Below are 56,055 nucleotides of genomic sequence, written 5' to 3'. Positions count from 1 at the left end.
GGCAGGGTGTGTAAGCGTTGTGAGGCGTTGAGCTAACCTGTACTAATTGCCCGTGAGGCTTAACCATACAACACCCAAAGGGTTTTGATGGACTCAAAGCAAGAACAAATTGAATGTGTATGAGAACACAATAACGGCTTTCCGAATTAAGAATTTGCTTGGCGACCATAGCGTTGTGGACCCACCTGACTCCATGCCGAACTCAGAAGTGAAACGCAATAGCGCCGATGGTAGTGTGGGGCTTCCCCATGTGAGAGTAGGACATCGCCAGGCTTTGAACAACATCGAACTAAAGCAATTAAAGTAAGACTTTAGGACGATTACATATTGTGGAGAGATGGCTGAGTGGTTGAAAGCACCGGTCTTGAAAACCGGCATACGTTAATAGCGTATCTAGGGTTCAAATCCCTATCTCTCCGCCACATTAAAAAGCCCGCTGAGTAATCAGCGGGCTTTTTTACATCTTGAGAAACGCTGATCTTTCGTTTCATCATTAACTCTGTCAAAGTAAGAGTCCGTTTTATGGCAGCCAACCTAGGAAGTCTACTTTGATATTATCTGACTTTACGGTCACTCCAACCCTTCGAGAAGTTATTGGTAATGAGGCTCAGGTTTTCTCCTGTGAGCTTATTCAGACTCTATGGAGTGGCTATGGGCATTTAGTTAGACTTGAGCTCGCACAATCCCATTTATCTAGTGTTATTGTCAAAGCGATTCAATTACCTGATGAAGTACCAGCTAGCCACCCTAAAGGGTGGAATACTCAACTTTCACATCAAAGAAAGCTCCAGTCCTATCAAGTAGAGTTTTCTTGGTATCAGGAGTTCGTATCGACAATGCCCTCAGGCTGGGCTCCACAGTGTTTCTCTGCTCATAAGTATCAATCTCACCTTGAGCTCATTCTTGAGGATCTGAAGTTATTAGAGCGCGCTAGAGTAGTGAAAACAGCAACAGAGATGGAGATAAAAAGCGTTCTAAAGTGGCTTGCTCAGTTTCATGCTTTTTGGCTTGGAGCGAATACGAATGGGCTTTGGAAACAAGGTACTTACTGGCACTTAGCGACTCGTCCTGACGAATGGCAAGCAATGCAAGATGAACGCTTTAAACAAGCTGCGCACATCATTGATGAAAAGTTAAACGAGTGTCCATACCAAACGCTGGTACATGGGGATGCAAAGTTGGCTAACTTCTGCTTCAATAAACAAGGTAGTGCTGTATCTGCGGTAGATTTTCAATACGTAGGGGGTGGTGTAGGAGTTAAAGATGTCGCTTTGTTCTTTACCACGACATTAGACTTTTCAACGGCTGACTTAAACGTAGCGGGTTACCTTGACTATTACTTCATACAGCTGCACTCAGCGATAGAACATTTTAAACCGGAAATTAATGCTAACCGTGTTTGCGAGGAGTGGCGCGCACTATTTGGATTGGCCTGGGCTGACTATCAACGTTTCTTGCTAGGCTGGAGTCCAGACCACAGTAGAATTAATGCATTTACCAGCAAGTTTACTCAACAAGCATTAGATGATTTTCAGTTATAAAAAAAGCTCCGTTAGGAGCTTTTTTAACAGTAATAGTGCCTACTTACTCTCAATAAGTGTCAACGCTTTTCTCGACACTTCACTTGCTGCTTTAGATAAATTCTGCTTTTCTAAAGTATCAGCTAGATAGGCATAGTCAGAAACATCAGGACGAAGCGATAGGGCACGCTCGAAATGACGTTGCGCCTCTGGCCACTTTTCTTCTCGGAAGTAGAATTGCGCTAGTGCACTTTGTGCTTCAGGTGTATCCGGTTGCTTTTTAACAACATCTTCAAGTAGCACAACAACAGGGTGTGTATCTGCAAGGTTTAGTTCTGGTAATACCTTATACAAGTCATCATGACCCTGTTTTTTCAACGTTTCTTTAATTACAGTAAACGCTTCTGCATCAGCCTTTCGAGCGATAAGCTGTTTACTAAAACAGCCCACTAAGTGGGTGCTTTGGCGTGTTTTACGTGGCAACTTATTCCAATGATTGATTAAACCTTCACTGCCTTGCTGACTAGCAATATCTTCTAGCAATCCACATTGAGCGCGTTCGTTCAGTTCATTTTGCTCTAGTTCATCGATGAGCTTTGCCTTATGGAGTTTAGGCAGTAAATCAATTAAGGCTTGCCACTCGCCAAGTTCTCGATAGGTTGTTTTTTGCAAGCTCAAAACAATGGAGTTGTTTGGGTGTTCTGCTTTGAGAGTTTCTAAAGTACTCGCGGCAACTTCCCATTCCTCTTCTCGAACCGCTTGTTTCGCTCTAGTTAGCTGAACGGCAAGATCGGAGTTTTCCTGTTTAGCGGCCAGCGCTAGATAATGGTCACGCTTCGCTTTGTCACCTTGCCCTAAGGCAGCTTCAGAAGCGACGAGATAACATAAAAGCGGCATATCGTGATAGTTAGCCCAACGTGTTACCTTTTTCTCTGCAAGTTTCCAATCACCTTCTAGCAGCTTAACGATACCCTCATTGGTATAGCGGCGTGAACGACGCATTTTACGAACGCTGAAGTAATTAAATGTCGTGACGCTGGTGTAAAGCATTTTCTTGATGATGTATTCGAGCAGAAACAGCCCCGCCAAAGCTGCAATAACAAACACGACTAGGGTTGTAACGCTCATCTCGATGGTTTTATTGGCAATTGAGATCAGTACATAACCTTGCTGGCCCGAAAACTGGGTACCAACAAATAGACCCGCACCAAGTACGACGAAGAGAAAGATTAATCGAATCATTATTTCTCCTCCGTGATGATGGTGGTGACTTCACGGCGCAGACGTTCGTTGATGACATCGGATAATTGAGCTTGAGTTTCCAATTTGACTGGATAGTTAACTTGAATATTCTGTTGGCTCAGTTTGCCTAGCGCAGCGTTAAACTCTTTAACGCTATTGTTGTCCATATCAAAAAACGATTCTGACCATTTCTCTGCGGTTTCTAACGACACCTTATAGATCTCGCCTTGTTCTTTGTATACCGCACGAATCGCAGTTTCTATCTTAGATTTGATGTTTTCTTTGAGATAGAAGTGCTGCTCAGGTGAAAGCAGTGGGATTACATTGCCATCGCGAGTACGGAAAGTAATAAAGTTTTCTGAGAAGTCTTTTAACGACGTCATCAGGTTATCTTGCCAATCGTAGATGTCTTGTGAAACTTGGCGTTTCTCGACAGCAGGTGCATCAGGAAGGATGGCGTTGGCAAGAGGTAGCTTATCAACCTCTTGCTGTAGCGAAGTTAGTCGCAGTACGAGTCCGTCGCGGTCAATAAGTGGAACAGTACGTAGCTTGGTGATGTCATTTGCCATTGACTGGCGCAGAGACACTAAGCTTGGATCGTTGAGTGCAGCGATACGCTGGTCAGCACTTTCCATCAAACGTGTCGCACTTACCACATCGTGCTCCAAGAACAGTTTGCGACCCGCGAGTTTAACCAAATAGTCGGCCTCAGCCAGAAGCCAATCATTAGGGCGACGACCTTTAACGTCGGCAACCGCAAGTTGCAGGCTTTCAATACTTTTTTGTTGCTGGCCTAACACGACTTCGGCTTTATGTGTCACTGTTTTTGCTTGTTTAAGTGTGTCCGACTGCACTTGCTGCATTTCGTTGCTTAAATTGCTTGTTGTCGCTTGTAGTTGTGACTCAAGCTTGGCGATGCGCGCTTCATAATCGCTGGCCTGCTTTTGCATTTGGTAGCTGAGACCACCACCAAAAATAACTGCTAAAACAATAGCTACCGCACCAAGCTTAACACCACGTTTGCCCTGTTTTTCTTCGAATTCCGGTGCAGTCGTTGGTGGTTTAGCTTGTTCGTGTTGAGAAGTTTCTTGTTCAGCTTTCGATGTATCAGCTTCTGGGGCTAAAGCCTTAACGTCTTGTTGTTCTTCAGACTGGATTTGCTCGTCTTTATTTTTGTTGGTCATTGTTAAGTCCTATTTCTAGACGCTGGAGAGCAGCAAATATTGTAGAGTTCGATGCACCTTGGGTATTGGTAACGTTATTAAATCCCTTTGTCATCGCTAAAGTAGCAATTCGTTCACTCGGAACCAATAGCTGTTGTTGTGTTAACCAGTTCAATTCTGGTTCTGATACTTGAGACAATAAAAACTCAAGTTGTTCACCACTGGTAACGACCAGAGTGTCGATACCCATTGAGCGCCATTGTTTTATTGCGTCTATTTTTAGTGGCAGATATCTGCGTTGGTAGGTTTCTAGGTATTGAACATCTGCACCAAGTGCACAAAGCTGATCATAAATGAGTTCTCGGCCGCCGTTGCCTCGAAGAATGATGACATGTTTTCCTGACACATTCGCCAACTCTGGTAATGCCAGTAGGTGTTCACTATCACTTACCGTCGGATAGTTTACGTTTTGTTGGCTGAGTTTGCTTAATTCATGTGCGGTTTTTTGACCAACCCCTAGATAAATACAGGAGTCAGGTAACGAGAGTTGCTGATGAGTAAGAATATGATGGAAGGCATAGACGGCGTATTGGCTGACGGCAATGATGATATCCGAACGTTGCAGTTGGTCGTCATCTAAACAAAGCTGCAGATTGTCCTGAATATCAATAAGTGGTTGATGGAGGGCAATGCCCCCCATTTTTTCTATGAGATTGCAAAGTTCTGCGCCTTGATTTTCAGGGCGTGTAACCAATACTCTCATCAGTCATTACTCGTGCTCTTGATAGAGCTTTTCTAGGATTTCTTTTGCGCCATCATCGAGCAGTTGATTCGCTAATTGTACGCCTAAGGCTTCCGCATCCGCTCGTTTACCACGAATTTCACCACGAACGATTTTTGAACCATCTGGTTCACCGACAAGAGCTCGTAACCAAATCTCGTCGCCATCGATCAGTGAGTAGCTACCAATCGGCACTTGGCAGCCGCCTTCTAACGTTAAGTTCATGGCTCGCTCACACAGAACACGATCGGCTGTGTTAGCGTGATTAAGAGGTTCGAGTAATTTAATCAATCGTTCATCATCAAGGCGACACTCGATGCCAACCGCACCTTGACCAACTGCAGGCAAGGATTCTTCAGGTTCGATAAAGCTGCGAATACGTGATTCTAGTTCTAGACGTTTCAAGCCTGCGGCAGCAAGGATAATGGCGTCATACTCACCGTTATCCAGTTTTCCTAAACGAGTCCCTACATTGCCTCGAAGCTCTTTAATGACTAAGTCAGGGCGCTGTTCTTTTAACTGACATTGTCTGCGAAGACTACAAGTACCTACCACAGCGCCTTGAGGCAGTTCGCTAATGTTAGTGTAAGTATTGGAAACGAAAGCGTCACGAGGGTCTTCACGTTCGCAAATGGTGACAAGGCCTAGGCCTTCTGGAAAGTCTACAGGAACGTCTTTCATTGAGTGCACCGCAAGATCGGCACGCCCTTCAAGCATGGCGACTTCCAGTTCCTTAACAAATAAGCCTTTACCGCCCACTTTCGCCAACGGGGTATCTAAAATGATATCGCCTTTGGTGACCATAGTGACTAACTCAACTTCCAGTCCTGGGTGCGCCGCAATAAGGGCATCTTTGACATAATGAGCCTGCCACAGGGCAAGAGGACTTTTTCGGGTAGCGATTCGGATTGGCTGAGTTTGCGTCATATCGTTCTCGTAAGCATTTCTTTGTTTTTGGTCGTGGCACAATCCTAACACTGTCTCTATGAAAAGCTTAGTGATTTCCCTAGGGCTCTCCCAAACGACAACTTTGCTTGTCACAAATATTGTTAATAGTGTGAGGTTAATCGCATTTGTTATTGCGACTACTGTTAGAATTGTCCGCTATGATTTGGAAGGCAAAACCAAATCCTCGATGTTGTGCTGTGAGGGGTTGTAGTGCCGAGTATTGCTTTACCGCCTATAATAAAAATGATACATTGATCACGTTTTGAACGCTTGTTTGTTTAAAACCTACGCAATATAGCAGTTAGATTAGACCTAGGAATCACCCTTGCAGGCATACACTCATACCCTTATCCAGAGACTTGATAATCTCAACCAGCAGCGAATTGAACGCGCGCTGGCGCTTATGGATATGCAAGGACAACGTGTTTTCCAACTAATTCCAGCGCTTTTCCACTTCAACCATCCTATTATTCCCGGCTTCTTTGAAACTGACAGCCCAAGTGGACTTTGCGGTTTTGAAGCAAATGACGTTCAACGTCAGTTCCTTGATGATATTGCATTAGCTTTGGGGCAACCGCTGCCAGAGCCGCGTCAACACGATATTCTAGGCCTTTACACTATGGGCAGTACTTCGTCGATCGGCCAAAGTACATCAAGTGATTTGGATATCTGGGTTTGTATCTCTCCAGATATGCCGACCGAAGCTCGTGAAAAGCTGAGCAATAAATGCTTGTTGATCACCGATTGGGCCAAAGGCTTGGGTGTTGAAGCCAATTTCTTCCTAATGGATGAAGAGCGCTTTCGCAGCAATATTTCCGAAGAAATGACCGGTGATAACTGTGGTTCATCGCAGCACTTATTGTTGCTGGATGAGTTCTACCGCTCAGCCGTACGCTTAGGTGGTCAAAGATTGTTGTGGCAAATCGTGCCACCGGAAATGGAAGAGTGCTACGAAGATTATGTCGAGCAGCTTTGCCAAAATGGATACATCAATTGTGAGGAGTGGATTGATTTCGGTCGACTCAATCGAATTCCTGCAGAAGAGTACTTTGGCTCAAGCTTATGGCAGCTATACAAGAGTATCGATTCGCCTTACAAATCGGTGTTAAAAGCGATTCTGTTGGAAGCGTACTCGTGGGAATATCCACATACTCAGTTACTCAGTATCGATACTAAGCGACGCTTCTTTGCCGATGCGCCCGATCTCTATGGTATGGATGCGTATTACCTGATGCTTGAAAAGGTCACGCGTTATCTAGAACGTATTGGTGATACGACACGTCTAGATTTAGTGCGTCGTTGCTTCTACCTTAAAACTCATGAGAAGCTATCTCGTGAGCCTGGTATAGGCTCTGTGCCATGGCGTCGTGAAGCGTTAAGTGAAATGACTGCTCAATGGCAGTGGTCACAAGAAGTACTGCAAGAACTAGACAGTCGTCGTAACTGGAAGGTAGAGCAAGTGATGGTAGTGCACAATGCATTGCTAGATGCCTTAATGCTCAGTTACCGTAATTTGATTCAGTTCGCTCGTCGTAACGACATTACCTCTGCCATCAGTCCTCAAGACATCAGTATTCTAGCGCGTAAGCTTTACGCCGCTTTTGAGGTTCTACCTGGTAAGGTGACGCTGCTCAATCCCCAGATTTCTCCTGATTTGCACGAACCAGATTTGACCTTTATCGAGGTTAAAGAGGGCAAGAGCTACAAGTCCGGCTGGTACCTTTACAAGCAACCACTCATTCCACATCGTATCTTAGGGCAACCTGCTCTTGAGCATAATGAATACCTGAGTAAGTTGGTGGCGTGGGCGTTTTTCAACGGCTTGATTACCGAATCGACTCACCTCAACTCTGTGGTGCGTGAAGCGCATATCGACATCGATAAGTTCTATCAGATGGTGAGTGATCTGCGTAATACTTTCTCATTACGTAAACGTCGTCCAAGTATGCAAGCGCTTGGTAGTCCTTGTGAAATCAGCCAGTTGGCGATGTTTATCAACTTTGAAAATGACCCAACCTCTGAACTGTCCGCCAAAACGTCCAAAGTCGACCTGAAAAATGTTGATATATTGAGTTTTGGACAGGAAGGAAAAAGTCTTATCGGTTCGGTAGATCTGGTTTACCGTAATTCGTGGCATGAAGTTCGTACTCTTCATTTTGAAGGGGAAACGGCGATGCTTGACGCATTGAAAACAGTGTTAGGTAAGATGCACCAAGATGCGTTACCACCTGAGTCTGTGGATGTGTTCTGCTACAGCAAAAACTTACGTGGTGTCCTACGTAATACCGTCTATCAACTACTTGCAGAGTGTATTGAGCTACGCTTAAAACCTGTTGACCAAGAGAAACGTCGTCGTTTTAAAGCGATTAAAGTGGCGAACCAAATGTATGGCTTGTTCTTTGAGCGTCGCGGCGTGTCAGTACAAAAACTGGAAAACTCAGTAGATTTCTATCGTAGTATCTCGACTAATAAATTGCAGGGCTCACCACTTCTTATGCTGGATCGTGAAGAAGAGTTCCAACTACCCGACGTAGTGGATGGCTTTGCGAGTGAAGGCTTGATTCAGTTCTTCTTTGAAGATACCGATAATGGTTTCAACATCTACGTGCTTGACGAATCTAACCAGGTAGAAGTGTATCATCAGATGCGTGGTAGCAAAGATGAGATGATTGCGAGTGTAAATAGCTTCTACACGTCGAACGTTGATAGTGAAATGTCATCGAAGTTAATTAACTTCAACTTACCGCAGTATTACCAACTGATTCATCCTGAAGAGGGAGAACCTTATATCATTCCTTATCGTAATGATGGCTCTCCAAACTCTAAAACGTCTAAAGCGGTGAACGCTTAAACCCAATCAATGTCTTCGCCGGCGTGTTTCACACACTCGGCTTTGACCATGTCCATAAGTTCAACATTGGTTTTTGAACAGGTCCAAGCGCCATCAATCAGTTTGAAATGAAATCCACCGGATTTAGACGCGAGCCAAATCTCGTGCATCGGCTCTTGGCGGTTAATGATGATCTGGCTACGGTCTTCAAATTCCAAAGTCATGACATTGCCAGACACTTCATAATCGATATCTGCACCTGAATCATCAATCGCTTCTTCGATGTTTTGCATCTGCTCATCGACTAATTGGTGAAATTCCGTGTCGTTCATTTTGTAATCCTATTGCTTTTCTAATTCGTGGTGCGATTATAGGGGGCATTGATTCAATAATCACGATATGCAAAATGAAAAAGACGATTACCGCATTTTTTATGCTCGTCGTAGTGACATTAGCGGGATGTGGCCAAACTGGACCACTTTATCTTCCTGCTGATGACGCACCAGCAAATGAGCAAGCTCAATAATCACCGCCATCGATACAGTGTAAAGGGATACAGGATTTGGATTATTTCAACTATCAGGACGATGGCCAGCTTTGGGCCGAGGAAACGTCACTTACGCAACTTGCCGAGCAATACGGCACTCCGCTATACGTCTATTCACGAGCGACGCTAGAACGTCACTGGAATGCGTTTGATAAATCGGTGGGCGACCACCCACATCTCGTGTGCTACGCGGTAAAAGCGAACTCCAATATAGGTGTGTTAAATACGCTAGCACGTCTTGGTTCTGGCTTTGATATTGTTTCTGGTGGTGAGCTAGAACGCGTCGTGGCAGCAGGTGGTGAGCCAAGCAAAGTAGTATTCTCTGGTGTGGGCAAAACGGCACAAGAGATGCGCCGCGCTCTAGAGCTAGGCATTAAGTGTTTTAACGTTGAATCTGAACCTGAATTAGAACGACTTAATCAAGTCGCCGGTGAAATGGGTGTAGTTGCGCCGATTTCATTGCGAATTAACCCGGATGTAGATGCTAACACGCACCCTTATATCTCGACGGGTCTGCGTGACAATAAGTTTGGTATCGCATTTGATCGCGCTCCAGCAGTGTACAAGTTTGCTCAAAGCCTGCCAAACCTTGCAGTCCATGGTATCGATTGTCATATCGGTTCACAGCTTACTGATATTGAACCGTTTATTGATGCGACAGATCGTCTGCTTGCTCTCATTGACCAGTTGCGTGCTGATGGTGTCAATATTAAGCACCTTGATGTTGGTGGTGGTCTAGGCGTGGTTTATCGTGATGAATTACCGCCACAGCCTTCAGATTATGCGAAAGCACTATTAGCTCGATTAGAGAATCACCCAGAGCTTGAGCTTATCTTCGAACCAGGTCGCGCTATTGCGGCGAATGCTGGTGTGCTGTTGACCAAAGTTGAGTTCCTAAAACATACCGAACATAAGAACTTTGCGATTGTTGATGCGGCGATGAATGACTTGATGCGACCTGCATTGTATCAAGCGTGGCAAGACATTATTCCGGTTTCACCACGAGAGGGTGAAGCGATAACGTACGACCTCGTTGGCCCTATTTGCGAAACGGGTGATTTTATCGGTAAAGACCGTTCTTTGGTCTTAGAGCAAAACGACTTACTCGCCGTTCGCTCAGCAGGTGCTTATGGATTCGTTATGTCTTCGAACTACAACACGCGTCCACGTGTTGCAGAAATCATTGTCGATGGAGACAAGGCGCATGTCGTGCGTCAGCGCGAATCTCTGCAAAGTCTTTGGGAATTAGAAAGCATCTTACCGGAGTAATAGAACCACTATGCATTTCCACTTTTCTAAAATGCACGGTTTGGGTAACGACTTTATGGTTGTTGATTGTATTACCCAGAACGTATTTTTCTCACCCGATCTCATTCGTCGCTTGGCGGATAGGCATACTGGTGTGGGTTTCGATCAGCTTTTGATTGTTGAAGCGCCGTATGATCCAGAAACTGACTTCCACTATCGCATTTTTAATGCCGATGGCAGTGAAGTTGAGCAGTGTGGAAATGGTGCGCGTTGCTTTGCGCGTTTCGTGCAGATGAAGGGTTTGACCAATAAGTACAGCGTGAGTGTTAGCACCAAGAAAGGCAAAATGGTCTTGAAGTTGGAAGAGAACGACTTAGTGACTGTGAACATGGGACAACCTGAGTTTGAGCCAAACAAGATTCCTTTCAAAGCGAAGCAAAAAGAGAAAACCTATATCTTACGTGCTGGGGAGCATACGCTGTTCTGTGGTGCGGTGAGTATGGGTAATCCACATGTCGTAACGGTGGTCGATAGCACTGAAGAAGCTGACGTTGATAGACTCGGTCCATTGCTTGAGTCGCATGAACGTTTCCCTGAACGCGTTAACGCAGGCTTCATGCAGGTGCTGAGTCGCCATGAAGTGAACCTTCGTGTGTACGAGCGTGGGGCGGGAGAAACTCAGGCTTGCGGCAGTGGCGCTTGTGGTGCTGTCGCAGTTGGTATTGTCCAAGGGTTATTGGATGAGAATGTCACAGTGCACTTGCCGGGTGGCGACTTAAAGATTAGCTGGAAAGGCGAAGGCCACCCGTTAACTATGACGGGGCCTGCAACTCACGTGTTTGATGGGCAGATTTCTTGCTAGTCAATGCACCTTGAGGTCACTTGGGTATATACTAATGGCGGGTCCTAGAAATAGGCCCGCCATTTTTTATCTACTGACAGGGAATAAAGGGAAACATTTTGTCTGAGTTTGAAGCGAACCACCTTACAGCAGAAGTGGTAGCACAATATCTTTCTGATCATCCAGATTTTTTTAAGGGTAGAGAGTCGCTAGTTGAATCCCTTTCCCTACCGCACCAACAGCAAGGTGCTGTTTCTCTCGTAGGTATCCAATTACAACGACAGCGCGAACGTATTGAAGCACTGGAAGAAGAAATTACTGCCTTGATGTCTCTGGCTGCTCGCAATGACAAAACCTTTTATGAGTTTATGTCACTGCAAGAGAATCTACTCAAGTGCCGAGATCTGCAAAGTGTTGTAAATGCGATTAAGCAAACGGCTCAAGGGCTTAACCTTAATGGTTACTTGAAGCTAATTGATGAACAAAGTGCCGACCCGCTTTCTATGGAAAGTTGGCAGCGTTTTACCACCAATCATCTCAATGGAAAAGACGCTTATCTAGGTCGTCTTCGTCAAGCTGACAGAACCATGCTATTTACTGAGCAGCAGATTGCCAACGGAAAAGTTCCTGAACTCGGTTCGTATGTAGTATTGCCATTAAAGCGTCAATTCGCCCAAGGTTTATTGATTTTTTCCAGCGAGGATGGCGGTCATTTTCAGCCGGAGATGGATACCTTATTTTTAAGACACTTAGCGCTGGTGGTCTCTTATCTTTGTGAAAGTTTAGAGTGGCAGGCGCAAGAGGAAGACGATGTCAGACCAAGTACTGCCTAGTGGGTTGCAAAAGCCGCTAGAGCGATTCTACGAGTACCTTCGTAGTGAGAAAGGGTTAAGTCTCCACACGCAACGTAACTACCGTCAACAGTTAGAAACCATGGGCATGCACTTGCATGAAATGGGTATTGGTGCGTGGACGCAAGTTGATGCCGGCTGGGTAAGGCAGCTTGCGGGTAAAGGTATGCGTGAGGGAATGAAAGCTAGCAGCATCGCCACGAGGCTTTCATCGCTGCGAAGCTTCTTTGATTTTCTGATTTTACGTGGCGAACTCACGGCAAACCCAGCGAAGGGTGTAAGTGCTCCGCGTAAGCAACGTCCATTGCCGAAAAACCTCGATGTCGATGAAGTGAACCAACTGCTTGAAGTTGATGAAGATGATCCACTGGCGGTACGTGATCGCGCCATGATGGAAATGATGTACGGTGCTGGACTGCGTTTGGCAGAAATGGTCAGCATTGATGTCAAACATCTGAACTTATCCAGCGGCGAGCTTCGCGTTATTGGTAAGGGTAACAAAGAACGTAAGGTGCCATTTTCAGGCTACGCCACTGAGTGGGCGAAGAAATGGCTCAAAGTTCGTGGAGAACTAGCCAAGCCAGGTGAGGTAGCGTTATTTGTGTCTAAGCTTGGTACTCGGATCTCTCATCGCAGTGTGCAAAAGCGTATGGCGGAATGGGGGCAGAAGCAGTCTCTTGCTAGCCATGTTAGTCCACATAAACTGCGTCACTCATTTGCTACGCACATGCTCGAGTCGAGTAATAACCTGAGAGCAGTGCAAGAGCTGCTTGGCCACGAAAATATCTCGACCACTCAGATTTATACTCACCTCGACTTTCAACATTTGGCTCAAGCTTATGATCAGGCACACCCTCGTGCCCATAAGAATGGTACGCCCAAAAAGAAAGAGGACGAGTAAATGCGCTTTTATCGTAGCTTTCCCCCTATTGAGGCCATGACCTTCGATCTTGATGATACGCTTTACGATAATTTCCCGGTGATAATCCGCGTAGAACAGCAAGCGGCACAATGGTTATATCAACAGCACCCAATTAGTCAGCGTTGGGATAAAAAGCAGTGGCATGAGTTTAAGATGGCATTGGTTAAAGCGGATCCTGCGTTAAAACACGACGTGACCCAATGGCGATATCAGCAGATTAAACAGGGTTTGGAGCATTTGGGTTACGATGATCTAAAAGCAACCAAGGCTGCACAAACGCTGATAGAAAAGGTATTGATTTGGCGTAGCGATTTCGATGTTCCACATGAAACACATGACGTGCTGTCGGCGTTGAGTAAACAGATCCCACTAGTAGCTATCACCAATGGTAATGTAGACGTGGAGAAGATAGGGCTCAGTCAGTACTTCGATCTGATCCTTAAAGCGGGTCCCGATGGACGAGCTAAGCCTTACCCCGATATGTTTGATAAAGCGGCACAACACCTAGCCATGCCACGTCGTCATATCCTGCATGTTGGAGATCATGTGATTACTGATGTTGCTGGAGCGATACGTAATGGCTTCAGTGCTTGCTGGTTTAACGACAAAGCAAAATCGCCAAGGCAGACGGTGCGTCTCAAGCAACTGCCAGATATTGAAATTAATCATATCCAACAGTTACTTGAGCTTAAGTTATAACGTGCTTTATTGAGAACAACTAGGCAGAGCGTGCCCACTACGCTCTGCTTGAAACCACTGCAAATACTGTTCAAAGAACGTCAGCATTGCGTTGGCGTCATCACTGCTTTCTAGCTCTCTGACCATTTGTGCACACACTTCAAACGTGCACAGATTACCCGCTTCCTGATTACGTCTTAGTTGATATTGAGAGCTTTGCGTCGCTTCAAGATGAACTTTAGGTAAGTTTTGTAGCCACTGGCTGCGATTCAACATTTTCTTCGCTTCTTGCCACGTACCGTCTAGTACGATGAAATTACTTGCTGAGGGATGCTGTGTTTGCCACTGTGTTAGTGGCATGCTGTCTTGATCAGGAAACACCAAGACTGGCGTTAATACACTGCTTTCAGGCAGGCAGTATGGGTCAGGCTGCTTACGTTGCCATTCGCGGATATTGACCTGTTTGATTACCCGCGCAACAAGTTTGCCGGTATTAGTTTCTCGCTGAAACTCATTAGGATGAGTTAGTAGGGTAAAACAAAGATCTGAAGCGATCGTCGGGATCGCTTCACAGTAGCAATTGTGGATAAAACCACAAGTTGTGCACACTTGCGTCATGGTTAATTACTCTTGAACAACACCAAGCCGCCATTAGCGATCGGATAGAGTACATCACCAACTTTTTCTTGAGTTGCTGTTAACTGGTTATCTGACAGGGTGAAAATTCGCTGTGACACAAGGTACTGCTGTTGGTGGCGAGTCATGATGACTTGAACCTGTTGGTTGTTAAGTTGCTGCCAAAATCCACGTTCTTCCGTTGCGGGTGAGTTGTCTGGATATTCATAGCGGGTAATGGCTGTATGATCAGGAAGCAGCGTCATAGAGACTGTAAAACCGGCGGTCTCTGTGGATTGCGCAAGATACTCGCCCGTCCATTTGAGGGTGTTGTCACTGTTCGATAAGGTGCCACAACCTTGTCTTGTCTGTTCACCCATGGTGAGCGCCGCACTCCATCCATAGATGGTGTCACTCATGGTATCGCTACACGGCTTACTGCTCATTTGCAGATTAGCATTATCAAATTCATAACGACGTGTGGTTTGAGTAATAGCGGTGTCTTTCAGCTTTAGGGTTTGCTTATTTTCACCTAATAAGGTGAAGCTGGCTTGCTGCGCATTATCAAACTTTAGTGACCAAAATGGTTCGTTCCCTAACACTTGCGTGGAACGAAGTGGCTGCTTGCAGCGTTTTGGGTTTTCTGCGGTGATCATATTGACTTGTTTAACGACAAAACGACCCGTGTAATCAGAATCAAAACCACGATGACTCGGCGGTTCTAAATAACCGATGACTTCAGCATAAACTGGTTGGTAGGGTCTTTGTGTGAGTCTTTCTGCTTGTTCTCGCACTTCTTTCGGTAATTGAAGCCAATATTGATGTTGGCTACCACACGGCTGAATAGTGCGAGTCTCGTGACCAATAACCGCTTGGCCACGCATCACATAGGTTTGCGGTGTGATAGTTTCTGGACGAGACAGTTCAGCTTGAGGAACCTGACTGTCCTTGTTTGAATCAGTAGTGTTGAAAGAAGAACACGCTTGAAGCAATATGAGTGGAGCAAATGCGAGCGGTAAACGCGACATTTTCATTAATCTCTTCCTTAGTCAGTCAAAGTTACAAGAAAAACACATACAAGGACCATTATGGCATATTGGTTATTTAAAACAGAGCCAGACGAATTTTCGATTGATACATTACGTGTCAAAGGTACAGCCTGTTGGGAGGGCGTTCGCAACTATCAAGCTCGAAACATGATTCGTGATGAGATGAAGGTGGGTGATTCGGTATTGATCTACCACTCTTCATGTAAGCAAATTGGTGTAGCTGGTTTAGCGACGATCACCAAAGAGGCTTATGTCGATCATTTTCAGTTTGATATTGAAAGCGATTACTACGATGCGAAGTCTGATCCCGAAAATCCTCGCTGGCTAATGGTAGACATTGAATTTGGCGAAAAGTTTAAGCGCGTGTTGCCGTTGAGCGTACTGAAAACTATGCCGGAGTTAATGGAGATGCCTTTGGTGAAAAGAGGTAACCGACTTTCTGTGATGCCCGTTACTGAATCTGAATGGCAAGCCATCTTAAGCCGAGTCGCCAGATAACAAAACTCCCATTCTCGATAGCTAGGATATGCGCTACATAGGGGCGAGAATGGGAGTATTTGACGGTTGGAATCGTCGTGTTAGATAAGGTTTTGTTTTAAAAACTCAGCGACGGCATCATCGGCATTACTACCAATAACTTCATTGTTAGGTAGAGCACGTTTCACTTTGTCGTGCGCATTTTCCATAATGTAACCATGGCCTGCCATTGTTAGCATTTCCACATCGTTCATCCCATCACCAAAAGCGATGCAGTTTTCTAAGCCAAAGCCAAGTTTTTCTGCCACGGCTTGCAGAGCGTCACCTTTCGACACCTCTTTTGCCATGACTTCTAAACACCAAGGAGTGGAGAACGCGATGTTTAGGGAATCACCAAACTTGGCGCGTAAAGCATCTTCAAATTCCACTAAATGTTCATGGTCTTGCTTTGGATGAGTAATGAAGATTTTTGCAATACCAGAAGTTGGTGCTTGGGTCGCATCGAACAAGTGGTAAGTAAATCCAGTTTCTGTATGGAATTTACGTAAGTACTCATCTTCTTGATTGAGTAGCCACTTTTCATCCTGATACATATGAACAAATAGTTCGCTGTCTGTGCTTAGCACGTCAACAATCGGTTGTACCAGTTCCTCTGGCACGTTTTGGCTATACAGCAATTGATCATTTTGGTCGTGAACACGCGCACCATTTGACGTGATCATGTAAGCAGGAATACCCACTGATTCACGAATCCCAGCCACGTCCACATGGTGACGACCAGTGGCAAAAATAAACGTATATCCCTTCGCGTGAAGTTCCTTAAGTGTTTGTTTGGAGTTATCACTAAGCTGGTGGTTTGTTGCCAGTAGTGTACCGTCTAAATCAGAAGCAACAATTTTGATGGAATCGCGGTTAAGGGTCATAGTTCTCTCTTTGTCATTGGAGGATAGGGTGAATTCGCAGCATTGTGGAATGGCTCTATTGTAGGGGATATTAAACCAGAAAAAGAGGGTAAATGGGTTACAGAAATATTTCCTCATTTACCCAAACTGTTACCAATTGCGTTATCGCTTCTCGGCGCTAAAGAAATGGCGAATTGCATCCATTGCTTGATTGCGATATTCATCTTTTTCAAACAGTACTTCGTGTTTAGCCCCTTGAACCGTGATCATTTGAGCTTGGTGATTGGTACGTGAAAGCTTATTGATGAACTTACTTTGGTCCTGATTGCTAACAATTTGATCCGCGCCTGCTTGTACGAGGAGAAGCGGTATTTTTACTTGTCGAGTTTGTTGAATGCACTGCTTTGCAGCCATTAAACCCTGCCAAACCCAGCGAGTGCTTGGTCCACCAATCTTCAGTTCTGGCATTTTCTCGTACAGGTCTCGGAACCAGTGATAGCGTACTTCACTTTGTGAAAGAGGGTTGATATCGAAGGGTTTAGCGACATAACCTTGATACCCTGGTGCAAACGTTGGTTTCGGGTATATAGCCGTCATAATCTGCGCGACTATGGTCGCTATGGGCTTGAGGTACCATGGCACACTCACGCCATACATAGGAGCGCTAAGCGCTATTTTATCGAATGAATGATGAGGGCGAGTTTGAATAAAACGTGTGGCGATGTTTCCGCCCATTGAGTGGGCAAGTAGGTGACGTTGCTGATAGCGCTCAAGTTCGAACGTATCCAGTATCATCTGCATATCGTCAAGATAGTCGTCAAACTCATGGACATGGCCCATTTCAGGATTTGGTGCTAGGTGAGTAGAGAGTCCTTGTCCACGATGATCAAAGGAATAGATGTCGTAGCCTTGCTGAAAGAAGTCATAGAACAGCTCCTGGTATTTCCAAGCCGATTCAATGCGGCCATTCACAACAACGAGTGCTTTTTGATGCTCCGGGCGAGTTAGCTTACACCAAAAGAGCTTGGTGCCGTCTTTTGCTTTTAGCGTACCTTCCTGTCGGTTCTCCCATAATTGAGCAATTTGTGAGTTTATAGCTTGCTCAAATTGTGGCTCTTGAGTATAAGTGACATCGGTAGCGTTTAATTTGCTCATAAATTAGCCTATCTGGTGCATTATGTGTAATATGCTGTTTTTTCGATATTTTTGAATCGAATAGAATGCTTTTTGCCCACTATCCTCATTACTAGGATACGAATAAATCAGTGGTAAGGAAATACAATGGATTATCATGTTTGGTTAGCGTACGTCTTAACGGCGATTGTTTTTAGTTTAGCGCCGGGCTCTGGTACGGTGAACTCGATTAGCAATGGTATCAGTTATGGGACGCGTAAGTCGTTAGCCGCGATTGCTGGACTGCAGATAGGCTTGGCGATACATATCGTGCTCGTTGGCGCGGGCATTGGAGCACTAGTGGCTCAATCGGCGATTGCCTTTAGCGTGATTAAATGGATTGGCGTGGTCTACTTGATTTGGTTGGGTATTCAAAAATGGCGTGATACGTCGTCGGTTACCGCAATGGCAGAGCAGGATAATCGCAGTGCATGGAATTTGATGCGTAGTGCGGTTTTTATCAACCTGACTAATCCCAAATCTATTGTGTTTTTGGTGGCGTTATTTCCTCAGTTTATTGATCCGAATGGCGATCAAGTAACACAGCTAGCTATTCTGGGTGTGACCACGGTGGCGATTGATGCAATGGTCATGCTTGGCTATACCTCCCTAGCGTCACAAATGGGACGTTTTATTCGTTCTGACCGTATCATGGCGAAGATAAACAAGGTGTTTGGTTCGATGTTTGTCGGTTGTGGTGCGCTGCTGGCCGCCGCAAAATCATAGCCTGATTGGCTTAGATATGTACGCTACTTACGTTGCTCGCCAACCCATTTTTAATGCTCGTCGTCATACACTAGGCTACGAGCTTCTTTTTCGAGACGGCGAAAAAAACGCGTTTCCTGCACACGTTGAAGCGAATAGGGCGACCTATCGACTGATAGCAGAGAACTATCTTTCATTAGGGACCAACCCTAGCATCACTGCGTCGCGATGTTTTATTAACTTTCCACACCAGAGCCTTATACGTCGCTTGCCGTTAATTTTGCCCAAGCAGAACGTGGTGATTGAGATCCTAGAGACTTGCCAGCCTAACGACGAGCTCTATCAGGTTGTCAAAGAACTTCATCAACTGGGCTATATGATAGCGCTTGATGATTTTGTCTACAGAGAGGCTTGGGAGCGATTCTTGCCGTTTGTGCAGATTGTAAAGCTAGACATTATGGCGATGGGTGTAGAGAAAGCGTGTGCTTTTGTTATACAACAAAAGGCGAAAGGAAGCCCTCGTCACTACCTTGCTGAACGTGTTGAGACTGAAGAAGAGTTTCTACTGACTAAACAAGCGGGCTTTAAGTTTTTCCAAGGTTTCTTTTTTAGTAAGCCTATTATGGAGAAGCAAGTTTACATCAGCTCTGAGCAGCTGGTGGCCATGGAGCTTTTCCAGCAAGTGTGTGTACCTGAAGTCGACTTTGATAAGGTTGAGCAAATTGTTTCTAAAGACGTGACGCTCTCTTATAAGCTGCTGCAATTTGTGAATACGCTCAGTCCTCGCTTAGATTCTGAAATTTCCTCTTTTCGCCAGGCACTTATTTATCTCGGTCAAGAGAAGCTTAAATTGTTTGTCTCTCTTACGGTTGCATCCTTTATTTCTAGTAATAAGCCGAAGGCACTGTATGAACTTTCATTGCAACGAGCTCAATTTTGCCGTTTGATGACCAAACATCCTCAATTCAAACAGCACCGGGATCAAGCCTTTATGATTGGTTTGTTTTCTATCTTAGACGCTTTGATGGACCTCTCCTTAGATAAGTTGCTGCATCAGCTTCCTCTCTCTAATGAGATTAAAGGCGCACTTTTGGAGCGTGAAGGTCCGTATGGCTGTTTATTGTCTCTAGGAGAGTGCTTTGAAATGGCAGACTGGCAAGGTGTGGAGCGTCATCGAGCGCATTTAGGTTTGTCGCAAAATGAGGTGTTCTCAGCGCTGGCAGATGCGCAGCGCTGGAGTCAAAAAATGCAATCGCTTAGCTAGCGAGTCTTGGGAAGTACGTCCAACATATTTTGGTAGGCCATTTTGTCTGCGATGTTCTTAGGCAGCGCTGACAAAATGGGATGCCAAGTGCTTAGTGCGGTTTGCTGATAACCAAATGCTCCAACTACGTCGCTGCCAACCATAAATCGATCTGGGTAAGCCTCTATCAGTGCTAGCCAGCGTCGATCCAATTTGCCCTCTGGCATCATGACGTCGATCAGAGTCCACGACGCCAAAATATAGAGATTGTCATGCTCGCTGAGTAAATCTGAGACGGTTTCATAGAGAAACTTCATTTTAATAGTGCGAGTAAGAGTGGACGTGGTACCTGCGTGAGCCCATAGAAAGCGGGTGTCTGGATTGGTGCTCAATGCTTGCTCGAGTTCTTGTAAATAAAGTGGATTATCTTCTCTTTGCGACGTGATATTGGTGTGCAACAGCACGGGCAAGTCGTATTGTGCGGCGAGGTGATACACTTTTTGCAACGCAGGGTGATTAGCGCGCGGTTTCTCGTCGGCAGTCAAAGCTGTTAAATGATCATGTCTAGTAATCACTTCGCCAATACCTTGCCAGAAACCAGGTCGATACTTGAGTTCCTTTTCAATAAGCTCTGCGGCATTGAGATCGGTAGTATTAAAGCCGCTCAGGAAAGGATGTAATCTGGCTTGGCTTACCGCGGGTAACGCTTCAACTTCGCGGGCAATCAATTCGTCTGTGTGCGAATAATAGTAGACAGGGGAATCATCGCCATAGACAAAACGCGGTGGTTTAGGAGCAGAGGCATCCCACTTCTTAATAACAGGTAGCCCCATAACATAGGCGTGATCGATATTTAGCTTATCCATGTTATCTATCAGAGCTTGAGCGCCTTCTGAACGCTGAAAGTAGTCAACAAGATGGACTTCAGCGTCGTTAACTCTTCCTTGATAGGCTGCGCTGCAACCAGCCGACAAAATGGTGATAAGCGCAACAGATAAATGCTGACCTAGCTTTACTCGCAGATCCATGAGTCACTTCCATGTTTAGTTAGATAATTAAAGCTAGCATGAGTCTTACTAGCAAAGCTAAATAAATTAGCGAGTTAGTGAGAAGTGTAGGAATTTGTCCCCTTGATAGGTTAACTCTCCTTTATCACCTGGGTTGAGGTGGTGATAGTAATGAACACCAATTTGAAATTCGCGTTTAGGACCAAATGTTCCTTTCTGGATGTAAATCCAATATTCATCTTCTTGGGTAGGATCGTCGGTAACGACGACTTGTTTATCTAAGATAGTGACTGCCGCTTTTCTCTCTGGAGCATTAACACCCACAGTGTGCTTTTTTTGTACATAAACAAAAAGATAGCCAGCAAGGATGATCAAAACGATGAGAATAATAACCAGTGATATAGGCATGTAAACCTCGTATGTCTAAGTGGCCTGGAACTAAGATCGCACATATTCAGAAGAAAATAATCTGCAACTCCCGACCATCGAGTCAATTTTAGGGTCATATCACACAAAAAATCGCTTTTTTAGGCTTAAATCTTTACTTGAATTTACCTAACAATTGTCGAATTCTTAATACAGATAGTTAACAATGGAGTGAATGAAATCTTTGGATAGTAGCCAGCGCACCTATTTTCACATTTTTGCTGGTTGTGGGAGGGATGCTTATGTCTGACATTGAAAGTGTAGTGTTGCGAACGAGACGCTTAGAGAAGTTATTGAGGCAGCAATATCGTGCTGATGGAAAAGGTTTGCATCAACTTGTCTCAAGCTGTGAAGAACGGCTGCCGCATGATGTCATTAGCAAACTGAGATATATTGCCACTATCCGCAATAAAATAGTCCATGAAGATGATTATGAGCTAGACGATAAATCTGGTTTCATGAGAGCTTGTGATGAGTGTGAACAGGAGTTAACCCCGAGGAGCAGCCGATTTATTTGGCGCACAGCCATGTGGCTGATGGCACTGATCACGTTGCTTGCGATGGGCTTTTACTATGTGCACTGGGAAAAAGTGCTCCATATCTTATCTAAGTAAATAGTTAAAATGAAAAAGGGACGCGAAAGCGTCCCTTTTTTTGTCTTTCTAGCGTTGGCTAGTAAAGAATCGGCAGTGTCATTAATCCAACCACGACGGCTATCATCACTAGACCCTGCTTCTGAGAAGATGAAATCATAACACTGCTCCTTTCTTGAATTCCTATCTTGTTAAACAGAATAGCACTGTTTTTTAATGTTTGGCAAGTTAGAAAGTGAATATCTTCTATTTTTTGCAGTTTTCTTTCCATTAACTAGCGATTAATGGTCAATAAAACAGTGTATTTTCGTAGCTTTAAATCTGTTCAATGTTGTGTTTTTGATGGTTTGTTGTTTTTAACTTAATGATATTAAAGAAAAAATATAGATCACAAAATTGATTATTATTAAAGCTTTGGATTATGTTGTCTTCGATCGCTTTGTTTGGTCTAAGTGAGCTTTGTGTTGGTAAGTGGTCAGGATGTTGAAGAAAATCTTGTTCAGTGAGAGTGAGGGGCGAAAAATTCTTAGTATAAGAGAAGAAAAGTTGCAATTTGAACGATAGTCTAAGTGCAGTGGACTCTTGGTTGTCATCTTTTAAGTATTGAAATATAAAGATATTAGTGACTTTTTGTTTCGTGGTTCTCTTCGCTGATTTTAGTTCATTAGTCGAAACTGACTTCCGATCTCTATGTTAAAGGGAAAACGTTTGCTTTTGTTTTTTAGCTAATGATTAACAAGAGTCAGTTCATTTTCGATGATCTGGCCCACTGTCAACGGCAATCTTATTTAATTTAAAGCAAGTCCAACTTTTCAACCTTACTACTGGACAGCAAAAGTGAGCTCCATACACTGGCGTGGATAACAAGAATTAGGTGTGTGTATGTGGAGTTGGCTGGCGATAGCTTTATCGTGTTTGCTGTTTATTTTTGCTGTAGAAAAAGGCGATAAGTCTCGAAGTGTGCTTTTTAGCGCTTTGACTCATAGTTTACTAATTGTGCTGTTGGCTACTTCAGGTTTAGAAACCAAGTATGAGCTTTTGGTGCTACTGGGGTTAGTTGTCTTCTTATTTAGTGATGCTTCTGGTCAATACACTCGGTTTGCCAAGCTTAGTTTTGTTGGGTATCTAATTGCTCAATCTCTCTATGGCTGGGCGATGTGGGGGCAGGTGAATAGCCAATTTGTGCTGTGGTTGCCCGCTTTGATGCTATGTATCGCTATAGTCACCTTTTTTCTACTGTTACCTCGCCTTGACTCATTTCTGGTTCCCGTGACCGTGATGGGCATTTCTTTAGTGCATTTAGTGTGTGCTGCGGGTGAAGCCTGGTTGGCACAAAGTGGCATGTCATCTTTATTAGGCTTCTTGGGAGCGCTCACCATGGTTCTATCTGCCATGTTATTGGCGTTAGATAAATATCGTTTTCACTCGCGCCGTGCGCGCTATGCCATCTCTGGCAGCTATTATTTAGCTCATGCGTTAATCGTGGCTTCTGCGATTAGCTAGTACAAAAAAGTGTGCGATTGAGGTAGATCATCACGGAAGGGGTCACTTTAACGTTAATATTCAATCGTTGATTTAATGAGGACTACCAAATGACCGCTGCTATCCATGCTCATAAAGTGCTTAATCTGTTACGTGAACAACCAATGACACGCGAACAGTTAGAACAAACCGTTATCGAGCAATTTGGAACTGAAGCTCGTTTCCGCACTTGCAGCCGTGAAGGCTTTGACCTTGATTCGCTGTTGGCCTTTTTTGTTGAAAAACAGAAAGTGATTGAGAATCAGGGAGTATGGGAGCTAAACATCGAGAGAGTTTGTTCTCATTAGACGAGATTGTTTCGACTAAAAGACGACAACTAAGCCTGCTATACTTCACGAAAATCTATCGTTAGCAGGCTGTATTCATGGATATACTCTCCGCGGCGACCATGTTGTTCCTCATCATGGACCCGCTCGGCAATCTCCCTATTATTCTTTCCATCTTAAAACATCTAGATCCGAAACGAAGGCGGAAAGTTCTAGTACGCGAGTTATGCTTCGCTCTACTCATTCTGATGTTGTTCCTTTTTGCGGGGCAGAGCATACTGACTTTCCTTCATGTTAAACCAGAAACGCTGAGTATCTCTGGTGGTATCATTCTATTTATCATTGCGATAAGAATGATCTTTCCACAGGCGGGCAGTGTGGCTGGCTTGGCAGCGGGTGACGAACCGTTTATTGTTCCTATGGCTATCCCGATGATTGCTGGGCCTTCAGTGATCGCCTCCATTCTGTTGTTATCAACACAAAACCCCGACAGTCTGACGGACCTGTCGTTTGCAGTTCTCATCGCTTGGGGCGCTACTTTCTTTATTTTGATGTTCTACAGCTTCTTCCATAAGTTGTTAGGAGAAAGAGGTCTGAAAGCGGTCGAGCGATTGATGGGCTTACTGCTCGTTATGATTTCGACACAGATGTTCTTAGATGGGATAAAGAGCTACTTGGGAAGTTAAAAAAGAAAAGCCGCATTCGCGGCTTTTCTCTTATTTGTTTTCAGTATCTTCTGCTTTATCGGGAGCAGGTCCCATCATGTGTTTTTGTCTAATATCGAGCAGAGCGAAAATACCGAACGCTAGAATAGAGTATTTTTCCCATGTGCCTAGCTTGAGCTTGTCACCAAAGGCGCCAAGGAAAATGGCCATCTGCACACCATGCATTAAGAACAGAAAGGCTGTCATGATATACAGCGCTATCGCACCTTTTCCTGGGAATGGATGGAAAATATTCAGTATCAATACAAACCAAACAAATCCAAAGGCGATCTTCGCCAGCATTAACAGTGCTTTCATTTTGTTTCCCTCTCAAATAATCGATAACAAACCTGACCCGCCGTTTTTTCTTTTAATGGATCCCAGTGCTCTGGGATGACGTCGATTTGTAATTCTTTTTCCGTTTCAATATAGACTAACGCATTGTCGGCAAGCCAACCATTATCTTCAAGTTTTTGAACCACTTCTGGTAGCAAGCCTTGACGAAATGGAGGATCAATAAACACCACATCGTGTGGTTGTCCTGGTTGGTCTAAAAAGCTAAGTGCATTGCCGTGATGGGTGACGATATTGTCTGCCTTAACAAGCGCTACATTGCTGATAATTTGTTGGTAAGCTTTGTCGTTGAGCTCAATCATAGTAACTTGCGCGGCTTGCCGAGAAGCCGCTTCAAATCCTAAGCTGCCTGAGCCAGCAAAAAGATCTAATACCTTCGCGTGTGGAATATCTTGCGCTAACCAGTTAAACACCGTTTCTTTGACTCGATCGGTGGTTGGACGGAGTCCTTCTGCATCGTGAACCGGCAGTTTTCGTCCGCGCCACAGTCCGCTAATAATGCGCACACTCCCCATTGGTGCCTTACCCCCGCGAGTGGCGCCTGAACGAGATGTCGTCTTCTGGGACGGTTTTTGTGATGGAGTTTGCTTGCGACGTCTAACCATAGATTTTTTGACCGACAATTAAGTGTTACTATAACGGGCTCATTAAAGAGCTTAATTGGATAAGTGACGAAGTGTACCAATCTCTGACAAAAGTTTTCACTGCTTTGTCGCAATTATTTTTTGCATCGCTTGTCGTAAATAGATAGCGTTTTAAGCAAATCCGAATTTAAGACCATTTGAAAAGACAGTATTCAGGATAGTTTCAGATGACAGAAAAGAAAAAACGCGGGTTACTCTCGTGGCTTGGCTTTGGTGATGAAGAGCAAGCACCGCAAAAACAACAAGAGACATCTGCTGACGTTGAAACCGAACAACCGCAGCAAGAAAGTAGTGATGTTGAGGTCACCGCAGAAACAGCCCCTGAAACGGTAGAGCAGGAACCAACAACTGCGGAAGAGGTTGCAATACCTGAAGCGGAAATCAACACTGCAGAAGCAGAAGCAGAAGCAGAAGCAGAAGCAGAAGCAGAAGCAGAAGCAGAAGCAGAAGCAGAAGCAGAAGTGATTGCTCGAGTTCAAGAGCAAGAGAAGCCAACTGAGAGTTTCTTTGCGCGCCTAAAGCGTAGCTTAAGTCGCACAAAAGCCAATATTGGTGCAGGTTTCTTTGGCTTATTCAAAGGCAAAGAGATCGACGATGAGCTGTTTGAAGAGCTTGAAGAGCAACTGTTAATTGCTGACGTTGGTATGAACACCACGGTTAAGATTATTGATAGCTTAACTGAAAAAGCCTCTCGCGCTGATCTTAAAGACGGTGAAGCACTGTATGGTCTGCTTAAAGAGGAAATGGCAGAGATTCTAAGCCATGTAGAGAAGCCTCTTGAAGTTGATAGTACTAAGATGCCTTTCGTTATACTGATGGTAGGGGTCAATGGTGTTGGCAAAACAACCACCATTGGTAAGCTTGCTAAGCAGTATCAAGCCCAAGGTAAGAAAGTCATGCTGGCTGCGGGTGATACCTTCCGCGCAGCAGCGGTTGAGCAGCTTCAAGTATGGGGCGAGCGCAATGACGTACCGGTTATAGCTCAGCATACTGGCGCGGATAGTGCGTCAGTAATTTATGATGCTATTGAAGCCGCAAAAGCGCGCGGTGTTGACGTTGTGATTGCTGACACCGCAGGTCGCTTACAAAACAAAGCCAACCTAATGGAAGAATTGCGCAAGATCGTCCGTGTTATGAAGAAGATTGACGAGTCGGCACCGCATGAAATCATGCTAACGCTAGATGCTGGCACCGGTCAAAATGCGATTAGCCAGGCGAAACTGTTTAGCGATGTAGCACCGCTGACGGGCATTACGCTGACGAAGCTGGATGGAACCGCGAAAGGTGGGGTTATCTTTGCCTTAGCTGACCAGTTTCAAATCCCAATCCGCTATATTGGTGTGGGCGAAGGTATTGACGATTTGAGACCATTTGAAACACAAGACTTTATCGACGCACTGTTTAGCCGAGAAGACTAAGTAAAACTCAAGGGATGCGCAGCATCCCTTGTCAAAAATAGGCATCCAATCAGGGGAATGATTCGGTGATCAAATTTGAGCAAGTGAGCAAGGCTTACCGCGGTGGTAGACAAGCGTTGCAAAAAGTGGATTTTCACCTTCGACGCGGCGAAATGGCGTTTTTAGGCGGCCACTCTGGCGCAGGTAAAAGTACGCTACTAAAACTGATCTGTGCGATTGAACGACCAACCGATGGTCGTATCCTATTTAACGATCACGACATCAGCCGTTTGCCATCAAAGGATATCCCTTTCCTTCGTCGTAACATTGGTATCGTATTTCAAGATCATCGATTACTAATGGATCGCAGTGTATTTGATAACGTGGCGTTGCCAATGCGTATCGAGTCTATCTCTGAAAATGAAATCAAGCGTCGAGTTTCCGCAGCACTAGATAAAACGGGTTTATTGGATAAGGCCAAATGTCTGCCGAGTCAGTTGTCCGGTGGTGAGCAGCAGCGTGTGGGTATCGCGCGAGCGGTTGTGAACCGACCCACTATGCTATTAGCAGATGAGCCTACTGGTAACTTAGACCCTGAATTGTCCAACAAAGTGTTAAAGCTATTTGAAGAGTTTAACCGCGCAGGCGTGTCCATTTTGTTGGCGACGCACGATATCCATTTGGTTCGCTCCAGACCTCAATATCGTTACCTTGAACTGAACCAAGGATTCTTAAGTGAGGTCAGTGATGGTGTTTAAGCGTAAAAATAGCAAGCCAAAGAAGCACCGTTTAAAGTCGGATAATTTCTTTACTGTGCATTGGAAGCAGGCAAAAGCGTCTTTAGTAGAGATGTGGCAGCGTCCATTGGGTAACATTCTAACTCTGGCGGTTATTTCTATGGCGCTAACCATGCCAGCTTGTCTTTACCTGCTAGGTAAGAACGTCGTGGCAGTGACCTCTAACGTGGCGAGCCAATCGCAAGTCACCGCGTTTATTTCCGTCGGTGTGCCAGATGCAAGAGTGTTGGTACTTAAAGACGCAATTGAAGGTTGGGAAGAGGTCAGTTCGGTTAAGTACATTACGCCGCAAGAGGGTTTAGCTGGTCTCAGTGAGCACTCTGGTCTGGATCAGGCTCTGAGTTTGCTTGACGGTTATGCGCTTCCTGGGGTGCTTACCATTATTCCAGTGAATGCCGACGTACAGACTGACCGAGACTTAGTAGCTAAACTGCGTACTCAAGAAGAGATTACCGATATTCGCCGCGATGAAGATTGGTTGAGTCGATTTGATGCAATCAAAACCTTAGCCTCAACATTAGTCGTGACGTTATCGGTGCTGATGTTGGTTTCTGTATTTTTGATTGTGGGCAATACATTGCGCTTTAACGTATTAGCCAATAAAGAAGCCATTCAAACCATGAAATTGATTGGTGCGACCGATGCTTATATTTTGAGGCCGTATCTCTATTCAGGTATGTGGTTTGGGTTGTTAGGTGCGGTTGTTGCTTGGTTGTTGACGGCGTTGATTACTGTCCTACTCAATAGCGCTGTGACCGACCTTGCTACTCTGTATGATAGTGATTTCCGACTCCTTGGCCTCGGCTGGGACGAGACCTTGCTAATCCTGATGCTCGGACTATTCTTGGGGACAGGCGCAGCAAGAATTTCAGCTAAGCGTCACTTAAAAGAAATTGAACCGGTCTAGAAAACTCAGGTCAGAATATTGATTGAGTGGCAAAGCTGCTCAATCCTGACGCAGAGTGTAACAATTGTTCGCTTGTACGTGACTATTAATAATTATGTAGTTATTCAGTGAGATAGTGGGAGCTCAGTCCCATCTGGGCAGAAAATACCTATTAATGAATGAAATTTAATCGGCATTTACCCTTGTTTAGACCAATTGATTATGCATAATTACTAACCCCTTCTTGAATCTCAGCCTATTAAGGTTCAGTATTGATGGATTGAGAAGGCGTTAATCCCACTCGACACGAATGAGGAAGTGAATGGCAAACCAAGCGTATCCAATGGCATTAGTGACACAAGATAGCCTTGATGGCTACATCCGCTCAGTCAACAGCTACCCAATGCTGACGGCTGATGAGGAGCGTGAACTAGCAGAGCGATTACACTATGATGGTGAAATAGAGGCAGCGAAAGGGCTGATTTTGTCTCATCTACGATTTGTTGTTCATGTTGCTCGTGGCTATTCTGGCTATGGGCTTCCTATGGCTGACTTAGTTCAAGAAGGCAATATTGGTCTGATGAAAGCTGTGAAGCGCTTCAACCCTGAAGTAGGGGTAAGACTGGTATCTTTCGCGGTGCATTGGATTAAAGCGGAAATCCATGAATACGTATTACGTAACTGGCGTATCGTGAAGATTGCGACGACTAAAGCTCAGCGCAAACTGTTTTTTAACCTACGTAAGTCGAAAAAACGCTTAGGTTGGTTCAACAATGGTGAAGTAGAAACGGTAGCAAAAGAGCTGGGAGTCGAGCCATCAGAAGTCAGAGAGATGGAATCACGTCTCGCGGCTCAAGATTCAACGTTTGAAATGCAAAACGATGATGACGATACCGGTTCATACACTGCACCTGCGCTTTATCTTGAAGATAAGAGCTCAGATCTCGCAGAAGACTTTGAAGCTCAGAACTGGGAAACTCACACCAATAACCGTTTAGGCCACGCGCTTGCGACGCTTGATGAGCGTAGCCAACATATCGTGCGTTCTCGTTGGTTGGATGACAACAAATCTACGTTGCAAGATTTAGCCGATACCTACGGTGTGTCTGCGGAGCGTATTCGCCAGTTAGAAAAGAACGCAATGAAGAAACTTAAGGCAGCCGTCGGCGAGTTTTAAGCTTAATTTAAAGCAGAATAAATGATTAAGGCCGAGATCGAGAGATCTCGGCCTTTTTACTTTTGATCTGAGAATCGAAACGATCGAATTATGTGATCACATTTTTCACTTGTGGTCTGTGGATAAGTCTGTGACAAAATTATTTACCAACTGTCAGAAAGCAGCGACAAACGGTCGATTGAAGCGCTTTTGGTACTGGGGATACCTTTTGCTTTACACACAGATAGATCAAGATCATACCTAGATGTTGTGGATCATTGGATCTAAAAGCACCTTATCAACGCAATCCACAGAGTTACACACAGATGGTGGTTTTTTAAGCTTAAGTGGATAACCTTATTGATTATCGGTACTTTGACAACACTGAATAGTGATACTATCAGACGTGAAATAACAACGTATAAAAAGCATCGGATCCAAACTAAATTTGATATTGATTGGTGCACAAAGAAAGTGAAGGTTTAGACTCTATGGAGCAGTTTCAACACATCGATGTGGTCAACGCACATCAACTACTGAGCAGTGACTCAGAAGCACGATTGGTGGACATTCGTGATATTCAGGCATTTACCGTGGCACATGCCTCGGGTGCATTTCATCTTACCAACGACAGCATTGTTGATTTCATGCAGCAAGTGGAGTTTGAGTCGCCAGTGTTGGTTATGTGCTATCACGGCATCAGTAGCCAAGGTGCGGCGCAATATTTGCTAAACCAAGGTTTTGAGCAGGTATATAGTGTTGATGGTGGCTTTGAGGCTTGGCAGCGCGCCGAATTACCAATAGAGAAATAACTATGATTAGATTGATCACGATTCAAAACCCGCGAATGGGTCAGGCATTTATCGATTACATGGCATCGAGAAAGATTGATGTCCAAATGATGCCTGAAGGAAGTGGTCAATTTGCCTTGTGGCTGATACATAGTGAAGACCAAGTCGAGGCGGAGGCTGAACTCAAGCAATTCTTGACCGAACCTAATCATCCGAAGTACCAAGCCTCTTCTTGGGACATGGCAGAAACGCGTCAGAATAAATTCCATTATCAGACACCCAGCTTTATGTCGCTGCTTAAGGCAAAAGCCGGCGTGGCGACTTTGAGTATCATGCTCATCTGTTCAGTGATTTTTATCTTGCAGCAGCTTGGTTGGGGGGAAGCGATCTTTGCATCTTTGCATTTCCCTGCTCTTGACGGACAGCAATGGCAAATCTGGCGTTGGTTTACTCACGCACTGCTGCATTTCTCGGCATTACATATCATCTTTAACTTATTGTGGTGGTGGCAGCTCGGAGGCGATATTGAGAAACGTCTTGGCTCTGTGAAGCTTATTGAGATATTTTTGATATCGGCTGCGGTGTCTGGAACCGGACAATACTGGGTTGAGGGAGCAAACTTTGGTGGCCTGTCAGGCGTAGTTTATGCGTTGGTGGGATATCTTTGGATGCTCACTTGGAAACGACCTGAGCTTGGTCTCATCATTCAAAAGCCGATCGTAGGCTTTATGTTAGTTTGGCTTATTCTCGGTTTCTTCCAACCTTTCTTGGCGATTGCCAATATGGCGCACTTAACTGGTCTAGTAAGCGGTATCGTATTAGGATTGGTGGACAGCCAGCGTTTGAAAGCGCGTTAGGTTGCGCTTCCTATTGGTATAAGTATTTGGTAAATAAAAGGTCGGCGATGACGGCCTTACCGGTTTCTGCTAACAGTAGGTTATTGAGATTCTCAACTAAGGCGTGACGAATTTCTTCTCGACCAGCCAGAGATTTGATGACATCCGCATTTTGACGACCGAGCAGCTCTACAACCGCATCACGAATAAGTGGTTGATGGTGTTCAATAATAACAAGGTCGCTGGCATCTGCGACCATAACGTCGATTCGTACTTGAACATAACCGAGTCGCTTGCCTTCAGTATAAAAGTTCGTCGTCAACTCTGGTTCTAAAGTGAAATAAGCGAGGCTAGGAGCAGTAGGATCTGCCGAAAGAGCAGGGAATGTGACAGTCAAGCCCATGATAAGGAAAAACTGGCTTAGGTAACGTTTACGCATATTTCTCTCTTTCTAACTCCATTTAGCCGATATTCCATAAGCCTAATTTTGTTACAATAGCACGATACAACTAGAGTTTATGGCCTCTTCGAGTGGTACAATACGCCATTCAGAAGAATAATGATTGTACGCCTTAAGCGCGTGTTATTGAATAGCAAAATGAATGATTCAGTTTTCGATTATCTGAAAGTATTAAGCCACGCTCAATGGCAATCTCCAGAACAGTTTCGATTTACCAATGATAATGTCTTGCAATGGTTAACAGAGCAGGGCTCTTTGTCACATAAATTAAGTGCTCATTGTGATCACTTCGCAGTAGAAGTGGTGCGCAACGAAGCCAGTACTCCACAATGCATGTCTCATGAAGAAGTAGAGTTACTTGATCATGAAGCCTGCTGGCTACGAGAGGTGGTGCTATCAGGCGATGATGTACCTTGGGTCATCGGTCGCACGTTGATGTCGCTCGATGCTATGGATAGAAGCCAATACGACATTTCACAACAAGGAACTGTACCTATTGGGGTCACCGTTTTTTCAAGCTCAGATACTAAGCGTGATGCGCTGCAAGTTGCCATGATCTCGACTCCGCAAGGGGACTTGTTTGCTCGTCGTTCTCGTTTGTGGGTCTCAGGACATCCAATATTGGTCGCGGAGCTTTTTCTTCCCGACTCGCCGGTCTATAACATGGAGAGTGAATAATGACCTCGGCAAAGGCAAAAGCCTATTGGCAGTTAATGCGAATGGACAAACCCATCGGCTCGTTACTGCTGCTCTGGCCAACACTTTGGGCGCTGATTCTTGCGGCCGAAGGGATACCAGATTTGCATGTATTAGTGGTCTTCTCATTGGGAGTGATCATGATGCGCAGTGCAGGTTGTGTGATTAATGACTTTGCAGATCGTAAGGTGGATGGCCATGTAGAACGCACCAAACTTAGACCGCTTCCAGCAGGTTTGGTGTCATCAAGAGAAGCCATAGTGCTGTTCCTTTTCCTCGCTATTGCGTCGTTTATCCTTGTATTGACGATGAATACTCTGACGATACAGCTGTCGTTTGTTGGTCTATTTTTAGCGTTTATTTATCCATTTATGAAGCGCTATACCCATCTACCGCAATTGTTTTTAGGATTGGCGTTCAGTTGGTCGATTCCGATGGCGTGGGCTGCACAAGCAAATGAGCTGCCACCTATGGTTTGGTTTGTCTTTGTGATTAATGCCCTTTGGACCATTGGCTATGATACTCAATACGCCATGGTTGATCGTGACGATGACTTAAAAGTAGGGATCAAATCGACGGCAATCTTGTTTGGTCGCCGAGACAAACTCATCATTGGTTTATTGCAGTTTGCTACATTACTCATGCTGTACACATTGGGTGGATGGTATGAACTCGGTGCGAGTTTTTATTGGAGTTTGCTGGTGGTTGGAGCATTGTTTGTTTATCAACAATGGCTCATTAGACAACGTGAGCGAATGCCGTGCTTCCAAGCTTTCCTCAATAATAACTATGTGGGTATGGTAGTGACGATCGGGTTGCTGGTGGCACTCTGGCCGTAGCAAGATAGAGAATAGAACAAAGGCGCTATTGAATAGCGCCTTTGTTATTTAAGGGATTTACTCAGAAGCAGATGCGTCTTCTATAGCAGTTTCGACATCGCTTTGATGGACACTCTCTTGAATAGTTAATCTCACCTCAGGGTAGAGCAAGCTGTATAGTAGGCTAGCTAACGTTTCGGTAGCGGCGCTATCACAATTACCTTCTACATCAAGGTAGCCTTGTTCTTTCAGGGTGCTGAACAGAGCTGCAAAGGCGCCTTTATCAAAGAACTCCGGAGCATTAATGCCATGAAGACGACCAAGACGCTGGGCAATTTCTTGGCTCTTCTGTTCCAAATCACTCTTGCCTAGTTCAGGGTAGCTAGCTAGTAGATTGAGTGAAATCGCATAACGTTGAAGCGTCTCGGAAATCGTTCTACCTAGTAACATCAAGGTTTGAGTGTTGGATTGGTTCATTGAGACAAACCCTTTTTCCACCACGACTAGTTGCTGACGTTCAAGTTCTGCAACGATGCCGTCGACGGCCTGTTCCAACTCTGCCTGGTCTAGATTCAAGAACAGCTCTTTCTTGAGGAAAGGATAAAGCTTCTCCACATTGTACTTGATAGCTTCAAGTGACAATTTATGTTGGCGGATCAACATTTGTGCGATCAAAGATGGCAATGCAAACAAGTGGATGATGTTGTTGCGATAGTAGGTCATCAGAATCGACTGGTGACGATCTAGGGAAATAATGTCGCCTAAGGTATCAGATTCAATGACAAACTTGTCCAATGACTCGGCGTGAGCTACCAATTCTTCTGCTGAATCGTTAGGCAGCGTGCTAGTTTGTGAATATGGAACGTGCTTAAGCAGTGACAGATAACAATCAATCTGTGACACCAAGCTGTCACGAGATAACGCCCGTTGACGTGAGGCAAGCAAGGCTGTGGCACATAGCGTTAGAGCATTAGTTGCCGCAGCATCGTTAATGTTAGTCATCATCTTGGTCGCAAGATCGTTGACTGCAGGTACTAACCACTGTGGTTTGCTGGTGCCCATTGGATCAATGTCTTGCGTCCAGTTTGGCGCGGCTTCATTGAGATATTGATTGAGTGGAATTGGCTCACCAAAGTTCACATAGCCTTGACCAAAGTTGCGCAGTTTACGAATGGTCTTGATTACTTGGCCTGCATTCTCTTTTTCTTTGCGCTTACCACGCAGCTCTTTGGCGTAGGTGCTCACTTCCATCACATGTTCATAACCAATGTACACGGGAACCAGAGTGACAGGGCGGTTAAGGCCGCGCAACATCGCTTGAATCGTCATTGCCAGCATGCCGGTTTTTGCTTGCAGTAAACGGCCAGTACGTGAACGACCGCCTTCGCTGAAGTATTCAACGGAATAGCCTTTGGCAAATAACTCTGCCAAGTATTCACGGAAAATCGTCGAATAAAGCTTATTTCCCTTGAAACTGCGGCGAATAAAGAACGCGCCACCACGACGGAAAATAGGCCCTGCTGGGAAGAAGTTGAGGTTAATACCCGCAGCAATGTGCGGTGGTACCATGCCTTCACGGTAAAGAACATAGGACAACAATAGATAGTCCATATGACTACGGTGACAAGGTACATAAACAATTTCATGACCGTCTTGCGCTAAACGGCGCACGGTAGAAGCGTTATTGACGTTGATGCCTTGATAGAGTTTGTTCCACAGCCAATGAAGGATATGGTCGCCACTTTTTATCAGCTTATATGAGAAGTCAGCAGCAATTTCATCCATGATTTGATGAGCTTCTTTGCGTGCTTTTTCTTCACTAATATCGCTAGCTTGCGCGTAGTCTGTGATCGCTTGCTCAATCACTTGGGAGTTGAGTAAACGATGGAATAGTACTTGGCGGTTTGGCAGGTTAGGGCCAGAGGCAGCGAACTTCTGTCTTGAGAAGTGGATACGCGCAACACGCGCCAGTTTGTGAGCGATAGATTCATCCGTGCCATGTGAGTCTGCCATATAGCGTAGCGACACTACTGGGCTAAAGCGCACCATGCAGTCCCGACCTGAAGCAATAACCGCGAAGGCTTTTTGCAGACCGTTCATCGGTTGCAGGTAAGGCTTTGGTGTTTCTTCTTTACCAGGTTTACGGCCCCAAAGAACGGTGGTCGGAATAACCTGAACATCAAGTTCACGGTCTTTCTCGTGCTCTTTAAGTAAGTCAGAAAACAGTGCGATGGATTCGTTCGGAACGTTCTGGTCGCTACTAATGAGAGTTGGTCTTGAGGCGATGAAGACAAAGCGACTACGCTCTTCTCCATTGAGCACGATAGGCTCTAATGGATCCGGTAACCCAACGGCCAAGGCTTGCTCTTGTAATGCGAGCAGATCGACATTGGAGCTAAACGGAAGGGCGTACACCACAGGTTTCGTTGCATCGATATTGTGGTCTTCGATAGGGTTAGATGGAATCGCCGTCCCTTTAACCAATACCGACATTGGCAGTTTAAGAAAGGAACGGAACAGTGATTGTCCTGAAGACATAAAGGTTCACAGCCTCAATTTGTTCGAAAGAAACAATGCCTGAGAAGCGCACATACTATGAATTGTAGTGTGTTAATCCTAGGCACTATATTTAGAGCGGTGCAAGCATACCAGAAACTGGTCTTACCTTTTAATGAAAAAACTCGTTACATCCTAATTCGATGTTTTTTGCTCTGTCTGAGTTAGATATGGTGTTAAGCCGCTAAAAAAACAACCAATTGTCTTTGCAATTAAACCATTACTGGATATACTCACAGTTAACTGTATAAACAGACAGGTGAATTATGAAGCCGCTAACGCCACGACAACAGCAAGTTTTTGATTTAATCAAAAGCAAAATAGACGATGTAGGTATGCCACCTACTCGTGCCGAGATCGCGAAAGAGTTGGGTTTCCGCTCTGCGAATGCGGCAGAAGAACACCTAAAAGCTCTAGCACGTAAAAAAGCCATTGAAATTATCCCTGGTGCATCTCGAGGCATTCGTATTCTGCTTGAAGATGCTGCGAACGAAGACGCCGGCCTGCCATTGATTGGTCAAGTTGCTGCGGGTGAGCCTATTTTGGCGCAAGAGCATGTTGAAGCACACTACCAAGTTGATCCGAGCATGTTTAAACCACAAGCTGACTTTCTGCTGCGTGTTAATGGCGAAAGTATGAAGGACATCGGTATTATGGATGGTGACCTACTTGCGGTACATAAAACACAGGATGTTCGTGATGGACAAGTGGTGGTTGCACGTGTCGATGACGATGTGACGGTAAAAAGACTTGAACGCAAAGGCGCGACCGTATTGCTGCATGCAGAAAACGAAGAATTTTCTCCGATTGAAGTCGATCTAACTGCTCAGCACCTTGCTATTGAAGGGGTTGCGGTTGGTATTATTCGCAACACTGATTGGATGTAATAGCACTAAGGCAGATAAGCAAACGACTTCTCTGCCTTAAATTCTACGCGTTTTTGATGAAATTGTAGAAAAAATACCCGTCTCCACTCCCCACCGTGCTCACTTTCTGGTATGTTTCGCACCCTTGTATCGTTCAGGAGATAAATTGTGGAAGCTTGCCCACTGTGTGCGGGACTTTCTGTACACCATTATCACAGCGATAAGAAGCGAGATTACTTGCAATGTGGTTCCTGTCAGTTGGTGTTTGTACCAAGGCTGCAACGACTTGATGCGAGCGCGGAAAAAGCGATTTATGACCTTCATATCAATGATCCTAGTGATGCTGGCTATCGACGTTTTTTATCTCGACTAGTTTCACCACTACAAGAACGATTATCACAAGGCTCAAAAGGTCTCGATTTTGGCTGTGGCCCGGGCCCAACCTTGTCTTTGATGTTCGAAGAGCAAGGCTATGACATGTCGCTGTATGATTTGTACTATTATCCAGAGAGTTCGGTATTAGATAATAGCTATGACTTCGTCACAGCAACGGAAGTTATTGAGCACTTGTATGAGCCAGACTTAGTTTGGCAACAATGGTTATCGCTCATTAAGCCTGCGGGATGGTTAGGCTTAATGACTAAAATGGTGGTTGATGTGGATGCCTTTGCCAAATGGCACTACAAGAACGACCAAACCCACGTTGTATTCTTTAGTCGAGCCACCTTTGTGTATTTGGCACAAAGAGATGGGCTGGAGTTAGAATTCATTGGTAATGATGTCATTTTACTGAGGAAGCTTACGTAATGAGTCGTAAGAAAAAATCGAGAAAACCAGGCGCGAATCCAGAGCCTGTAATTGTTACACGCAACCGCACTGAATCGGATGTGGAAGGTCGCTTACGCAAGCGTTTGAAAAAGCGCAAAGGCCAGAAGTCTGGCAGTCGTCATTCAGAAGGTTCAAAAACCAAACAGGCAGGCAGCGCAGCAAAGCTAGACCCGCGTTTAGGTAGCAAGAAAAAAATCCCACTTATCGTTGATGATAAGAAAAAGCCAAGTAAACAAGAGCGTCGTTTATCTGCTGAGCAAGAACTTGAAATGCTCGAAAATGATGCACAGCTTAACGTATTGCTTGATCGTATTGAAAGCGGTGAAAACTTGGGTGCAGGTCTGCAAAAATACGTTGACGAGAAACTCGACCGAATTGAAGTACTGATGAACCGTCTTGGCCTAATGGAACCAGGGATCGAAGATGAGTCTGAATCATCTATGGTTGAAGAGCCTCGTCAGACAAAGGGCAAAGCAAGCAGCGATGCTGATTTGTTGTCTCAATTTGAAGAGCTAGACATCGACCAATTCAAGGATTAATAAAGGTAGAGCAGATGAATACCTTCACACTGTTAGCCATTGCTGGTGCCATCATTATTGTCGGCTTGGCTAGTTATGCGGGCTATTTGCTACTGCAACTTAAAAAGCAAAAGGAGTTGCAACAGCAGCATCGCGACTTGGCCATCCAAAAGCGAAATGCCAACATTTTTGAAAGCGTCGATACGATTTGTTTAGCGACGATTCAAGGGCAATGTGATGTATCAGAAGCGGCGATTAGACTCTACAACATTATGGATTACGTTCAAGGCAATGACCGTGTCGATTTTGATGAGAGCTACCCCGCGACTTCTGAGCTATATCATATCGTTAAAGATATGCCACGCGGTGATGCGCGACAAGAGATGAAAAAGCAAGACCGAATGCGGGATAACCTTACACGTCAGAAGGCAGAAGCGCGTTTGAATGACGCAATTATCGAAGAGCTTAAAGACCTTCAGCAGAAGGTTAAGCCACTGAACAATGCCATTGATATTAAGCTTGTAGGATAGCCTTTTCGTTTCGTTGGTCATGACTAGTGATCAAGCTAGCATTTTTGTTGACGATTTGAGCAAAAATGCAGTTAACGGCGCTCCCAGTCATATTCCTGTGGCAAAATAGCGCCTAGTTGACGCACCGCCAATCTGCGCTCGTTGGGTTGCGATTGGTGCGTCAAGAAACACATGTTTATTGGAAGTATTACCATGTCTCAAAGTCAATCAGAAACTAAGCAACAGATAGTCTGGGATCAAGCGATTCTCGATAAGTATAACTACTCGGGTCCTCGTTATACCTCATATCCGACCGCTGTCGAGTTCCACGAAGCTTATACCATCTCTGATTACGACATGGCGTGTACTCAATATCCAGAACGTCCACTATCGCTGTACGTTCATATTCCGTTCTGCCATAAGCTTTGCTATTACTGTGGCTGTAACAAAGTGATTACCCGTCATGCACACAAAGCCGATGAGTATCTCGATGTTATCGAACACGAAATTCGTCAGCGTGCATCATTGCTTCAGGGTCGTAAAGTGACTCAGTTGCATTTTGGTGGTGGTACGCCAACCTTCCTAACCAAAAGCCAGATCAGTCGATTGATGGCAATTCTTCGTGGTGAGTTCTTCTTCCAAGAAGGTGCTGAGATTAGTATCGAAGTTGATCCGCGTGAAATTGAGTTGGATATGTTGGACCATCTGCGCTCAGAAGGCTTTAACCGCTTGAGTATCGGCGTTCAAGACTTCAATAAAGAAGTGCAAAAGTTGGTGAATCGTGAGCAAGATGAAGAGTTTATCTTTGCCATGGCTGAGCGCGCCAAACAACTAGGTTTCCGTTCAACCAACCTCGACCTTATCTATGGTTTACCGAAGCAAACGAAACAGCGTTTTGCCGAGACTCTTGAGCAGGTTCTGACCATGCGTCCAGGGCGTTTATCGGTGTTTAACTATGCTCACATGCCAAACTTATTTGCCGCGCAGCGTAAGATTAAAGACGAGGATCTTCCTCAAGCTGAAGAAAAAATGGCGATCTTGCAAGATACTATTGCGACGTTGACTGGCGCAGGCTATCAGTTTATCGGTATGGACCACTTCGCTCTTCCTGAAGATGAATTAGCGGTTGCACAGCGTGCGGGTGAGCTGCATCGAAACTTCCAAGGTTACACGACGCAAGGTGATTGCGACCTAGTTGGCTTTGGTGTTTCTGCGATTTCTATGATTGGCGACAGCTACGCACAAAACCAGAAAGAGCTGAAAAAGTACTACGCTCAAGTGAATGATTTGAGACATGCACTGTGGAAAGGTGTAGTCCTTGATAAAGATGACTTGATTCGCCGTGAAGTGATCAAGCAGCTTATCTGTAACTTCAAGCTCGACAAAACATTTATAGAAAAGACCTTTGGCATTGGCTTCTCAAGCTATTTCGCTGAAGATATGAAATTGCTGCAAACGTTTATTGATGATGAATTAGTTGCAGTGTCAGACGATTCGATTGAAGTGACACTGCGTGGTCGTTTATTGATTCGTAATATCTGTATGTGTTTTGACAAATATCTACGTCAAAAAGCGCGTCAGCAACAGTTCTCCCGCGTTATTTAATACCTACCGGATTTTTCATTTTGGTCGTAGCGGCCTGCTGCGGCCATTGTTCTAACGGTGTCGGTCGACCATACAAATACCCCTGTGCATGATGACAGCCAAGGTCATGAACGAGCTTAGCTTGCAGTGGTGTTTCAATCCCTTCAGCCACAAGCGTAAACCCAAAGCTGCTTGATAGCTTAGTGATTGCTGCAACAACACTCTGCTCAGCATTGTCTGGAGTCAGTCTATCTACAAAGGCTTTATCGACCTTCAGGCTATTAAATGGCAGCTTGTGGAGATAGGCGAGGGAAGAATAGCCAGTACCAAAATCGTCGATAGCAATATTAACGCCAAGTGCTCTAATTTTGCTGAGGTTGCCAAGGGTGATTGGATCATTGTCAGCCAGTCGCGATTCCGTCACTTCGACAGTAAGCTGACTTGCCGGAAAACCTGCTCGTTTGAGCAGTCCTGACAATTCATCCACATAGCTTGCGCTCGCTAGTTCAATGACTGAGACATTAATGTGCAATTGAAAGTGCGCAGGTAACTGTTGTTGTTTGATAGCTTTGACAACGGTTTCGAGGCTTTTCTCTGCCATAATCCGACCAATACTGCTAATCAGTCCCGAGCCCTCCGCAATAGGAATGAAATCCAAAGGTGAAATGAATTGTCCTTCATCATCACGAAGTCGCAGTAGAGCTTCAGCACCTAAAATTTGACCATTGTCGAGTTCAATAATGGGTTGGAAATGCACTTCAAACTTTTTGTTATCAATGGCATGACGTAATGTAGCTAACAAGCGCGTTTTCTTTTTCGAACTCTCAGCCATGTCGGGGGTATAAATGCAGCAGCGCTGACAATCAAACTTTGCGTGGCTATGGGCAATGCCCGCATTTCGCAGCGTTGTGTCTGTGGTGTCCTCTTTGGTAATAGGTGCGATACCAATAGAGACCTGTAACATTAATGGCTCACCTTGCATCACGAAGGGGGCGCTGAATATCTGTCGAATTCGATGTTGATAACACAGTTGTTGCTGTGGCAGCACGTCGGGTAGATAGATGGCAAACTCGTCACCGGCAACTCGCCCTAGCACACCATTTTCAAGCAACACCCACGCTTTGAGTCTCTCTGCAATGACGGAGAGTAAAATATCACCTTGATGGTGACCTAAGCTGTCATTGATATCTCTAAATTGATTAATGCCGAGCAGCATCATACAGCCGCTGTTGCTATTCATAGCATTGCAAGTCTCAATAAAGCCTTGTCGGCTATACAGCTTGGTCAAGTTGTCACGCGTGAGCTGTTCTCGCAAAGTATGAAACGATGCTTGCAAGTGTGAGCGCATGGCGGAGAAGCTTTCTACGAGCAGCGAGATCTCTTTGATACGATTGTTTTTGGGTAATGGGTAGTCCCAAGAGCCATTAGAAATCTGTTTTGCCGCCTCAGCGGTTTCAGACATAGGCAGAATCAGTCGGTTGATGATGACGATACCGACAAGTAACCCCAGCACGCCTAAAATCAAGCCCGCTATTAGCGTTTGGTTGCTAATCATGGGTATATCGCCAAGCAGAGCGTGATTGGAGATAGACACCACAACGTACCAACTTAAATTGGTATTAGTTTGATAATGACTAACCATCACATAATGGGTGTCTCCTCGGTAAGGAAAGGCGAATAAGTGAGGTTCAGTCAGTTCGGTATTATCTAAAGTTTGATCAAGAAAGGTCAAAGCAGGATGCAAGCTGTCAGCCATTGATAGCCTTTGCCCGTTAGCATCAAGAATCGATTCATCATCGGCTTGTGCGATGAGCTGACGCTGGTTATCAATAATAAAGACTTGCGCATTATGGTCGTGTTTTAGTTCATTGAGAAAGAGACTAAAAGTATCGATCTGTACATCAACAGCAGCCACTCCAACGAAGGTTCGAATGTCTCCGTCTGAGCTAAATACCGGAGCGAGAGCAGAAATTGTCACTTCTTGTTCCGCGTCGGCGTTGGCATACAGCTTTGACCACATAGCCACGGGGTTTTCTTTGACCGGCTGGTACCAAGGGCGCAATCTTGGGTCATAAGGTTTTATGGTATCGATGACTTGAGACTGTCGGTTTTCACCTTGGTAGATATTAAGCTGCTCACCAGTATTCGCGTCCTTTACCATCAAAGAGTAACCGTTTGGGGTATGAATGGACTTTGCATTTCGTATGGCAAGGAATTCACCTAACTCGCCACCAAAACCCAATAAGTCAATTTGCGAAAACTCAGTATGAAGGGATTTAAAACTGGACAGCAAATAATCTTCGATAGCTAGGGCATCATTGGCGGAATACAGCTGATGGTATTCAATCGCATGAGCTAATGCGTCGGCCACTGCCATCGGCCTTTCAAGATAGATATCTAAGCTCTGAATCACGTTGTAGCTTAAGCTAGTAAGCTGCTTTTCACTTATCTCCAACGCAAGGTCGTCGTAGTGCTCTTTCTGTAGCCATAAAATGGTGCCGATCGAGCACAGAAACACCAAAATAAATGGTGTGATTAGGGCTTTCTTGAAGGAGATTTTCAGTAAACCTGGCATATGCTCTGATGTTGTGTGGCAACGAGCTCGCAGATAGGCCTGAGGCTTTGCCGTAACGTATTAATAATCAATAGTTATAAATCGGCCGATTGATAGAATTATTTAGGTCATTTGAGACTAAATGACCTAAATAATGGCGGTGCGTTAGGCAAGTCGATGATCTAATAAGAACTTTGTTAGTAGAGTTCTTTAAGCTTTCTAGTAAGAGTATTCCGTCCCCAGCCGAGCACTTTCGCTGCATCTTGCTTATGGCCATTGGTGTGGCTAAGAGCTGCTTCAAGCAATATACGCTCGAATTGCGGTTGTGCATGGTTAAGTATTTCTGTCTCACCAGACTCAAGGGCCTGCTGAGCCCATGAAGAGAGTAGTGACTGCCAATCCCCAGCACCGATATCAGTAATGCGTCTTGGCTCTTCTAATAACTCGGTAGGCAAATCACTTGGTAGAATTTCACTGCCGCTGGCCATTACCGTGAGCCATCGACAGGTATTCTCAAGCTGGCGCACATTTCCCGGCCAGTCGAGCTTATTTAAGATATCCACTGTGTCCGGATTAAGAGACTTGGTCTCCACACCGAGTTCTTCTGCTGCTAAAGACAAGAAATGCAATGTCAGCTTTTCAATATCCTGTTTGCGTTCTCGAAGAGATGGGATATGGATACGAATGACGTTAAGGCGATGGAATAAATCCTCGCGGAATTCGCCTTCGGTCACCAGCTTTTCGAGGTTTTGGTGAGTCGCGGCGACGATACGTACATCCACTTTGACTGCAGAGTGCCCACCGACACGATAGAACTGTCCATCGGCTAAGACGCGCAGCAATCGAGTCTGAATATCCAATGGCATGTCGCCAATCTCATCTAAGAATAAGGTCCCGCCGTTGGCTTGTTCAAAACGTCCTTGGCGCACGCTATTTGCACCAGTAAATGCACCTTTCTCATGGCCAAATAGCTCTGACTCGATAAGGTCTTTGGGAATTGCTGCCATATTGAGTGCGATAAAAGGTTTGCTAGAGCGAGGGCTATGGCGATGTAAGGCGTGCGCGACAAGCTCTTTACCCGTACCTGATTCACCATTAATGAGCACAGAAATGGAGGAACGAGATAAACGGCCAATCGCTCGAAACACTTCTTGCATAGCGGGTGCTTCACCAATTATTTCCGGTGCATCAGCTGCGATCACCTCTTCCTGCGAAAGGGCACTTTTCTGCTCTAGGCTGTGAGTAATAGCGCGCTCGACCAGAGTGAGTGTTTCATCAATATCAAAAGGTTTAGGTAGGTACTCAAAAGCGCCTTTTTGGTAGGCGTTTACCGCCGCATCGAGATCAGAGTGTGCGGTCATTATGATGACTGGTAAATCTGGGGCGCTTTCTTGAACTCGATTAAGCAGCTCAATGCCATCAATACCGGGCATACGGATATCGGACACCAATACATCCGGTGTTTCCCGCTCCAATGCCATTAGCACGCTTTCTGCATCAGCAAATGTCTCGCATTTGATATTTGCTGATGAAAGGGTTTTATCCATTACCCATCGTATTGAGCTGTCGTCGTCGACGACCCATACATATCCTTTACTCATAGCCAAACTTCCTTACAGCAAGCCATATTAAGTCCTCTTTCTCCTTGAGGCTAAATAGGCAGATAAATAGTAAAAATGGTGCGACCGGGCCAACTTTCTACATCTATTTTTCCATTATGTTGGTCGATCAAATTTTGCGAAATGGACAGCCCAAGACCCGTTCCGCCTTCTCTGCCGCTTACCATGGGGTAGAACAGCGTATCTTGGAGTTCGGCCGGAATGCCGGGGCCATTGTCAATGATCTCTATCCGAGCAGCGAGTTTATGGCGCTGTCCGTGAATATTGGCTTGATGCACAGTGCGCGTGCGCAAGGTGATTTGCCCATTATCTTGTTGTTTTAATATTTGCGCGGCATTACTGGTAATGTTCAATAACGCTTGTTCGATTTGGTCGGTATCCATCAAGATCGGCGGTAGACTAGGGTCATAGTCTCGCTCTATGGTCAGGCTGGTTCCTGCATCAAGCTCTACCAACTGACGTACCTTTTCTAAAATGAGGTGCAGATTTTCTTCTTTTTTCGTTCCTGGACGTTGTGGCCCAAGAAGCCTATCGACCAGCGCTCTTAATCGGTCTGCTTGTTCAATGATGATATTGGTGTACTCATTAAGTGAGGGATCAGGCAACATCTTTGATAACAGTTGTGCCGCTCCTCGCAGGCCACCAAGTGGGTTTTTTATTTCATGAGCGAGACCTCTTACCAGCAACTTTGCAGCTTGTTGCTGAGCATGCTGGTTGAGCTCCTGAGTTAGCCTTTTTTGTTGACCAATCTTACGCATTTCTACCAAAAGCATCAGTTCCTTATTCCAAGATAAGGGGCTAACGGTCACCTCTAATAACAGCGGTTTGCCATCAACAACTAAAGTGACATCGCTATCGGTAATACTTTGACCACTTTGTAGAGGCTGGGTTAGCAAGGCCAAGTCTAGAGAAGCGTGTTGAATAAACTGAGAAAGGTGGCAATTAAGCAGTCTCTTGGAACTTTGCGAGAACAATTGCTCTGCGGCAGGGTTAGCGTATTGAACTGTTAATCCCTCATTGAGCATCAAGGTCGCCGTTACCACATTATTGAGTATTGCACTGGTGAGTTCACAGTTTGCCACACGCTATCCTTAATCGATTTTGCATTGCGTTGCTCTATGATGGTGCGCTGCACGCAATGTCTTTTGTTTATGCACTAAAATGGTGCATTGATAATTCCAAGTATGGCGCAATTTTTTATAGAGTAAAAGCGTAAACGCTGATGGCTATGGCGATTGCACCGATGCACGATGTAAATGCACTGTTATCGTATTGGACGATGCAATAACCTTGCCGTTTTGTTGCGCTTGAATGGTTAGGGTGTGAGTTCCTCGGTCAATGGCGGTTAATGACCAATGAGGAGTAGTTTTCGGTGCACCATATACCTTGCCATCGAGAAGAAGCTGCAGCTTGGCTGTGACGTGAAGTTTGCCATCTATGTGACCAATAACATCGAAATTACCAGCGTTGTTGCGAATGGTGGCATCGTGAGTAGGAGTGCGGATACTCACTTTTAGCCTGATAGGCTTGGGTGTTGGTGTTTCTGAGAAAGAATTTGTTGCTGGGGATACTTCATTGCTGGAGTAAGGGGCGGGAGGCTCAGGCAACACAATTAACAACGATTGAGGGTTAGCAGGATGATCACTGAAGTGCTGCACACCTTTTTCATCGACCCAGGTGTAGATCTCTATACTCCAAGTTAGAGGACTCAGGATACACAGTATCAATATCAGGGCAGATTTCATGTTAGCGGAACCTTGCTTTACTTAAGAGCCTTGATGGTAATGCTGCAAGAAATAACACGGACATAAAAAAGGCCCGCCTGCGAGGCGAGCCTAATAATTGGTTGTAAACCTTTGAATTATACTGAGTAGTATAGTTCGAACTCAAGTGGGTGAGTTGTCATGTTTACTTTCTCTACGTCTTGAGACTTAAGATCGATGTAAGAATCGATAAAGTCATCAGAGAATACACCGCCAGAAGTTAGGAACTCACGGTCAGCGTCTAGACACTCTAGCGCTTCTTTTAGTGAGTAAGCCACTGTTGGGATCTCTGCTGCTTCTTCAGCTGGTAGATCGTAAAGGTCTTTGTCCATTGCTTCACCTGGGTGGATCTTGTTCTTGATACCGTCAAGACCAGCCATAAGCATTGCAGCAAAGCATAGGTATGGGTTTGCTGATGGGTCACCGAAACGTAGCTCGATACGACGCGCTTTCGGGCTTGGTACCACTGGGATACGGATAGAAGCAGAACGGTTACGTGCAGAGTAAGCAAGCATAACTGGCGCTTCGAAGCCTGGTACAAGACGCTTGTACGAGTTAGTTGATGCGTTAGCAAATGCGTTGATTGCTTTAGCGTGCTTGATAACACCACCGATGTAGTAAAGCGCCATTTCAGATAGGCCGCCGTACTTGTCGCCAGCGAATAGGTTAACACCGTCTTTCGCTAGAGATTGGTGAACGTGCATACCAGAACCGTTATCACCTACTAGAGGCTTAGGCATGAATGTCGCTGTCTTACCAAATGCGTGAGCAACGTTGTGTACAACGTACTTGTAAACTTGGATTTCGTCCGCTTTAGCCGTTAGCGTGTTGAAACGAGTAGCGATTTCGTTCTGACCCGCTGTTGCTACTTCGTGGTGGTGAGCTTCAACAACTTGACCCATTTCTTCTAGAACTAGACACATTGCAGAACGGATGTCTTGAGAAGAGTCAACTGGAGCTACTGGGAAGTAACCACCTTTAACGCCTGGACGGTGACCTTTGTTACCACCTTCGAAGTCAGTACCTGTGTTCCAAGCCGCTTCTACGTCGTCAATCTTGAAGAATGAACCAGACATGTCTGTTGCGAATTTAACATCGTCAAATAGGAAGAACTCTGGCTCTGGACCAACAAGTACAGTATCTGCAATGCCAGTAGAACGTAGATAGTCTTCTGCGCGCTTAGCGATTGAACGTGGGTCACGGTCGTAGCCTTGCATTGTTGCAGGCTCAAGGATGTCACAACGAATGTTCAGAGTTGCATCTTCAGTGAATGGGTCTAGAACTGCGCTTGCCGCGTCAGGCATCATTACCATGTCTGATTCGTTGATGCCTTTCCAACCAGCAACTGATGAACCGTCGAACATTTTGCCTTCTTCAAAGAAGTCTGCATCTACTTGGTGTGCAGGGATAGAAACGTGCTGCTCTTTACCCTTAGTGTCTGTAAAGCGTAGATCTACGAATTTAACTTCGTTCTCTTGGATCAGCGATAGAACATTTTCTACTGACATCTTGGAAAACCTCCAGTGTTATTAAAGCGGTTAAGTACTCGATTAGTGTTAATCGGCATTGATTAACGTCTGCTTATTGAAGTGCGTTAATCGATGCTGATTTTACTAAAGCTAAAACCGTGCCAAAAAATAAATCCGTTATTTTTCATGTTGTTACAAAATTACTCATCATAATGGAGCAAGATGATGCACCAAAATGATCATTGAATGCACTTTTATGGTGCAATGTTAAATTTCTGCACCAAGTTGAATCAATGATGCCATACATTCAGCATGGTTTTTGAATCGGTGTCAACTGCAATCCTACGATGCGCAGATCGACTGCGCTAAAATAGTGAATTTGGCGCTAGCGCCCGATATTTACGGCAAAACTAGCTTAAACCGACTATGTTTAAGCAAGATTTCAACGAAGAAGATCACAACTCTCGTAATTTCTGGTATATTGCGGGCGTTTTTTTAATCGAGTCAGCGGCTATCGTGCGGCGACTCTTGACTGAGTGAAAGAAATCTATGTCAACTCCACAGATTGATAAGTTAAGAAACATTGCGATTATCGCGCACGTTGACCACGGTAAAACTACCCTTGTTGACAAGCTACTTCAGCAATCCGGTACTCTAGAGTCTCGCGGTGAAACTGAAGAGCGAGTTATGGACTCGAATGATATCGAAAAGGAACGTGGTATCACGATCCTTGCTAAAAACACAGCGATCAACTGGAATGATCACCGTATCAACATCGTAGATACTCCGGGACACGCGGACTTCGGTGGTGAAGTTGAGCGTATTATGTCGATGGTAGACTCTGTACTGCTGATCGTTGACGCTGTAGATGGTCCGATGCCGCAAACTCGCTTTGTAACGCAAAAAGCATTTGCACATGGCCTTAAGCCTATTGTTGTTATCAACAAAATCGACCGCCCAGGTGCTCGCCCTGATTGGGTTATGGACCAAGTATTTGACTTGTTCGACAACCTAGGTGCATCTGACGAACAATTAGACTTCCAAGTAGTTTACGCATCAGCGCTAAACGGCTGGGCAACGTTGGAAGAGGGCGAAGAAGGCGAGAACATGGAACCATTGTTCCAAGCTATCGTTGATAACGTTGAAGCACCTGCTGTTGACCCAGAGGGTGCACTGCAAATGCAGATCTCTCAGCTAGACTATAGCTCTTACGTTGGTGTTATCGGTGTAGGCCGTGTGACTCGTGGTACGGTTAAGCCGAACCAACAAGTAACGGTTATCGGTGCTGATGGTAAGACTCGTAACGGTAAAGTAGGTACGGTTTTAGGTTACCTAGGCCTTGAGCGTCACGAAGTTCAGCAAGCAACTGCAGGCGACATCATCGCAATCACTGGTCTTGGCGAGCTAAAAATCTCTGACACTATCTGTGCACAGGGTGAAGTGGAGGCGCTACCAGCGCTGTCTGTTGACGAACCAACGGTAACCATGACATTCCAAGTAAACACGTCTCCATTCGCAGGTAAAGAAGGTAAGTTCGTGACTTCACGTAACATCCTTGAGCGCCTAGAGAAGGAACTGGTACACAACGTAGCACTACGCGTTGAGCAACTGGATGATCCAGATAAGTTCCGTGTATCTGGTCGTGGTGAACTACACCTATCTATCCTGATCGAAAACATGCGTCGTGAAGGCTTTGAGCTAGCGGTTTCTCGTCCTGAAGTTATCATCAAAGAAGAAGATGGTCAGAAGCAAGAACCATACGAAACTGTAACTATCGACGTAATGGAAGAGCACCAAGGCAGCATCATGGAAGCTATCGGCTTACGTAAAGGTGAGCTAACGGACATGGCTCCAGATGGTAAAGGTCGTATTCGTATGGACTTCATGATGCCATCTCGTGGTCTAATCGGTTTCCAAACTGAATTCATGACACTAACGTCTGGTTCTGGTCTTCTATACCACACGTTCGATCACTACGGTCCATTCAAGGGCGGTGAGATTGGTCAGCGTGTAAACGGTGTACTTATCTCGAACGGTGCTGGTAAAGCGTTAACGAACGCACTGTTTAACCTACAAGAGCGCGGCCGTATGTTTATCGGTCATGGTATTGAGGTTTACGAGGGCATGGTTATCGGTATCCATAGCCGTGACAACGACCTAACGGTTAACCCGCTTAAAGGTAAGCAGCTAACTAACGTTCGTGCTTCTGGTACTGATGACGCACAGGTTCTTACTCCGCCAATCATTATGACTCTAGAGCAAGCACTTGAGTTCATCGATGATGACGAGCTAGTAGAAGTAACACCTGAAAGCATCCGTATCCGTAAGAAGTTCCTTTCGGAAAGCGATCGTAAGCGTGCAAGTCGCGAAGCTAAGTCTTAATTGATTTAGATGAGATGTAAAAAAACCAGCCGCGAGGCTGGTTTTTTTGTGTTTGCTTTTTCGAAGACGTTACAGGTTGAATAACTTAAAGTAACTGTTTCAATACTCTATCAGCTTGAACTCGAGTAATTTTCTTTAGCAGTTTTTGTACAGGCGCTGGATAGTTTTCCACTTTTTCCAACTGCTTATAGGTACAGATTAACTGGGTGTGTTCAAGGATGTTTTCCACCTCTGCCTCAAACTTGTCGACAAGATGCGAGTAATGGTCCTGAATCAAAATGGCATTCTCTAAATCCAAGCTCCAAGCTCGTGGATTTAGGTTGTTGCCTGTAATCAGCATATAACGCTTATCGACCCAAATGCCTTTTAGGTGGAAGCTGTTGTCATCATGTTTCCATAGGCGAATGCACAGATTGCGACTCGCGATATGTGCTTCGTTAGCTTTAGCAAAGCGACGCAGATTCATTTCATAGAGGTAAGGCAAACCACCAATGGTTTTGAAGTCTTCCTCTGGAGAAATGTAGAAGTCGTTCGCCGTCTTATCACCCACCACGATTTTCACTTTAACACCGCGTTTCAGGGCACGCTTGATTTCTTTTGCTACCGACTTAGGGAAGTTGAAATAAGGGGTACAAATAAAAATCTCGTCTTTAGCACTAGCTAATAGCTGATTGATGCTTTGGTTAAGCTTGTTACGACGCTTACCAATACCAACAATAGGTGTCACTGCTACTTGGTGCTCATTACTCGGCTGAGCGTTAAATTGATAACGTGCCTGAGACAGTGAACCACGTAGCTGCCGGATTTCTGCCTTAATATCTTTTGTCGTTGGCTTTTCTGGCAATGACAGGTCGTTGACGGCAGGATTGGCAATCAGTTCGTTTGCAACAAACTGAGCCATACTATTTGCTAGTTCAGAGTTGTTCAGAACATGGTAGCGGTCGAATCGGTAACGCTCATCGTAATTTAAGTAGATGTTGTTAAGACTAGCGCCGCTGTATATCACTTTATCATCGATAATAAAGCCTTTAAGGTGCAAGACCCCAAATACTTCTCTGCCACGCACTGGAATACCGTAAACAGGAACGGCATGCTCGTGATTTTGTCTAAACTCGCGATACATCACTGCGTTGCCATCAGACTGGTCTGCGCCAATCAGACCACGTTGTGCACGGTGCCAGTCAACACAAACGGCAATATCGAGAGCCGGATTCTTTTGCTTTGCTTGATAAAGTTCAGTCAGGATTTGGCGTCCAGCGTCATCATCTTCTAAATACAAAGCGACTAGGTAGATTCTTGATTGTGCTTCGCGTATCGCTTGAATTAAATACTCGCGATAATCTTTGGCGGAATACAATACATCCAATGCATTGGGATCCTGCGCGATTGAGGGAAGCTGTTCAAAAGAGTTCCTAAGAGCCATCATATGAGGGACTGTACCTTTGGTCATTGCAAAATTGCGAACCTAGAATTTTACCAAACTCTTGCCCTAAATGGGTAGTAAAGCGTTGATAAGTTTAACGGGGATCAATGTATCGCATAGCTGCCAGTGCTTTTCCGCCGTGAATATAACGAGAAAACAGTTGCTTAAGAGGACCTGGTAGCTCTTCTTGGGCAATCACTTTAAAGCCATGTTGCCCATAAAATCCCTGTAAATGTTCTAGCGCAAAACAAAAATCGTTGTTGGTCAGCTCATTTTGTCGCAGTTGTGCCATGAAATGATGACCGACACCTTGTTGTCGGAAGTCTGGAAGAACCAGCATGCCGGTCATCAATCGATACTGCTCGATGGTGCGAAATCGTACGAGGGCACAGAGGCTGTGGCCTTGGCTAAGAGTGAGAATACGTTCATCACTTTTTGGTTTGCCAGCTGGGTAGTGTGCTTTATACAGTTTTTTGGCAATCGGCAGTTTAATGGGGTCTAGCATACCGAATTTTAACGTATCCATAGCCAATGCTCGTCTCAAAAGGATAGAATAGCGGCAGTGTAAGCCATCAATGAACGCCCATGCAAACTGAAAACAATGCCCAACTTCGCCCATTTCACACCTTTGGTATCTCACAGCAGTGTCAGGTGCTAGTAGAAGCTGAATCGGTCGACGACCTAATTGCGATTTACCAAAACCCAGACTGGCAAGCGCTACCTAAACTAATGTTAGGTAAGGGCAGCAACATGTTATTTACGGAGCCTTATCAGGGCGTTGTTATCATTAATCGATTGCAAGGTATTTCGTACTCCAGCTCTGAGACTGAACACCTTTTGCATGTATCAGGGGGTGAAGACTGGCCGAGTTTGGTTGAATGGTGTGTAGAGCAGGGGTACGCTGGCGTTGAAAATTTGGCTTTAATCCCTGGCTGTGCTGGTAGCGCACCTATTCAGAATATTGGTGCTTATGGCATAGAGCTTCAGCAAGTATGTGATTATGTGGAGTACCTTTGTTTAGACAGCTATACCATAAAGCGGCAGTCTAATAATCAATGTCGTTTTGGTTATCGTGACTCCATTTTTAAGCACGAGCTGAAAGATAAGGCGCTCGTGACCGCCATTGGCCTTAAGCTAAATAAAACATGGCAGCCTATATTAAGTTATGGTCCGTTACAGTCTCTTGACCCAGATACGACCACGCCAAAAGAAGTGTTTGATGTGGTCGTAAAAGTGAGAAAAGAGAAACTGCCTGATCCTACTGTGACTGGTAATGCTGGGAGTTTCTTTAAAAACCCGATTGTCAGTATCGAACAGTATGAAACGCTCAAAGCGCAATACCCAGCGCTAGTGGCTTATCCATCGAGTGACAAGATGAAGTTGGCTGCTGGTTGGCTTATCGATCAGTGTGGTCTGAAAGGGCATACTCAGGGTGGGGCCATGGTGCATCCTAAACAGGCTCTTGTATTGGTGAATGCCAATAATGCCAAGGCGGAGGATATTGTTAACCTTGCCGCTTATGTCCGCGACTGTGTGCTGAAGAAATTTAATGTAGAGCTTGAGCATGAGGTACGCTTTATGGGTGCTCAACAAGAAGTGTATTTAAAGGACTTGCTATGAGAGAGCATCATGTGAAATTGGCGATTTTAGAGCAGCTTTCTCAAGGCGGATTTCATTCGGGTGAGATGTTGGGTGAGCAGCTAGGTATTTCTCGTGCCGCTGTCAGTAAGCACATTAAAGGCATTCGTGATTGGGGGGTTGATATCTTTCGCGTTCAGGGGAAAGGCTATCAACTAGCGGCTCCTATGGAACTGTTGTCCAAAGAGAAACTATCGCGAACTGTTACCTCACCATTTGAGTTGATTCCTATTATCGACTCTACCAATCAATACTTACTCGACAAACAAAACAGCTTAGAGTCGGGTGCGGTGTGCATTTCTGAGTACCAGTCTAAAGGCCGTGGCCGCCGTGGCCGCCAATGGGTATCACCATTCGGTAGTAACCTTTATCTCTCCATGTATTGGAAGTTAGAAGCAGGAATGGCAGCGGCGATGGGGTTGAGTCTGGTGATTGGCGTGGCGATAGTTGAAGCCTTGGAACAACTTGGGATTGATGGTGTAAAACTTAAATGGCCGAATGACCTGTATTTTAATGACAAGAAGTTAGCCGGCATTTTGGTTGAAATGTCAGGCCAAGCTGGTGGCGCGGCAAACCTAGTCATGGGTATGGGTATGAATCTAAATATGAGTGAACAAGTAGAAGGCATCGATCAGCCTTGGACCTCACTCAATGAAGTGGCAGACAAACCATTTAGCCGTAACGATTTGGTGGTAGCCTTTATCAAGGCTTGGCAGAACGCTCTAGAAGATTACGAAATGTGTGGCTTACACGGTTTTGTTGAACGTTGGAATCGTCATGATAACTTTTTGGATCGAGAAGTTCGTCTGGTGATGGGCAATCGAGACATTCAAGGTATTGTGCGCGGCATTGATGCCACTGGCGCCGTTTTGCTGGAAACAGAAGCGGGTATTCAACCATTTATTGGTGGTGAGATCTCTCTGCGTAAACTGAACTGATGTGGCTTAACTTATCACTAATTTAGCAACTTCACTTACTGCATCAAATATTGTTACCACACTAGATATTGTCACCACACCGCATGTTGTCATCCCTGCGTAGGCAGGGATTTACCTTTGGCGCACATAACCCCTCATCAAAACAGCCTACTTCCTCAAATAAACCGTCTCAACATTATGATCTTTACCTTTCTGTAAAATCAATTGAGCTCGCTCTTTGGTTGGCAAGATATTCTGCACTAAGTTGATCCCATTAATCGATGCCCAAATATTCTTCGCTTTAGTTTTTGCTTCTTGTTCATTTAACTGGGTATAGTGGCTGAAGTAAGAGCCAGGCTTAGTAAAGGCGCCTTGGCGGAATTTCATAAAGCGCTGCACATACCAGTTTTCAATGCGTTCACTGTCTGCATCGACATACAAAGAAAAATCGAGAAAATCAGAGATAAACACGCGATGTGGATCGTGAGGGTAGTCCATGCCACTTTGCAGGACATTGAGACCTTCGATGATTAGCACGTCAGGTAGGTCGACGACTTTCTGCTCATCAGTAATATCGTAAGTTAAGTGTGAATAGACGGGAGCGACAACGTTACGCTTACACGCTTTGACATCGGAAACAAACTGCACCAAGCGACGCATATCATAGGACTCGGGAAAGCCCTTTTTCGCCATTAACCCTTTTTCTAACAGTACCTTATTAGGATGAAGGAAACCGTCAGTCGTAATAAGCTCTACCTTAGGATGGTTTTCCCAGCGACTGAGCAAGGCTTTTAGCAAGCGAGCCGTGGTACTTTTCCCGACCGCAACACTACCAGCAATACCAATGATGAATGGTGGCGTATGGTCACTTTGTCCCAAGAACTCTTGAAGAACGGAGTTGCGACTCTGTCTCGCGGCAACGTACAGGTTAAGCAGACGAGAAAGAGGCAAGTAAACATCAGTGGCTTCCTGTATCGTCAGGTTTTCATTAATACCCTGAAGCTCTTTCAGATCATCTTCTGTTAATGTCATAGGGACAGCGTTGCGAAGTGCAGACCACTGCTCGCGACTAAATGACATAAAAGGGCTCATAACTCACCTAACTTAAGGTTTCCATACACGTAGAGTGCTGAACATACCTGAACAAAGGGATAAATCAAATATTTCATGCGACACAGCGTGCGTAATTCCCCGAAATGTGTACAAAAAGTCGTCAAAAAGGAAGAATGTGTGAAAAAACGAAATTTTTTTTGATTTAACGGTTGCATCAGCAAGATTCATTCAATAGAATGCGCTCCACTTATGCCGACTTAGCTCAGTAGGTAGAGCAACTGACTTGTAATCAGTAGGTCACCAGTTCGATTCCGGTAGTCGGCACCATTTTCACTTTGCCTAGGGCAATGATGACGAAAATGGTAAGTAAAATTTGGGGGGGTTCCCGAGTGGCCAAAGGGAGCAGACTGTAAATCTGCCGGCACTGCCTTCGATGGTTCGAATCCGTCCCCCCCCACCATATTCTTTAGGGAATAGCTCTCAGAGTTACGTGTTGCGGGCATCGTATAATGGCTATTACCTCAGCCTTCCAAGCTGATGATGCGGGTTCGATTCCCGCTGCCCGCTCCAACTCATATAGAGTGCTGATATAGCTCAGGTGGTAGAGCGCATCCTTGGTAAGGATGAGGTCGGCAGTTCGAGTCTGCCTATCAGCACCAGCTCTCAAAGCAATATTTCCTTTTGATACTTTCTTTTGCCTCAACTATGTTTAGAGGCTAAGAGAAGCTTTATTACCAAGATTTTTTGGTTGCGTGGTCTTCAAAGCCACCTAAATCCGTACCTAGAGGGACAACTCATGTCTAAAGAAAAATTTGAACGTACGAAACCGCACGTAAACGTTGGTACTATCGGCCACGTTGACCACGGTAAAACAACTCTAACAGCTGCAATCTGTACTACTCTTGCAAAAGTGTACGGCGGTGAAGCGAAAGACTTCGCATCTATCGATAACGCTCCAGAAGAGCGTGAGCGCGGTATCACAATCGCAACTTCTCACGTTGAGTACGATACTCCAACTCGTCACTACGCACACGTAGACTGCCCAGGACACGCGGATTATGTTAAAAACATGATCACTGGTGCTGCGCAAATGGACGGTGGTATCCTTGTAGTTGCTGCTACTGATGGTCCAATGCCTCAAACTCGTGAGCACATCCTACTAGGCCGTCAGGTTGGTATCCCTTACATCATCGTATTCATGAACAAGTGTGACATGGTTGATGATGAAGAGCTTCTAGAGCTAGTTGAAATGGAAGTTCGTGAACTTC

55 protein-coding genes, 5 tRNA genes and 1 rRNA gene are annotated in these 56,055 nt (G+C 45.1%); 38 read left to right on the top strand and 23 right to left on the bottom strand.

Annotated elements, in window-relative coordinates:
• Positions 1-157: 157 nt before the first annotated feature.
• The 3 genes from rrf to VME0621_RS24950 all read left to right on the top strand — a co-directional run bounded on the left by rrf (position 158) and on the right by VME0621_RS24950 (position 1,541).
• A 5S ribosomal RNA gene (gene rrf, locus VME0621_RS24960) occupies positions 158-273 on the top strand.
• A 58-nt stretch (positions 274-331) separates the two neighbouring features.
• Positions 332-422 (top strand) — tRNA-Ser (locus VME0621_RS24955).
• 126 nt (positions 423-548) lie between these two features.
• Positions 549-1,541: a phosphotransferase gene (locus VME0621_RS24950; protein WP_062463237.1), complete on the top strand. Its 993-nt coding sequence runs from the start codon at positions 549-551 to the stop codon at positions 1,539-1,541.
• 39 nt (positions 1,542-1,580) lie between these two features.
• Here VME0621_RS24950 and VME0621_RS24945 read toward each other — a convergent pair whose 3' ends face one another.
• The 4 genes from VME0621_RS24945 to hemC are packed head-to-tail and all read right to left on the bottom strand — an operon-like array spanning position 1,581 to position 5,633.
• Complete coding sequence (locus VME0621_RS24945) at positions 1,581-2,762, bottom strand: heme biosynthesis protein HemY (protein ID WP_062463234.1); 1,182 nt, start codon at positions 2,760-2,762, stop codon at positions 1,581-1,583.
• The gene (locus tag VME0621_RS24940) at positions 2,762-3,946 is read right to left on the bottom strand and encodes a uroporphyrinogen-III C-methyltransferase (RefSeq protein WP_062463231.1); all 1,185 of its coding nucleotides are present in this window, start codon (positions 3,944-3,946) and stop codon (positions 2,762-2,764) included. Before VME0621_RS24940 ends, VME0621_RS24945 begins: the two co-directional genes overlap by 1 nt.
• The gene (locus tag VME0621_RS24935) at positions 3,930-4,688 is read right to left on the bottom strand and encodes a uroporphyrinogen-III synthase (protein WP_038231090.1); all 759 of its coding nucleotides are present in this window, start codon (positions 4,686-4,688) and stop codon (positions 3,930-3,932) included. The genes VME0621_RS24940 and VME0621_RS24935 overlap by 17 nt, the downstream gene beginning before the upstream one ends.
• 6 nt (positions 4,689-4,694) lie before the next feature.
• Complete coding sequence (gene hemC / locus VME0621_RS24930) at positions 4,695-5,633, bottom strand: hydroxymethylbilane synthase (RefSeq protein WP_062463229.1); 939 nt, start codon at positions 5,631-5,633, stop codon at positions 4,695-4,697.
• Between the two features lie 346 nt (positions 5,634-5,979).
• Between hemC and VME0621_RS24925 the strand changes: the two genes are divergently transcribed.
• The gene (locus VME0621_RS24925; protein ID WP_062463226.1) at positions 5,980-8,505 is read left to right on the top strand and encodes a class I adenylate cyclase; all 2,526 of its coding nucleotides are present in this window, start codon (positions 5,980-5,982) and stop codon (positions 8,503-8,505) included.
• On the opposite strand, the gene cyaY is transcribed toward VME0621_RS24925, so the two are convergent.
• Entirely contained in the window at positions 8,502-8,816 is a 315-nt protein-coding gene (gene cyaY / locus VME0621_RS24920; RefSeq protein ID WP_006074697.1) for an iron donor protein CyaY, read from the bottom strand. The two genes, VME0621_RS24925 and cyaY, sit on opposite strands and share 4 nt — an antisense overlap.
• A 74-nt stretch (positions 8,817-8,890) precedes the next feature.
• Between cyaY and lptM the strand changes: the two genes are divergently transcribed.
• From lptM to yigB, 6 genes are all read left to right on the top strand, one after another.
• On the top strand, positions 8,891-9,010 hold the full coding sequence (gene lptM / locus VME0621_RS27110; protein ID WP_006074698.1) for an LPS translocon maturation chaperone LptM: 120 nt from the start codon (positions 8,891-8,893) through the stop codon (positions 9,008-9,010).
• Between the two features lie 36 nt (positions 9,011-9,046).
• Positions 9,047-10,300 (top strand): diaminopimelate decarboxylase, encoded by a 1,254-nt coding sequence (lysA, locus tag VME0621_RS24915; RefSeq protein WP_006074699.1) that lies wholly within the window; start codon positions 9,047-9,049, stop codon positions 10,298-10,300.
• A 10-nt stretch (positions 10,301-10,310) separates the two neighbouring features.
• Positions 10,311-11,141 carry a diaminopimelate epimerase gene (gene dapF / locus VME0621_RS24910; RefSeq protein ID WP_006074700.1) on the top strand — a complete coding sequence of 277 codons (831 nt, stop codon included), beginning with the start codon at positions 10,311-10,313 and terminating at the stop codon, positions 11,139-11,141.
• A gap of 98 nt (positions 11,142-11,239) precedes the next feature.
• Entirely contained in the window at positions 11,240-11,953 is a 714-nt protein-coding gene (locus VME0621_RS24905; RefSeq protein WP_006074701.1) for a DUF484 family protein, read from the top strand.
• Positions 11,931-12,872 (top strand): tyrosine recombinase XerC, encoded by a 942-nt coding sequence (gene xerC / locus VME0621_RS24900; RefSeq protein WP_006074702.1) that lies wholly within the window; start codon positions 11,931-11,933, stop codon positions 12,870-12,872. The genes VME0621_RS24905 and xerC overlap by 23 nt, the downstream gene beginning before the upstream one ends.
• Entirely contained in the window at positions 12,873-13,592 is a 720-nt protein-coding gene (yigB, locus tag VME0621_RS24895) for a 5-amino-6-(5-phospho-D-ribitylamino)uracil phosphatase YigB (RefSeq protein WP_062463223.1), read from the top strand. It abuts the gene before it with no gap.
• 6 nt (positions 13,593-13,598) lie between these two features.
• Here the strand turns inward: yigB and VME0621_RS24890 are convergent, their stop codons facing one another.
• Together VME0621_RS24890 and VME0621_RS24885 are read right to left on the bottom strand one after the other, a co-directional pair.
• A complete protein-coding gene (locus VME0621_RS24890) occupies positions 13,599-14,189 on the bottom strand; it encodes a tRNA-uridine aminocarboxypropyltransferase (protein WP_062463220.1) in 591 nt (196 codons plus the stop codon).
• A gap of 2 nt (positions 14,190-14,191) precedes the next feature.
• Positions 14,192-15,220: a COG3650 family protein gene (locus tag VME0621_RS24885; RefSeq protein WP_062463217.1), complete on the bottom strand. Its 1,029-nt coding sequence runs from the start codon at positions 15,218-15,220 to the stop codon at positions 14,192-14,194.
• Positions 15,221-15,274: 54 nt separating this feature from the next.
• On the opposite strand from VME0621_RS24885, the gene VME0621_RS24880 reads away from it, so the two are divergent.
• Complete coding sequence (locus VME0621_RS24880) at positions 15,275-15,733, top strand: EVE domain-containing protein (RefSeq protein WP_038231102.1); 459 nt, start codon at positions 15,275-15,277, stop codon at positions 15,731-15,733.
• Between the two features lie 80 nt (positions 15,734-15,813).
• Here the strand turns inward: VME0621_RS24880 and VME0621_RS24875 are convergent, their stop codons facing one another.
• On the bottom strand, positions 15,814-16,635 hold the full coding sequence (locus tag VME0621_RS24875; RefSeq protein WP_006074707.1) for a Cof-type HAD-IIB family hydrolase: 822 nt from the start codon (positions 16,633-16,635) through the stop codon (positions 15,814-15,816).
• 141 nt (positions 16,636-16,776) lie between these two features.
• Positions 16,777-17,769, bottom strand: a complete 993-nt coding sequence (locus tag VME0621_RS24870) for an alpha/beta fold hydrolase (RefSeq protein ID WP_062463213.1) — start codon at positions 17,767-17,769, stop codon at positions 16,777-16,779.
• A gap of 126 nt (positions 17,770-17,895) precedes the next feature.
• On the opposite strand from VME0621_RS24870, the gene rhtB reads away from it, so the two are divergent.
• Both rhtB and VME0621_RS24860 read left to right on the top strand, forming a co-directional pair.
• The gene (rhtB, locus tag VME0621_RS24865; RefSeq protein ID WP_062463210.1) at positions 17,896-18,513 is read left to right on the top strand and encodes a homoserine/homoserine lactone efflux protein; all 618 of its coding nucleotides are present in this window, start codon (positions 17,896-17,898) and stop codon (positions 18,511-18,513) included.
• Positions 18,514-18,529: 16 nt separating this feature from the next.
• Complete coding sequence (locus VME0621_RS24860) at positions 18,530-19,756, top strand: EAL and HDOD domain-containing protein (protein ID WP_062463207.1); 1,227 nt, start codon at positions 18,530-18,532, stop codon at positions 19,754-19,756.
• Here VME0621_RS24860 and VME0621_RS24855 read toward each other — a convergent pair.
• Together VME0621_RS24855 and VME0621_RS24850 are read right to left on the bottom strand one after the other, a co-directional pair.
• Complete coding sequence (locus tag VME0621_RS24855) at positions 19,753-20,763, bottom strand: amidohydrolase family protein (RefSeq protein WP_062463204.1); 1,011 nt, start codon at positions 20,761-20,763, stop codon at positions 19,753-19,755. The genes VME0621_RS24860 and VME0621_RS24855 overlap by 4 nt on opposite strands.
• Positions 20,764-20,829: 66 nt before the next feature.
• Entirely contained in the window at positions 20,830-21,150 is a 321-nt protein-coding gene (locus tag VME0621_RS24850; RefSeq protein ID WP_031494782.1) for a DUF2500 domain-containing protein, read from the bottom strand.
• Between the two features lie 260 nt (positions 21,151-21,410).
• Here VME0621_RS24850 and VME0621_RS24845 point away from each other — a divergent pair, with 260 nt between their 5' ends.
• The 4 genes from VME0621_RS24845 to VME0621_RS24825 all read left to right on the top strand — a co-directional run bounded on the left by VME0621_RS24845 (position 21,411) and on the right by VME0621_RS24825 (position 24,255).
• Positions 21,411-21,782, top strand: coding sequence for a hypothetical protein (locus VME0621_RS24845; RefSeq protein WP_006074713.1), 372 nt, complete (start codon positions 21,411-21,413; stop codon positions 21,780-21,782).
• A gap of 861 nt (positions 21,783-22,643) precedes the next feature.
• Positions 22,644-23,264 (top strand): lysoplasmalogenase, encoded by a 621-nt coding sequence (locus tag VME0621_RS24835; RefSeq protein ID WP_031497062.1) that lies wholly within the window; start codon positions 22,644-22,646, stop codon positions 23,262-23,264.
• Between the two features lie 89 nt (positions 23,265-23,353).
• Positions 23,354-23,590 (top strand): YecH family metal-binding protein, encoded by a 237-nt coding sequence (locus VME0621_RS24830; protein WP_038231115.1) that lies wholly within the window; start codon positions 23,354-23,356, stop codon positions 23,588-23,590.
• Between the two features lie 77 nt (positions 23,591-23,667).
• The gene (locus VME0621_RS24825; protein ID WP_006074717.1) at positions 23,668-24,255 is read left to right on the top strand and encodes a YhgN family NAAT transporter; all 588 of its coding nucleotides are present in this window, start codon (positions 23,668-23,670) and stop codon (positions 24,253-24,255) included.
• A gap of 30 nt (positions 24,256-24,285) precedes the next feature.
• Here VME0621_RS24825 and VME0621_RS24820 read toward each other — a convergent pair whose 3' ends face one another.
• A complete protein-coding gene (locus VME0621_RS24820; protein ID WP_006074718.1) occupies positions 24,286-24,591 on the bottom strand; it encodes a DUF1145 domain-containing protein in 306 nt (101 codons plus the stop codon).
• The gene (gene rsmD / locus VME0621_RS24815) at positions 24,588-25,232 is read right to left on the bottom strand and encodes a 16S rRNA (guanine(966)-N(2))-methyltransferase RsmD (RefSeq protein ID WP_031497060.1); all 645 of its coding nucleotides are present in this window, start codon (positions 25,230-25,232) and stop codon (positions 24,588-24,590) included. The genes VME0621_RS24820 and rsmD overlap by 4 nt, the downstream gene beginning before the upstream one ends.
• Before the next feature lie 206 nt (positions 25,233-25,438).
• Here rsmD and ftsY point away from each other — a divergent pair, with 206 nt between their 5' ends.
• The 6 genes from ftsY (at position 25,439) to glpG (ending at position 31,155) form a co-directional block, all read left to right on the top strand.
• Positions 25,439-26,689: a signal recognition particle-docking protein FtsY gene (ftsY, locus tag VME0621_RS24810; RefSeq protein ID WP_062463201.1), complete on the top strand. Its 1,251-nt coding sequence runs from the start codon at positions 25,439-25,441 to the stop codon at positions 26,687-26,689.
• Positions 26,690-26,754: 65 nt separating this feature from the next.
• Positions 26,755-27,426, top strand: a complete 672-nt coding sequence (gene ftsE / locus VME0621_RS24805) for a cell division ATP-binding protein FtsE (RefSeq protein WP_038231118.1) — start codon at positions 26,755-26,757, stop codon at positions 27,424-27,426.
• Positions 27,416-28,372: a permease-like cell division protein FtsX gene (gene ftsX, locus VME0621_RS24800; RefSeq protein WP_062463198.1), complete on the top strand. Its 957-nt coding sequence runs from the start codon at positions 27,416-27,418 to the stop codon at positions 28,370-28,372. The genes ftsE and ftsX overlap by 11 nt, the downstream gene beginning before the upstream one ends.
• A 301-nt stretch (positions 28,373-28,673) precedes the next feature.
• Entirely contained in the window at positions 28,674-29,528 is an 855-nt protein-coding gene (gene rpoH, locus VME0621_RS24795; RefSeq protein ID WP_038231119.1) for an RNA polymerase sigma factor RpoH, read from the top strand.
• Positions 29,529-29,998: 470 nt separating this feature from the next.
• Positions 29,999-30,319 carry a thiosulfate sulfurtransferase GlpE gene (gene glpE, locus VME0621_RS24790; RefSeq protein WP_006074964.1) on the top strand — a complete coding sequence of 107 codons (321 nt, stop codon included), beginning with the start codon at positions 29,999-30,001 and terminating at the stop codon, positions 30,317-30,319.
• A 2-nt stretch (positions 30,320-30,321) separates the two neighbouring features.
• Complete coding sequence (glpG, locus tag VME0621_RS24785) at positions 30,322-31,155, top strand: rhomboid family intramembrane serine protease GlpG (RefSeq protein ID WP_062463195.1); 834 nt, start codon at positions 30,322-30,324, stop codon at positions 31,153-31,155.
• 10 nt (positions 31,156-31,165) lie between these two features.
• Here the strand turns inward: glpG and VME0621_RS24780 are convergent, their stop codons facing one another.
• Complete coding sequence (locus VME0621_RS24780) at positions 31,166-31,573, bottom strand: flagellar basal body-associated protein FliL (protein WP_038231123.1); 408 nt, start codon at positions 31,571-31,573, stop codon at positions 31,166-31,168.
• Between the two features lie 159 nt (positions 31,574-31,732).
• Here VME0621_RS24780 and VME0621_RS24775 point away from each other — a divergent pair, with 159 nt between their 5' ends.
• Both VME0621_RS24775 and ubiA read left to right on the top strand, forming a co-directional pair.
• Positions 31,733-32,272 (top strand): chorismate lyase, encoded by a 540-nt coding sequence (locus tag VME0621_RS24775; RefSeq protein WP_031494467.1) that lies wholly within the window; start codon positions 31,733-31,735, stop codon positions 32,270-32,272.
• The gene (gene ubiA, locus VME0621_RS24770) at positions 32,272-33,129 is read left to right on the top strand and encodes a 4-hydroxybenzoate octaprenyltransferase (RefSeq protein ID WP_062463192.1); all 858 of its coding nucleotides are present in this window, start codon (positions 32,272-32,274) and stop codon (positions 33,127-33,129) included. The genes VME0621_RS24775 and ubiA overlap by 1 nt, the downstream gene beginning before the upstream one ends.
• A 57-nt stretch (positions 33,130-33,186) precedes the next feature.
• Here the strand turns inward: ubiA and plsB are convergent, their stop codons facing one another.
• Entirely contained in the window at positions 33,187-35,646 is a 2,460-nt protein-coding gene (plsB, locus tag VME0621_RS24765; RefSeq protein WP_062463189.1) for a glycerol-3-phosphate 1-O-acyltransferase PlsB, read from the bottom strand.
• A gap of 284 nt (positions 35,647-35,930) precedes the next feature.
• Here plsB and lexA point away from each other — a divergent pair, with 284 nt between their 5' ends.
• The 5 genes from lexA to hemN all read left to right on the top strand — a co-directional run bounded on the left by lexA (position 35,931) and on the right by hemN (position 39,990).
• Positions 35,931-36,551, top strand: coding sequence for a transcriptional repressor LexA (lexA, locus tag VME0621_RS24760; protein WP_006074971.1), 621 nt, complete (start codon positions 35,931-35,933; stop codon positions 36,549-36,551).
• A gap of 147 nt (positions 36,552-36,698) precedes the next feature.
• The gene (locus VME0621_RS24755; protein ID WP_062463186.1) at positions 36,699-37,337 is read left to right on the top strand and encodes a class I SAM-dependent methyltransferase; all 639 of its coding nucleotides are present in this window, start codon (positions 36,699-36,701) and stop codon (positions 37,335-37,337) included.
• Positions 37,337-37,897 (top strand): Der GTPase-activating protein YihI, encoded by a 561-nt coding sequence (gene yihI / locus VME0621_RS24750; protein ID WP_062463183.1) that lies wholly within the window; start codon positions 37,337-37,339, stop codon positions 37,895-37,897. The genes VME0621_RS24755 and yihI overlap by 1 nt, the downstream gene beginning before the upstream one ends.
• Before the next feature lie 14 nt (positions 37,898-37,911).
• Complete coding sequence (locus VME0621_RS24745) at positions 37,912-38,406, top strand: DUF2489 domain-containing protein (protein ID WP_006074975.1); 495 nt, start codon at positions 37,912-37,914, stop codon at positions 38,404-38,406.
• Between the two features lie 192 nt (positions 38,407-38,598).
• Complete coding sequence (hemN, locus tag VME0621_RS24740) at positions 38,599-39,990, top strand: oxygen-independent coproporphyrinogen III oxidase (RefSeq protein WP_038223144.1); 1,392 nt, start codon at positions 38,599-38,601, stop codon at positions 39,988-39,990.
• On the opposite strand, the gene VME0621_RS24735 is transcribed toward hemN, so the two are convergent.
• From VME0621_RS24735 to glnA, 5 genes are all read right to left on the bottom strand, one after another.
• On the bottom strand, positions 39,983-42,544 hold the full coding sequence (locus tag VME0621_RS24735) for a bifunctional diguanylate cyclase/phosphodiesterase (RefSeq protein ID WP_062463180.1): 2,562 nt from the start codon (positions 42,542-42,544) through the stop codon (positions 39,983-39,985). The genes hemN and VME0621_RS24735 overlap by 8 nt on opposite strands.
• A 176-nt stretch (positions 42,545-42,720) precedes the next feature.
• Positions 42,721-44,124 (bottom strand): nitrogen regulation protein NR(I), encoded by a 1,404-nt coding sequence (gene glnG / locus VME0621_RS24730; protein ID WP_062463177.1) that lies wholly within the window; start codon positions 44,122-44,124, stop codon positions 42,721-42,723.
• Between the two features lie 50 nt (positions 44,125-44,174).
• Positions 44,175-45,224, bottom strand: a complete 1,050-nt coding sequence (glnL, locus tag VME0621_RS24725) for a nitrogen regulation protein NR(II) (RefSeq protein ID WP_062463174.1) — start codon at positions 45,222-45,224, stop codon at positions 44,175-44,177.
• A 144-nt stretch (positions 45,225-45,368) separates the two neighbouring features.
• On the bottom strand, positions 45,369-45,887 hold the full coding sequence (locus VME0621_RS24720) for a DUF4124 domain-containing protein (protein ID WP_038231141.1): 519 nt from the start codon (positions 45,885-45,887) through the stop codon (positions 45,369-45,371).
• A 116-nt stretch (positions 45,888-46,003) separates the two neighbouring features.
• Entirely contained in the window at positions 46,004-47,413 is a 1,410-nt protein-coding gene (gene glnA, locus VME0621_RS24715) for a glutamate--ammonia ligase (protein ID WP_006074981.1), read from the bottom strand.
• Between the two features lie 510 nt (positions 47,414-47,923).
• On the opposite strand from glnA, the gene typA reads away from it, so the two are divergent.
• Positions 47,924-49,756 (top strand): translational GTPase TypA, encoded by a 1,833-nt coding sequence (gene typA, locus VME0621_RS24710; RefSeq protein ID WP_038231142.1) that lies wholly within the window; start codon positions 47,924-47,926, stop codon positions 49,754-49,756.
• Between the two features lie 85 nt (positions 49,757-49,841).
• Here typA and pssA read toward each other — a convergent pair whose 3' ends face one another.
• Both pssA and VME0621_RS24700 read right to left on the bottom strand, forming a co-directional pair.
• Positions 49,842-51,182 (bottom strand): CDP-diacylglycerol--serine O-phosphatidyltransferase, encoded by a 1,341-nt coding sequence (pssA, locus tag VME0621_RS24705; protein WP_062463241.1) that lies wholly within the window; start codon positions 51,180-51,182, stop codon positions 49,842-49,844.
• Positions 51,183-51,273: 91 nt separating this feature from the next.
• Positions 51,274-51,705, bottom strand: coding sequence for a GNAT family N-acetyltransferase (locus tag VME0621_RS24700; RefSeq protein ID WP_038231146.1), 432 nt, complete (start codon positions 51,703-51,705; stop codon positions 51,274-51,276).
• A 59-nt stretch (positions 51,706-51,764) separates the two neighbouring features.
• On the opposite strand from VME0621_RS24700, the gene murB reads away from it, so the two are divergent.
• The gene (gene murB, locus VME0621_RS24695; RefSeq protein ID WP_062463171.1) at positions 51,765-52,799 is read left to right on the top strand and encodes a UDP-N-acetylmuramate dehydrogenase; all 1,035 of its coding nucleotides are present in this window, start codon (positions 51,765-51,767) and stop codon (positions 52,797-52,799) included.
• Positions 52,796-53,755 (top strand): bifunctional biotin--[acetyl-CoA-carboxylase] ligase/biotin operon repressor BirA, encoded by a 960-nt coding sequence (birA, locus tag VME0621_RS24690; RefSeq protein WP_006074987.1) that lies wholly within the window; start codon positions 52,796-52,798, stop codon positions 53,753-53,755. The genes murB and birA overlap by 4 nt, the downstream gene beginning before the upstream one ends.
• A 147-nt stretch (positions 53,756-53,902) precedes the next feature.
• Here birA and coaA read toward each other — a convergent pair whose 3' ends face one another.
• Positions 53,903-54,826, bottom strand: a complete 924-nt coding sequence (gene coaA, locus VME0621_RS24685; RefSeq protein ID WP_006074988.1) for a type I pantothenate kinase — start codon at positions 54,824-54,826, stop codon at positions 53,903-53,905.
• Between the two features lie 212 nt (positions 54,827-55,038).
• Here coaA and VME0621_RS24680 point away from each other — a divergent pair.
• The 5 genes from VME0621_RS24680 to VME0621_RS24660 form a co-directional block, all read left to right on the top strand.
• A tRNA-Thr gene (locus VME0621_RS24680) sits at positions 55,039-55,114 on the top strand.
• Positions 55,115-55,162: 48 nt separating this feature from the next.
• Positions 55,163-55,247, top strand: a tRNA-Tyr gene (locus tag VME0621_RS24675).
• 35 nt (positions 55,248-55,282) lie between these two features.
• A tRNA-Gly gene (locus tag VME0621_RS24670) sits at positions 55,283-55,357 on the top strand.
• A gap of 13 nt (positions 55,358-55,370) precedes the next feature.
• Positions 55,371-55,446, top strand: a tRNA-Thr gene (locus VME0621_RS24665).
• Between the two features lie 137 nt (positions 55,447-55,583).
• A partial coding sequence (locus tag VME0621_RS24660; protein ID WP_146159027.1) for a GTP-binding protein occupies positions 55,584-56,055 on the top strand: 472 nt, incomplete at its 3' end.

The sequence above is a fragment of the Vibrio mediterranei genome (genome assembly GCF_900088415.1).
In the GTDB taxonomy this organism is placed as follows: domain Bacteria; phylum Pseudomonadota; class Gammaproteobacteria; order Enterobacterales; family Vibrionaceae; genus Vibrio; species Vibrio mediterranei.
The sequence above is the reverse complement of the archived record's forward strand: the minus strand, read 5'-3'. Positions and strand labels throughout refer to the sequence as shown.

What these genes read in the sequence shown, in the direction of transcription:
- VME0621_RS24855 (WP_062463204.1), bottom strand. Translation starts at nt 20,763, where the DNA reads ATGGATCTGCGAGTAAAGCTAGGTCAGCATTTATCTGTTGCGCTTATC.
- cyaY (WP_006074697.1), bottom strand. Translation starts at nt 8,816, where the DNA reads ATGAACGACACGGAATTTCACCAATTAGTCGATGAGCAGATGCAAAAC.
- VME0621_RS24825 (WP_006074717.1), top strand. Translation starts at nt 23,668, where the DNA reads ATGGATATACTCTCCGCGGCGACCATGTTGTTCCTCATCATGGACCCG.
- VME0621_RS24935 (WP_038231090.1), bottom strand. Translation starts at nt 4,688, where the DNA reads ATGAGAGTATTGGTTACACGCCCTGAAAATCAAGGCGCAGAACTTTGC.
- birA (WP_006074987.1), top strand. Translation starts at nt 52,796, where the DNA reads ATGAGAGAGCATCATGTGAAATTGGCGATTTTAGAGCAGCTTTCTCAA.
- VME0621_RS24820 (WP_006074718.1), bottom strand. Translation starts at nt 24,591, where the DNA reads ATGAAAGCACTGTTAATGCTGGCGAAGATCGCCTTTGGATTTGTTTGG.
- hemC (WP_062463229.1), bottom strand. Translation starts at nt 5,633, where the DNA reads ATGACGCAAACTCAGCCAATCCGAATCGCTACCCGAAAAAGTCCTCTT.
- rsmD (WP_031497060.1), bottom strand. Translation starts at nt 25,232, where the DNA reads ATGGTTAGACGTCGCAAGCAAACTCCATCACAAAAACCGTCCCAGAAG.
- VME0621_RS24945 (WP_062463234.1), bottom strand. Translation starts at nt 2,762, where the DNA reads ATGATTCGATTAATCTTTCTCTTCGTCGTACTTGGTGCGGGTCTATTT.
- murB (WP_062463171.1), top strand. Translation starts at nt 51,765, where the DNA reads ATGCAAACTGAAAACAATGCCCAACTTCGCCCATTTCACACCTTTGGT.
- VME0621_RS24735 (WP_062463180.1), bottom strand. Translation starts at nt 42,544, where the DNA reads ATGCCAGGTTTACTGAAAATCTCCTTCAAGAAAGCCCTAATCACACCA.
- lptM (WP_006074698.1), top strand. Translation starts at nt 8,891, where the DNA reads ATGAAAAAGACGATTACCGCATTTTTTATGCTCGTCGTAGTGACATTA.
- VME0621_RS24745 (WP_006074975.1), top strand. Translation starts at nt 37,912, where the DNA reads ATGAATACCTTCACACTGTTAGCCATTGCTGGTGCCATCATTATTGTC.
- VME0621_RS24860 (WP_062463207.1), top strand. Translation starts at nt 18,530, where the DNA reads ATGTACGCTACTTACGTTGCTCGCCAACCCATTTTTAATGCTCGTCGT.
- VME0621_RS24940 (WP_062463231.1), bottom strand. Translation starts at nt 3,946, where the DNA reads ATGACCAACAAAAATAAAGACGAGCAAATCCAGTCTGAAGAACAACAA.
- ftsY (WP_062463201.1), top strand. Translation starts at nt 25,439, where the DNA reads ATGACAGAAAAGAAAAAACGCGGGTTACTCTCGTGGCTTGGCTTTGGT.
- typA (WP_038231142.1), top strand. Translation starts at nt 47,924, where the DNA reads ATGTCAACTCCACAGATTGATAAGTTAAGAAACATTGCGATTATCGCG.
- ftsX (WP_062463198.1), top strand. Translation starts at nt 27,416, where the DNA reads ATGGTGTTTAAGCGTAAAAATAGCAAGCCAAAGAAGCACCGTTTAAAG.
- rpoH (WP_038231119.1), top strand. Translation starts at nt 28,674, where the DNA reads ATGGCAAACCAAGCGTATCCAATGGCATTAGTGACACAAGATAGCCTT.
- plsB (WP_062463189.1), bottom strand. Translation starts at nt 35,646, where the DNA reads ATGTCTTCAGGACAATCACTGTTCCGTTCCTTTCTTAAACTGCCAATG.
- coaA (WP_006074988.1), bottom strand. Translation starts at nt 54,826, where the DNA reads ATGAGCCCTTTTATGTCATTTAGTCGCGAGCAGTGGTCTGCACTTCGC.
- yigB (WP_062463223.1), top strand. Translation starts at nt 12,873, where the DNA reads ATGCGCTTTTATCGTAGCTTTCCCCCTATTGAGGCCATGACCTTCGAT.
- VME0621_RS24890 (WP_062463220.1), bottom strand. Translation starts at nt 14,189, where the DNA reads ATGACGCAAGTGTGCACAACTTGTGGTTTTATCCACAATTGCTACTGT.
- hemN (WP_038223144.1), top strand. Translation starts at nt 38,599, where the DNA reads ATGTCTCAAAGTCAATCAGAAACTAAGCAACAGATAGTCTGGGATCAA.
- dapF (WP_006074700.1), top strand. Translation starts at nt 10,311, where the DNA reads ATGCATTTCCACTTTTCTAAAATGCACGGTTTGGGTAACGACTTTATG.
- VME0621_RS24875 (WP_006074707.1), bottom strand. Translation starts at nt 16,635, where the DNA reads ATGACCCTTAACCGCGATTCCATCAAAATTGTTGCTTCTGATTTAGAC.
- ubiA (WP_062463192.1), top strand. Translation starts at nt 32,272, where the DNA reads ATGACCTCGGCAAAGGCAAAAGCCTATTGGCAGTTAATGCGAATGGAC.
- glpG (WP_062463195.1), top strand. Translation starts at nt 30,322, where the DNA reads ATGATTAGATTGATCACGATTCAAAACCCGCGAATGGGTCAGGCATTT.
- glpE (WP_006074964.1), top strand. Translation starts at nt 29,999, where the DNA reads ATGGAGCAGTTTCAACACATCGATGTGGTCAACGCACATCAACTACTG.
- VME0621_RS24780 (WP_038231123.1), bottom strand. Translation starts at nt 31,573, where the DNA reads ATGCGTAAACGTTACCTAAGCCAGTTTTTCCTTATCATGGGCTTGACT.
- VME0621_RS24775 (WP_031494467.1), top strand. Translation starts at nt 31,733, where the DNA reads ATGAATGATTCAGTTTTCGATTATCTGAAAGTATTAAGCCACGCTCAA.
- VME0621_RS24845 (WP_006074713.1), top strand. Translation starts at nt 21,411, where the DNA reads ATGTCTGACATTGAAAGTGTAGTGTTGCGAACGAGACGCTTAGAGAAG.
- rhtB (WP_062463210.1), top strand. Translation starts at nt 17,896, where the DNA reads ATGGATTATCATGTTTGGTTAGCGTACGTCTTAACGGCGATTGTTTTT.
- lexA (WP_006074971.1), top strand. Translation starts at nt 35,931, where the DNA reads ATGAAGCCGCTAACGCCACGACAACAGCAAGTTTTTGATTTAATCAAA.
- yihI (WP_062463183.1), top strand. Translation starts at nt 37,337, where the DNA reads ATGAGTCGTAAGAAAAAATCGAGAAAACCAGGCGCGAATCCAGAGCCT.
- VME0621_RS24850 (WP_031494782.1), bottom strand. Translation starts at nt 21,150, where the DNA reads ATGCCTATATCACTGGTTATTATTCTCATCGTTTTGATCATCCTTGCT.
- VME0621_RS24700 (WP_038231146.1), bottom strand. Translation starts at nt 51,705, where the DNA reads ATGGATACGTTAAAATTCGGTATGCTAGACCCCATTAAACTGCCGATT.
- glnA (WP_006074981.1), bottom strand. Translation starts at nt 47,413, where the DNA reads ATGTCAGTAGAAAATGTTCTATCGCTGATCCAAGAGAACGAAGTTAAA.
- VME0621_RS24720 (WP_038231141.1), bottom strand. Translation starts at nt 45,887, where the DNA reads ATGAAATCTGCCCTGATATTGATACTGTGTATCCTGAGTCCTCTAACT.
- VME0621_RS24880 (WP_038231102.1), top strand. Translation starts at nt 15,275, where the DNA reads ATGGCATATTGGTTATTTAAAACAGAGCCAGACGAATTTTCGATTGAT.
- VME0621_RS24830 (WP_038231115.1), top strand. Translation starts at nt 23,354, where the DNA reads ATGACCGCTGCTATCCATGCTCATAAAGTGCTTAATCTGTTACGTGAA.
- VME0621_RS24885 (WP_062463217.1), bottom strand. Translation starts at nt 15,220, where the DNA reads ATGAAAATGTCGCGTTTACCGCTCGCATTTGCTCCACTCATATTGCTT.
- xerC (WP_006074702.1), top strand. Translation starts at nt 11,931, where the DNA reads ATGTCAGACCAAGTACTGCCTAGTGGGTTGCAAAAGCCGCTAGAGCGA.
- glnG (WP_062463177.1), bottom strand. Translation starts at nt 44,124, where the DNA reads ATGAGTAAAGGATATGTATGGGTCGTCGACGACGACAGCTCAATACGA.
- VME0621_RS24835 (WP_031497062.1), top strand. Translation starts at nt 22,644, where the DNA reads ATGTGGAGTTGGCTGGCGATAGCTTTATCGTGTTTGCTGTTTATTTTT.
- VME0621_RS24870 (WP_062463213.1), bottom strand. Translation starts at nt 17,769, where the DNA reads ATGAGCAAATTAAACGCTACCGATGTCACTTATACTCAAGAGCCACAA.
- pssA (WP_062463241.1), bottom strand. Translation starts at nt 51,182, where the DNA reads ATGATGGCTCTTAGGAACTCTTTTGAACAGCTTCCCTCAATCGCGCAG.